Raw genomic sequence first — 55,809 nt, forward strand, 5'->3', positions numbered from 1 at the left:
GGTTCGACGGTGCCGGTGTCGTTGTTTCCCGGCGAGGGGCGTGACGATGCACCCGTGATCGTCGTTCTACCCGGCCTCGGCATTTCCGGTGGCTACTACCGACTGTTCGCCGAGGCGCTCGTCGCGCGTGGCTTCCATGCCGCGATCGGCGACCTGCGTGGACAGGGCGACAGCGTGCCGAAGCCGAGCTCGGCGAGTCGGTACGGGTATCAGGAACTGGTCTCGGTGGACTTTCCGGCGATCTTCGAGGTGGTCCGCGAGCAATTCCCGGCGACGACACCGTATCTGCTCGGGCACAGCATGGGCGGGCAGCTCGGCTCGATGTACGCCGCCCGCATCAGGGGCAGGCTGGGCGGATTGATCCTGGTGGCGTCGGGATCGCCGTATCACCGCGGTTTCGGCACGACCCGTGGCGTACCGCTGTACGTGGGCGCGGCGGCGATGGCGATCACCAGCAGCATCGCCGGGTTCTGGCCGGGGGATCGGATCGGCATCGGCGGCTTCGGCCGTCAGTCGAGGGTTCTGATCGACGATTGGTCGAGGTTCGCGCGAACCGGATCGATCGAGCCGGCGGGAGCCGACATGGACTACGAGGAACGTATGGGGCGGCTGACACTGCCGGTGCTGGCGGTGACCATCGAAGGCGACGACCTCGCTCCCCGTGGGTCGATGGACAACCTCGTCCGCAAACTTGCCCGTGCCGAAGTCACGTCCGAGCACGTCGACGAGCCGCTCGGACACAACGGGTGGATTCGTAACCCCACAGCCGTCGCCGACCTCGTTGCAGAGTGGATTCACCGCTGACCGGCTTAGATTCATCCACGGGTATTCGACTTGTTTTCGTCCGTTCACACATACTCTCGGTAGGTTTTGGTGTAGAAAGTCCCTCGTACCAATAATTGTGTGACGAGGATAGCGAGCACGACTGTGAACGACCTGGGGGAGACGGTTCGTCGAATCGGAGGTGGGGTGCAGAGCTTCCGGGCACCTGCACTGCGCAGAGTGTTCGTCGGGTGTGTGGCGGCCTGCATGGCAGTGGTCGCACCACCGCTCGCTTCTGCGGCCCCGGCCGAGCCGGTGTCCGCACCGACGGGGTCGTACGTGGTGCGCACCGAGGTCACGGACGGCGCCGCAATGACGGCCTTCGTCCACTCCGCCGCGATGGATCGGACGATTCCGCTGAAGATCCTGCGATCACCGGATCGGTCCGTTCCTCGCCCCACCCTGTACCTGCTGAACGGCGCAGGTGGCGGAATCGATGGAATGGACTGGTACACCCAGACCGACGTCGTGTCGTTCTTCGCGGACAAGAACGTCAACGTGGTCACACCGGTCGGAGGTGCCTATTCGTACTACACGGATTGGCAGACCGATGATCCCGTGCTCGGCCGCAACAAGTGGGAGACGTTCCTGGTCGAGGAACTGCCCCCGCTCATCGACGATCTGTTGGACACCAACGGCCGCAACGCCATTGCGGGCATCTCGATGGCCGCGACCTCGGTTCTGAACCTGGCGGCGCACCACCCGGGGTTGTACCGCGCTGTCGGCTCCTACAGCGGCTGCGCGTCGACGACCGACGCGTTGGGGCGGGCATACGTCAAGACTGTCGTGTCCATGGCCGTCGGCGCGAACGTGACGAACATGTGGGGACCGGACGATCATCTCGACTGGGTTCGCAACGACGCGGTGCTCAATGCCGAAAAGCTCCGTGGCACAGCGCTGTACATCTCCAACGGCAGCGGGCTCGCCGGAGCGTCGGACACCTTCGACGGGACCAATCCCAACGGACCCGGTTTCGTGTTGCTCAACCAGATGGTCGTGGGCGGTGCGATCGAGGTGGCTACCGGAGATTGCACGCGCAGGCTCGAGACGGCCCTCGAGCATCTCGGCATCCCTGCCCACTTCGAACTGCGGGAGCGCGGCACCCATTCGTGGGGCTACTGGCAGGACGACCTGCACGCGTCGTGGCCGATGTTCGAGGACGCCCTCGCTGCTTGATCGTCAGTTGCCGGCGAGGTGCCGCCACAGAAACTCGTAGGTCAACGCAGTCTTGAACGCCAACTGCGCGTTGTCCGACGCCCCGCCGTGCCCGCCTTCGATGTTCTCGTAGTAGCTCACGTCGTGGCCGAGCTCGGCCAGCAGCGCGGCCATCTTGCGCGCATGTCCGGGATGGACGCGATCGTCCCGCGTCGACGTGGCGATGAGAATCGGCGGGTACTCACGCTCGGATGCGGCCACGACATTCTGATACGGGGAGTACTGCGAGATGAAATCCCACTCGGCCGGATCGTCGGGGTTGCCGTACTCGGCCACCCACGACGCGCCCGCGAGCAGCAGGTGGTACCGCCTCATGTCCAACAGGGGAACCTGACATACCAACGCGCCGAACAGTTCCGGGTACTTCGTCACCATGATGCCCATCAGCAACCCGCCGTTGCTACCGCCCTGAGCAGCCAGCTGTTCGGTGGTGGTGATGCCCCGGGTGACGAGATCGCTTGCGACAGCGGCGAAGTCCTCGTGCACCAGGTGACGCCCGGCACGCAGAACCTGGGTGTGCCAGGACGGCCCGTACTCACCGCCGCCGCGGATGTTGGCGACGACGTAGGTGCCCCCTCGTTCGAGCCACGCCCGTCCCGTGGCTCCGCTGTAGCCGGGCGTCATCGAGATCTCGAAGCCGCCGTAGCCGTAAAGCAGCGTCGGGCCCGGTCCGGCGTCGGCGCGGCGGACGACGAAGTAGGGGATCTGCGTTCCGTCGTCCGACCGGGCGAAGAATTGCTCCACCGTCATACCGTCGGAGTCGAAGAATGCCGGCGCCTGCTTGAGGATCTCGAGTTCGGCCCCCACCGTGCCCACCAGCAATGTCGCCGGGGTGAGATAGCCGGAGGAGGACAGGAAGAACTCGTCGCCGTTCTCCTCGGCATCGGTGCCGATGATCTCGGTCGACGTCAGGTCCGACAGTCCGTCGACGGTGGAGCTGTCCCAGCTCGTCGTGCGCGTTTTGCGTCCTTCCAGGTACGCAAAACGCGCACGGGGGGTGAGGACGTGAAGCTCGGTGCGCACATCCTGCAGGGTCACCAGCAGCAGGTGGTTCCGGGTCCAGGCGTACTGGTGCAGCGAGGTGTGCGCATCCGGAGTGAAGAGGGCGGTGAGAGAGGTTGCCCCGGACATGAATTGGTCGAAGTCCGCTGCGAGCAGCGCGCCTGCCGGATGGGTCGTGTCGCCGACAGTCCACGGTGTCATCGTGCGCACCAGCAACCAGTTCTCGTGCACCGAGGTCGACGCATCGGTCGGCGTCGGGATCCGGATCAACTCGGAGCCGTCGAGGAGATAGGTCTCGGAGTTGTAGAAGTCGGTGGCGCGCTGGACGAAATCGCGCTCGAACCCAGGTGTGCGATCGTGCCAGGCCGAGATCGAAATATCCTGCGCTTGCCCCTCGTACACGGTGTCGGCGTCAGCCAATGGGGTACCGCGCTGCCACCGCTTGGCGATCCGCGGATAGCCCGATTCGGTCAGCGAACCCGGCCCGACATCCGTTCCGACGAAGACGGTGTCGGCATCGATCCAGCCGATGTCGGTCTTGGCCTCGGGTAGCGAAAAGCCGCCGTCCTCCGGCGCGCGAAAGGTACGGGAGTCGAGATCGAATTCACGGACCACCGTCGCGTCGGCCCCGCCGCGGGAAAGGGTCACCAGAGCCAGCCGCTGATCGGGACGCAGCACCTGCGCACCGCCCCACACCCAGTTCTCGTCCTCGCTCGTGGCCAGGGCATCGAGATCGAGCAACACGTCCCACGCCGGACTTTCGGTTCGGTACTCGTCCATCGTCGTCCGTCGCCACACACCGCGGACGTGTTCTGCGTCGCGCCAGAAGTTGTACAGGAACCGACCCCGGCGACGGGCATAGGGAATGCGGGCATCGGTGTCGAGAATCTCGCGGATGCTCGCCTCGGTGGCATCGAAATCCGTGCCGCTCAGCGACTCGATCGTCACGTCGTTCCTCTCGCGCACCCACGCCAGGGCAGCCTCGCCGGTGACGTCTTCGAGCCAGAGATACGGGTCGTCCGAGATTGCCATTCCACAGTTCTAGCAGCACTCGGGCCGCGAGGGTGGTCAGCACTCGGGTGGCTACCGGCTGGTAACGAAGACCAGGTCGAGACAGCGTCGGGCCGCACGACTACTCTCGGGTCTCGTGACCTCACACTATGACGTCGTTGTCCTCGGAGCCGGTCCCGGTGGGTACGTCGCTGCTATCCGCGCGGCACAACTCGGACTCAGCACTGCCATCATCGAGAAGAAGTACTGGGGCGGTGTGTGCCTCAACGTCGGCTGCATCCCCTCGAAGGCACTTCTCCGTAACGCCGAGCTGGCGCACCTCTTCACCAAAGAGGCGAAGCTGTTCGGCATCTCGGGCGAAGCCTCCTTCGACTTCGGTGCAGCGTTCGATCGCAGCCGCAAGGTTGCCGACGGACGCGTCAAGGGCATCCACTTCCTGATGAAGAAGAACAAGATCCCCGAGTACGACGGCAAGGGCACGTTCACCGATGCCAACACCATCGAGGTCGAGCTGACCAAGGGTGGCACCGAGACGATCACGTTCGACAACGCGATCATCGCGACCGGCAGCACCACCAAACTGCTGCCCGGAACCGAACTGAGCAAGAACGTCGTCACGTACGAAGAGCAGATCATGACCAAGGATCTGCCGGGTTCGATTCTCATCGTCGGTGCCGGTGCCATCGGCATGGAGTTCGGCTACGTGCTCAAGAATTACGGCGTGGACGTCACCATCGTCGAGTACCTCGATCGCGCGCTCCCGAACGAGGACAAGGACGTCTCGAAGGAAATCGAGAAGCAGTACAAGAAGCTCGGCGTCAAGGTCATCACCGGCGCAGGCGTGCAGAGCATCGACGACGACGGCAGCAAGGTCACCGTCGAGATCAAGCACAACAAGTCCGGTGAGAGCGAGACCTTCACCGTCGACAAGGTGATGCAGTCCGTCGGTTTCGCCCCCCGCGTCGAAGGATTCGGCCTGGAGAAGACCGGCGTAGAGCTCACCGATCGCGGTGCCATCGGCATCACGAACACCATGCAGACCAACGTCCCGCACATCTACGCCATCGGCGACGTCACGGCCAAGCTCCAGCTCGCCCACGTGGCCGAGGCACAGGCCGTCGTGGCCGCCGAAACCATCGGCGGCGCAGAGACATTGCCGATCGACGACTACCGCATGATGCCGCGCGCGACGTTCTGTCAGCCCCAGGTGGCCAGCTTCGGCCTCACCGAGGACCAGGCCCGCGAAGAAGCGCAGGCACGAGGTTCGGACATCAAGGTCGCGAACTTCCCGTTCGCCGCCAACGGCAAGGCGCACGGACTGGGCGACGCCACCGGCTTCGTCAAGCTCATCGCCGACACCGAGCACGGCGAACTGCTCGGTGGACACCTCATCGGGCCGGACGTGTCCGAGCTGCTGCCCGAGCTGACCCTGGCCCAGAAGTGGGACCTCACGGTCAACGAGCTGGCACGCAACGTCCACACGCACCCGACGCTGTCGGAGGCACTGCAGGAAGCGATCCACGGCCTCGCGGGCCACATGATCAACTTCTGATCTCAGCCGTAGAACGAGAAACGGCGGCGACCACTTCGGTGGTCGCCGCCGTTCTTCGTCGTTGTGCAGGCTACGACTTCCGCCAGTGATCGAATCTGCCCTTGATGTCCGACGCCACGTCGCCGATTCCGTTACCGACGGCGTCGACGGCTCCGGTGAAGCCGCTCCCGATGTCGCGAACCGTCTTGATCAGCGGGTCCTCGGAGGTGTCGAAGTTGTTCTTGTACGTGCGCGCCGCGTTGCGGAACTCCTCCGACACCTTGGCCTCGTGATCGGTGGACCTGCGCGGGTAGTCGCCTCGCAGTACCGCCGCGTACTCGCCGCTGTCGACCCACTTCTTCAGCTCGGCGGCACGCAGCACCGAGAACGGGTGCGAGAGAAGTTCGAGATTGAGCAGCTTGAGAACGCCGTCGCGCAGATCCCCACTGGCCTCGTACTCGGCGGCCTGAGCGAGGAAGGCGTCGACGTCTATTTCACTGATGCGTGCGCCGCCCGCCAACTTGAGCTGCACGCGGATCGCGGTGTGCACATCCTGCCCGCACAGCAAACCTGCTCTGTCGCCGGATAATTCGGACTTGCGCTGCCATTCCATCAGTCCTGCGATGACGGCGCGTAGGGCCCAGCCGCCCACCGGAACCCAGCCGACCGTGCCTGCGAGGCGCATCAAATGCATGAGAACGGTGCGGTAGACCGCATGACCGGACAGTGCGTGGCCGAGTTCGTGACCCACGACGAAGCGTTGCTCCTCGTAGGTCATCATGTCGAGCATGCCGGTCGTCAGAACGATGAACGGACGGTCCATTCCGATGGTGAACGCGTTGACCATCGGCGACTGGACCACGAAGAGCTCGGGTGTCTCCTCTGCGCCGAGAATCTTCACGCAGTCGTTGCGTAAGTCGTCGAGGTCCTTGAACTGCCGTTCGTCGACGCGTACCGCCGTGGCGAGGTACATCAGTCGATGCTGCCGTTCACGCAGCAGCCCCGACAGCGTGCGCAGGACGGTGTCGAAACCTTTGAGGGTGCGCAAGGTGACCAGGGCGGCTCGGTCCGACGGGTGCTCCCACGTGCGAGAGGAGATGTCGGGAAATTCGATGCGGGTGCGATCCGGAGGGGTGGTCAATCTGTTCTCCCAGCAGTCGATGAAAAATTAAAGTATCAGTAAAGCGGGGCGGGTGGTCCGAACCCGAACCTCATACTGCCCCCGAGAACTCTGTGATTACTCATAGCTCGGTAAGTGAGGAAAACGTCACCTGCGCTTCGGCCAGCTGATAATTTCCCGAATCGACGCACCGAGGGGGCTCGGCGTCGTGATGGGGGGAGTGAGCGCGCGTGGCCATCCGGTCGAACATCGTCGATGTCGGACGATCGCGTGTGTTGGTCGGATTCAGGACCTTCGGACGCGCGCTCGAGCTGGCGTTGGACGCCTTCGTTCATCTGATCGGCGACAGCATTCGACTGCGCCATCCGTGGCGCGACTCCGTCGATCAGGCCTGGTTCGTCGTCACCGTCACTGCTCTTCCGGCCATCCTGGTGTCCATTCCGTTCGGCGTCATCGTCTCGGTCCAGGTCGGTTCGTTGACCGACCAGGTCGGCGCCACCTCCATCGCAGGAGCAGCGGGTGGTCTCGGTGTGATCCGGCAGGGTGCCCCGATCGTCGCTGCCTTGCTGCTCGGCGGTGCCGCCGGATCGGCCATCGCAGCGGACCTGGGCTCTCGCACGATCCGTGACGAGATCGACGCCATGAAGACGATGGGTATCGACCCGGTCCGACGCCTCGTGGTGCCGCGACTGGCAGCGATTCTGTTCGTGGCACCGCTGCTGTGCATTCTGATCATCTTCATGGGTATCGCCGCCGGGTACACGATCAATGTCGGGTTCCAGGGTGGTACTCCGGGCAGTTACATCGCGTCGTTCGCATCCTTCGCCTCCATAGGCGACTTGGTGGTCGCCTTGGTCAAGACCGAGATCTTCGGTGTCATCGTCGTCATCGTCGCCTGCCAACGCGGCTTCGCAGCAGTGGACGGACCCCGCGGTGTGGCCAATGCCGTCAACGCCGCTGTCGTCATCGGAGTGATCTCGGCCTTCACGGTCAACGTGGTCATCACTCAGTTGGTTGCCATGTTCATGCCGCAGAAGCTGGGATAGGGGAACCGAGATGATGGCAACACCGTCGCGCCACGCGCCGCACGGCACCGTCCGCTACGTCCGCCGCATCGGCCGCGTCCCGGGGTCGATTCTGGAGTCGCTCGGTCATCAACTCACGTTCTGCCTGCAGGTAGTTGCCGCGATTCCGCACACCATCCGTACGTACCGCAGGCAGATGATGCTGATCCTCAGTGATATCGCTTGGGGCAGTGGAGCTCTCGTGGTCGGCGGTGGCACGGTGTCGGTTCTCGTCGTGCTGGGTATCGCGGTGGGTGCCTCCATCGGAATCGAGGGATTCAACACGCTCGGAATGGTGGGTATGGAGCCGCTCACCGGCTTCGTCTCCGCCTATGCCAGCACCCGTGAGTTGGCACCGATGGTCGCGGCCATCGGTTTCGCCGCGCAGGCCGGTTGCCGCATGACGGCGGAGATCGGGGCGATGCGCATCTCCGAGGAGATCGATGCGCTCGAGGCCCAGGGCATTCGTTCCATTCCGTTCGTGGTCACCACCCGAGTGATCGCGGGCATCATCACCATCGTTCCGCTGTACCTGTTGACGCTGATCCTCAGTTACGTCGCATGTCAGGTGGTGGTAGGTGTGTTCAACGATCAGTCCTCGGGCACGTACGACCACTACTTCACCACCTTCCTGCAGCCGATGGACGTCGTGTGGTCGCTGCTCAAAGCGACGATCTTCGTCATCACGATCATCCTGATCCACGGATATCAGGGGTATTACGCGTCCGGCGGGCCGGAAGGCGTCGGCCGCGCATCGGGACGGGCCATTCGCGCGAGTCTGATCGCGGTCGTCGTCCTGGACATGATCATGACCATCGTGCTGTGGGGATTCGACTCGGGCATAAGGATTTCGGGGTAGAGATGGCAGTGTTCGAGGATCTGTCCGGCCGGTCGGCCGGGCCGGCAACGCTCAGAACGCGCGGGATCGTCGTGATCGCGGTCCTCGCTGTCGTTGCGGTGTTGCTCACCGCCTACGCGAGGGGATACTTCGAGTCGAAGTTCGCGTTGACCATCGATGCGGCAACCGTCGGAGACGGGCTTTCTCCCGGAGCCGAGGTCAAGTTCAGAGGTCTGGCGATCGGCACCGTCGACGAGATCGAGACCCTGGGGTTCGGTCGTCAGAGAATCGAATTGTCCATCGACGGTGCGCAATCGAGCGAGCTGACCGATACGTTGCAGGCGCAGTTCACGTCTTCGAACATCTTCGGTTCGACGGCCATCGAGCTGATCTCGGACGGCACCGGCGGCGCACTGGCCGAGAATTCGACGCTCACCATCGCTCCCGACAGCACCAATGTCACTGTCACCAGCGTCTTTCGGCGAGTGGCGGCATTGACCGAGGTACTCGATTCGGACCAGGTGCAGCACCTGACCGACCTACTGGCGCGAATCTCGTCGGATGTGTCGGACAACCTGAAGCCCTACTTCGACACTGCGCGCATGCTCACCGAGAATCAGATCGATCCGCTCTCGCTCAAACTGCATCGCGGCGGCGAACTGGGGCAGGGGCTCGACGATCTGGTGCCACCGTTGCTCGATCTCGTGGTGGGCGTGGTGGACAACAGCGCCTACTACGAACCGATGGACAACCGCACCCGCACCCTCGACGCCATCGACGGCCTGAGCAACCAGCTGTTGTATCCGCTGGGCAAGATGCTCGAGACGAACAACCCGAACCTGACGAAGTTGCTCTCGACCACACTCGACCTGCTGGTGCCGATCGCTGCCTCGCTCGGCACTCTCGCCCCGGCATACGACCGAGTACCGACGGTCATCGACGGCATCTCCGATGCCTTCCCGTCGGTCGACGGTGCGCCGCAGCTGCAACTCGACGTCATCGTGGCCACGATGCCGAACATTGCGAGCGCAGTGGCCGCCTACGAAAGCCAGGGGGACCGGTGATCAAGGTGGGCGGAACCGTCGTGAAGCTGGCGGTGTTCACGGTGGTGACAGCGCTGTGCGCGTACGTGATCGTGGCCGCGTTGCGAACGCCGGTGGGCGGCGAGAAGGCCGAGTACACAGCAACGTTCGACGACGTGTCGGGTCTGTACGAGGGCGACGACGTACGCATGTCCGGAGTGCAGATCGGCAAGGTGGAGTCGATCGAGCTCGACGGATCCGAGGCAACGGTGTCGTTGGAGGTCGAGTCGTCGCGGTCGGTGTACGAGACGACGCAGGCAGCCGTTCGCTACCAGAACCTGCTCGGTCAGCGGTATGTCGAATTGGTCCAGACCGGTTCCGATTCCGGCCGAGTACTCCCCGCCGGGTCGACGATCGCGCTCGAGAACACCGTGCCCTCGTTCGACATCTCCGAACTGTTCAACGGATTTCGACCGATCTTCGACACCCTCGACACCGATCAGCTGAACCTGTTCGCGGAGAACATCCTTCGCATGGTGCAAGGCGACGGTAGCGGGATAGCGCCGGTGTTGAAAGACATCGACACGATCACCACCTTCGCCACCCAACGCGAGGCGATCATCGCCCTGTTGATCGACAATCTCGGGCAGATCTCGTCGACGATCAGCGGAAAGTCCACCTCGGTGGCCAGTCTCGTCGAACAGCTGACGTCTCTGGTCTCGCGGTTGAGCACCGAGATGGAGCACGTGCTGTCGTCTCTCGACCAGGCCAACTACGGGCTGGGCCCGTTGGTCGGGCTCGCAGAGGGATTGCGGGACGCCTACGACCAGGGATACGCCCCGGTGGACGGCATGCTCCGGCGGCTGATTCCGCAGACCGATCAGGTCACCGAGATCTTGGCTCTCGCCCCGTCGTTGCTGACCGGCCTGAATCAGAGCATCCCGGCTCCAGGGCAGACGTACACGTGCAGTCGAGGGCAACAGGACATTCCGGGGATCGGGCAGATCGTTCTCGGCAATCAGAAGTTGGTGGTGTGCCGGTGAAGGGGAAGACGAGATCGCGTGAACCCGTGATTCGTAGGGGCGTTCGTGACGAGCAGTCCGAGAACCGCAGACACCTGGTCTGGGGAGTGGTCGGCGCGGCTGTCGTCGTCGTTCTACTGGCTGCGGCCGGTGCGGTCTACGCGGTGCCGTTCGGTGAGAAGACGTACCTCGCGCACTTCGGCTCCTCAGGTGGTGTCGCGGCAGGCGATGAGATCAGGATCGCAGGCATCGCTGTCGGGTCGGTGCGCACAGTCGCTCTCGCGGGCGACCACGTCGACGTCACGTTCGGGGTGGATCACGACGTGTTCGTCGGCGACACCTCCAGTCTCTCGGTGCAATTGCTCACTCCGATCGGTGGGCACTACGTCAAGCTGGAGTCGGGCGGCGACTCGCCGCTCGGTGACACACCGATTCCGAAGGAACGAACCAAGACTCCGTTCGACCTGTCGGACACACTCGAAGAAGTGACCCCGTTGGTTCGTGACATCGACGGAGCCACCCTGCGCGCGACCGTAGCCGAGGTGGACGAGGCTCTGACCGTTCAGCCCGAATCGACTCGACGAGTGGTCGACAACCTCACCGAACTCACCGATCTGATCGCACAACGGTCGGATCAACTCGAACGAGGGCTGGCCGTCTCGGACGAGTACACCGCAGCACTGTCCTCGGATCAGCTGATGCTCGACGAGTTGGTGCGGCAGCTGGGAACGTTGACGAAAGGCTTCGGCGACAAGCGAACCGATGTGGTCAGTGCATTCGATCTCCAACGCCGGTTGTTCCTGTTGTTCCACCGTCCTTTGATGGCCTATGCCGAAGGCGTCGAGCCGTCCGTGGTGCAACTCGAAGAGATCGTGCAGAAGGTCTTCGCTCAGTTCGGCGACTTCGATGCGGCACTGACGCAGATCAAGACCGCATCCGATCAACTCGCCGCACTCGTCGCCCACACGGACGCGAACGGACCGGTCATCGATCAGTCGCAGAGCGTCGTCACAGGACCGAGCGTGTGCATTCCACTTCCGGGAAAGGCGTGCTGATGGCTGGGCAATGGAAGCGCACGGTGATCGTCGGCGCGTCGTTCGTGGCCGTGGTCGCACTGACCACCACGGTGGCGTCGGCCAGCGGTGTCATCGACATCGCGAGCCGAACGTCGAGTGTCTGTGCGCAGTTCGGTGACACGGTGGGTCTCTACGAGGGCAACTCGGTCAAGATGCTCGGTGTCGATGTCGGCACGGTGACGTCCATCGCCACCGACGACAGCGTGCCCGACGGTGTCCTGGTGACGATGGACGTGGACCAGAACGTCACGCTTCCGGCCGATGTCGGAGCGGTGACGCTGTCCAGTTCGATCGTCACCGACAGGCACGTGGAGTTCACCGAGCCCTACAGCGGTGGGCCGGAGTTCGATCGGGCGCAGTGCATTCCGCTGGAGCGCACTCGCACACCGCTCGGGGTGAGCGAGACGTTCGATGCCGTCTCGAAGTTGGCCACCGATCTGTTGGGGCCTGCCGACGCGGACGGCAAGCGTCCCGAGATTCTCGGTAATGCGCTTCGCTCGGTGGACGGTGCCCTCGACGGCTCGGGCCCACAACTGAACTCGGCCATCGCGCAGCTGTCGACACTGGTGGGTGAACCCACCGATCGGGACGCGACGGTACGTCGCCTGATCGACAACATCGACAAGCTCGTGAACGTGTTCGCAGTCAACTGGCCCGACGTCGCGAAGCTTCTGGACAACCTGAAGGCCGGCATGATCACGCTCACCGAATTCACCACCGCGTTCAGTGGGGCCGTGGGGTTGACGGTCGACTTCATTCCAGTCCTCGCCCGTCAACTCGACAAGTACGGCGACAAGATCTACGGCTTCCTCGATCAGTTGATCCCCATCGTGGATGTGGGACTCGGCCGCATCGGAGACATCAAGGACATCCTCGAGCAGGTTCCCACCGTGAGCGATTCGCTGGTGACGCTGTACGACCAGGATGTGCAGGCGGGCCGATTGACCTACCACCCACCGCAATTCGAGATCGACACCAATTCTCCCAACGAGATCTGCGCCCTGATCAACAAGTATCGGCCCACCTGCTCGGCCGACCAGCAGCGCGGCGACGTCATCGATGTCGGACTGGTGCAGTTGATACTCGGATCGGCGGGATGGCGATGAATCGAAAAGGACCTGCCGCGGCACTTCTGGTGACCGCGCTGCTGATCGCCGGCTGCAGTGCGAACCCGGCCGACCTGCCCATTCCCGGAAGCTACGTCGACGGGGACAAGTACACCGTGGACATCGAGTTCGCGAGTGTGCTCAATCTGCCGGCCAAGGCGAAGGTCATCGTGGACGGTGTCGATGCCGGAGTCCTGGACTACGTGACTCTCGTCGACGACAGGGCAGTGGCCACGGTCGATCTGTCGGCCGATGTTCGCCTGCCGAAGACAACGATCGCCGAGCTCAGGCAGAGCACCATTCTGGGCGAGATCTACATCTCGCTCCAGCCTCCCGAGAACGACGCGAGTGCAGGGGAATTGGAAGACGGCGACGTCATTCCGCTGGAACGGACCGTGCCTGCGGACAACGTCGAGGACGTCCTGCGCGGACTGTCCAATGTGGTGACCGGTGGACACGTGGTGGAACTGCAGGAAGCGGTGAACAACTTCAACGCAGCGGTACCTCAGGATCCGCAGGTGTTCGATCGGGTGAACATCGCGGCCCGTGCCGCAATCACCGACCTGGGGGCCAACACCGCGGACATCGATCGGATACTCGCTGCTGCAGAGGGCGTTTCGAATACCATCGTCGCGCAGGAGGACGGGCTCACCAGGGTGCTCGACCTCGGTCCGTCCCGAGCGCAGGGGCTCTCGGAGGTGCTCTTCAGCGTCGTCCGGCTGATCTTCGCCCTCGGCTACATGTCACAGAACGTCGGCGACGTTCTCGGTCCGCCCTACCAGGAACTGAGCGGTGCGATCGGAATCATCCTGCCCGCCATCATGACCATTTCCTCGGCCGACACCACCGTGCCGATGAATGCAGAGAAGGTGAACACCCTGCTACGCGAACGCCTCGTACCCTTCTTCTCGACGACACCGAACATCGCAATTCGTTCGGTCGAGGCGCAGGGCTCACCGGATCCGACGGTCAGAGCCGACGAGATGATCGGCGTCCTGCGTTCCATCGGGATCGTGCGATGAAGCCGTCGACCGTGTTCTCGCTCGTCGCCCTGTTGGTGCTCACACTTGCCGGAATCGGCTACCTCAGCGTCGGAGTACTCGGCATGGACCCGCGTCGTGAGTACAACACCGTCACAGTGGAACTGGCGTCCTCGGGAGGCCTGATGGAGACCTCTCAGGTGACCTCGCGGGGAATGGAGATCGGTAAGGTCGACGACATCGCCGTCACCGCGGACGGACTCGACGTGACCTTGAGACTCGATGCACGCCATGACATTCCGGTCGATTCGGAGGTCATCGTCGCCAATCTGTCGGTCGTGGGGGAGCAGTATCTCGACATCCGTCCCCGCCGTGCAGGCGCACCTTTTCTGCACGACGGCTCGGTGATTCCGATGGATCGAACGCTCGTATCGGCCACGGTCAGCGACACTCTGGGCAAGGTCGATGCGCTGGTGGCGCAGATCGACACCGGTGCACTCGCCGGACTCGCGGACACGGCGAACACTGCGGTGCAAGGCCGCGACCCGGACATCGACAACCTCGTGGCCACGTTCCGGCTGCTTGCTCTCACGTTGCGAGACAAAAGTGAAGAGATTCGGCACCTGTACGACAACGCTCAGGAACTCGGCAGAAAGGCGTACGGCTACGGGCCGGTTCTCAGCGACGCCGGTCCGTGGGTCGGTTCGACCGGGCAAGGTGTCGCCAGTCTGTTGCAGGCCTTCGAGCAGTACTCGTACGTCGCCTCCGATGTCTGGGACGACCCGATCGGTCCGCTCATCACCAAGATCGACAGCTACCTGACCCCCACGTCCCCCGACCTGGCACTGATCGCGACGCTGCTGAAGCCGTACACGGCACCCATCAAGCCGTTGCGGGTGGACGCGGGAAAAATCATCGACATGCTCGGCGGGATCTTCCCCGAGGGGGGACCCGCGCGAGTTGCCGTGACCATCCCGAACTGACCCGATTCTCCGACCCCTTCCGAACAACAGTGGAGTGACCCCCCCATGACCGATACCGCGCCCGCCCAGGAACTCGACACCGATGCTTCGGCGGTCCCAGCCCAGGCCGTCCAAGCGCCGAGCACGTCCAGTCGGCCGACGGCCACGATCATCGCGGCAGTCGTTGCCGTACTCGCCCTTGTCGCGGCCGTGGTGTTCGGCTTCCTGTGGCACTCCGCCTCCAGCGACCTGGACGCGCAGCGGCAGCAGGAGACCGACCGGCAGATCGCGTTGAACACCGCCAAGGACTACACCACCAGATCGCTCACCTACGACTACAACAACCTCGACGCATTCTTCGCAGGCGTCAAAGACGGTGCAGCGCAACCACTGCAGGAGCGGTACGACGGAGTGAAGGACGCACTGACCGCGATCATGACCGAGTCGCAGGTGGTCGCATCGGGTGAAGCACTTTCGGCAGCAGTCGATTCCGAGGTGGACGGGGTGTACAAGATCTCGGTGTACGCGCAGCAGCAGACCCGAAATCTACAGACACCGGACGGCGGCTCGGTGGCCAACATCCTCGCCGTCACCGTCTCCGACCACGACGGTCGCTGGATCGTCGACGACTACGGCCCCAAGAGCTGAGGTTTATTCCTTGGTGGCGCTGACGAACTGGGCCAGTCCGCGGACGTCTTGCTGAATCTCGGTCAGTCCTGACGCCTCGAACACATCGACGAACAGGTTCTTCGGAAACATCCGTACGCCCGCCAGACCGGTTCCGAAGCCGACGATGGTGCCCAGCGGGGCCGGACGAGGCTCGCAGCTGGTCATGATCGCGATGCGTCCACCCGGGCGGACGACGCGAATCAATTCGTTCAGCACTGTCATGGGCTTCGGAACGAGATACAGTGCGGCGTAACAGCACACGGCATCGAAAGCGCCGTCCGAATACGGCAGGTGGGCGGCGTCTCCACGTACGTACGCGGCCCGGGGCCCGCGGTTGTCCCGAACGGCGCGGGCGATCATGGCCTCGGAGATGTCGAACCCGACGGCGAGGCCGTCGCCGGTGAGATTCTCGGAGAGAAACTTCGTGAAGTTGCCGGGGCCGCAGGCGACGTCGAGCACGCGCTGGGGGCCGTGCAATCGTAGGTCGGCAACGGCTTTGGCGCGCTCGGCCGCCATCGACATGCCCGCAATACCCATCATGGACACCCCGAACGGCCGCCACAGTCTTTCGTAGATCGCTGCCACCACGCGGTTGTTCATCGCGATACTGGCCGGCGACGGGTTCGGTGCGGGCACGTCCGGTAGCAGTTCGACGTAGCCGCCATCGGTGCGCGCCAGCCCGCGCAGCGTCGCCGGCTCGATCATGGCGAGCGCGTGGTGCAGCGCGGTTTCGGCTGACTCGCTCACGGGCGCGGCGGGCGTTCGCCGTAGTCCCGCTCGACGCGCAGCGTTGCGAGAGTTGTTGCCAGGCCGTCGTATTGGGTGACGAGGAGAACGAATTCGATGAGTCGCCGCTCGTCGAACTGGGTGGCGAGTTCGGCCCAGGTCGCGTCGGAGAGGATCTTGGTGTCGATGAGTTCGTCGACGGCGGTCAGGATGGTCCGGTATCGCGTCGACAGTCCCGGTGCGTCGGGTCCGGTCTCGATCAGCTCGAGTAGATCCCGGTCGATGCCCGCCCGCTTGCCGAGCCTGATGTGATGGTCCATTTCGTACGCGGAATCACGCAGGTGCGCCACTCGAAGGATCACCATCTCGGATTCCTTGCGCGAGATACGCCCGCCCGGCATCAGATGGCCGCTGTAGAACAGCCACGCCCGGTACAGACCGCCGGTGCGCCCCAAGGTGGTGAAGAGGTGGGGGTTGGGCACACCTGCACCCTTGGCGATCACCTTGCAGATTGCCCAGTTGATGGGCCCGAGTGTTCTTGCGGTGCCGGACGGAATGCGTGGAGTGGTCACAGTCACACCGTACCGACTGCTCGGCCATGCGTCACCGAGTAGCTGAAGGGTAGGCTAACCTTTTTGGGATCGTGCACAATTTCCCCTCGGAGGACCCTTGACGAAGTTCCATGCCCGCATCACGGCTCTCGCCCTCGTCGTCGCCGCCCTCGGCGTGACTGCGGCGGCGTGTTCGTCCACCGACTCGACCGCCGACAGTGCGGCCGGCGCGACGCGATCCATCGACACCGTCCGAGGAGAGGTGGAGGTTCCCGAATCGCCGCTGCGCGTCGTCACCCTCGAGCCGGTCGAGCTCGACACCTCGGTCGCCCTCGGCGTAGTGCCCGTCGGAACCACGGTGCTCAGCGAGGCGAGCGGCGTGCCGTCGTATCTCGGCACGGAGGCCGCGAACATTGCGACCGTCGGCACGGTTGCCGAGCCGACCGTCGAGGACATCGCGGCCCTGCAACCCGACCTCATTCTGGGCACCGAGACTCGGCATGCCGAGTACTACGACCAACTTTCCGCCATTGCGCCGACGGTGTTCATCGCCTCCCAGTCCGATCCGTGGCGTGACAGTGTCCGGTTCGTCGGGCGCATTCTCGGCAGGGAGGCGAAGGCGGAGGAACTGCTCACCGCGTACGACGATCGGTGCGCCGAGATAGCCGAGAAGTTCGGAACTGCAGGCAAGACAGCGCAGCTCATTCGGCCCCGCAGCGGTGAATTGACCTTGTACGGGCCGTCCTCGTTCGCCGGGAGCACCCTCGAATGCGCGGGCTTCACCACGCCGCCGAGGCCCGAGTGGGCCGACGAGATCTCGGTGGACCTCTCACCCGAACTGGCGGCTCAGGCGGCGGCGGATCTGATTCTCGTCACTGCCACCGACCCGTCGGACCCTGCCGCGATCCCGGAATCGATCACCGCCAACGCTGCCGTGCTGCCGAATCCGCATGCGGTGGATCTGTCCTACTGGATCACCGGCGTCGGGCCCAAGGGTGGGCAGACGGTGCTCGACGACATCGATCGCATTCTTTCGCAGTAGACCGAAAGCTCAGATCCGAACCGCGTCGGCCAGTGCCGCAGCCTGCTGCGCCCGCTCGACCACTCGATCGCGGGAAGAATCGATGTGTGTCAGAAGCAGTTCGAGAGCCGCATCCAAGGTCCCGGCCAGAACTCGCTCGACGATCTCGATGTGCTGTTCGATTGCCGAGACCACGGCTGCAGCGTCGAGTCCGCCGAGGATCCGTACCGGGCGCACCTTGGCGTTCACGGTGCACAGGGCCTCGGTCAGAGCGGCGTTGCCCGACGCGTCCAACAGTGTGACGTGGAAATTCTCGTCGAGAGACACCAGATCGTCGGTGGTGTCCGGTGGGTTTGCCCGCAGTCCGATCCAGGTGTCCAACAAGTTCGACAACGACGCGCGATCGACGGGATGGGACATCGAGCGAGCGATGCCGCGGGCCTCGAGGGTGGAGCGCAGCTCGTAGAGATCGGGCAGATCGCCGAGCCGTGGGCGGTACGCGTGCAACCCGGCCTCGTCTCGGGTGACGAGGCCGTCGGCCTGCAATCGAGCGAGCGCCTCACGCACCGGAGTGCGCGAGACGCCGTACAGCTCGGCGAGACGCTCCTCGCCGAGCCGTTCCGTGGAGCTGATGGCACCGGAGATCAGATCTCGGCGCAGTGACGAGTAGACCTTCTGGCGAAGGTCGTTGCGCGGCACGATGTGTCCGGTCAGATTGCCATGGCTGCGCGGACGTCTGCCTCGGACTCGGTTCCGCCCACACCGGTGGACGTGATCCGGCCGGCCTCGAGAATGTAGTACCTCTGGGCAGATTCCAATGCGAAACCGATGTGCTGCTCCACCAACAGCACTCCGAGACCGCCGCGGCGGGTCAGCTCGATGACGGTGCGCTCGATCTCGGCGACGACCGACGGCTGGATGCCCTCGGTCGGCTCGTCCAGGATCAGCATCCGAGGTTCGGTGATCAGTGCCCGCGCGATCGCGAGCTGCTGACGCTGCCCACCCGAGAGCAATCCTGCTCTGCGACCGAGCAATTCCTTCAACGCCGGAAACAGATCGAGTGCCTCGTCGACGAGAGCCTTGCCGCGCTTACGACCGTCCGCAACCACCTGAAGATTTTCGGCCGTCGTCAGCTGGCCGAACGACTGCTGCCCCTGCGGTACGTAGGCGAGGCCGCGGGCGACGCGGGCACTGGGCCGCAACGCGCTCACGTCCTCGCCGTCGAACATGACCTTGCCGGAGTTGACCTTCAGCAGTCCTACCGCTGCCCGCAGCAGCGTCGTCTTGCCTGCACCGTTGTGCCCCATCACTGCCGCGACACCGTCGGCCGGAACCGTCAGTGACGCGCCGTGAATCACTTCGCTGCGCCCGTAACCGGTACGCACATCCACCAGTTCAAGCATGATCGGCTCCCTTTTCCGCGATGTGATCCAATTCCTCGCCCGCCGCTGCGGTTCCGAGATACACCTCTTGGACCTTCGGATCTGCCTGCACCTCGGCCACGGTGCCCTCGGCCAGCACCCGCCCGGCAGCCAACACCGTCACCGATGTGGCGAACATGCGCATGAAGTCCATGTCGTGCTCGACCACCACCACGGTCCGTTCACCGCCGATGCGCTGCAGCAGCCGGCCCGTCTCCTCGCGTTCCTCGTGGCTCATACCGGCGACCGGCTCGTCGAGCAGAAGCACGTCGGCGTTCTGCACCAACAGCATTCCGATTTCGAGCCACTGCTTCTGCCCGTGCGCGAGGATTCCCGCCGGCTTGTCGCGCTCGGCCGTCAGGCCGATGGTCTCGAGAGCCTCCTCGATCCGGGGCAGCACCGATCCTCGACGACGCAACATCGTCAGCACCGACCGACCGGACCCGGCAGCGATATCCAGGTTCTGCAATACCGTCAAATTCTCGAAGATGCTGGCGGTCTGAAAGGTTCGGCCGATGCCGAGGCGGGCGATCTGATGCACCTTCTTGCCGAGCAGTTCCACCCCGGACTTCGTGACCGAGCCGGTGGCCGGGACGAGGCCGGTGATGGCGTCGATCAGTGTGGTCTTGCCTGCTCCGTTGGGCCCGATGAGAAAGCGCAGATCGCCCTGCATGAGCGTCAGATCGACGTTGGTGTTGGCCTTGAAGCCGTCGAAACTGACTGTCAGGTCACGTACTTCGAGGTATTGACTCGACATTCCGGCATTGCCGCCGAATGTGGGTTGCGGGCCTTCGACATGGATCATCGCGTCAGTTCCTTCTCTGGCTCTTCGCTCGGCTCGGGGACCGGTTCGACTTCCTTCTTTCGCTTACGCAGTGCGAACAGTCCTGCGATACCGGCGGGGAAGAACCCGACGACCACCACGAACAGCAGACCCTGCGCGTACGTCCAGCCGGACGGGAACTGCTCGGACAGCGTGGTCTGAGCCCAGGCGACACCGAGTGCGCCGAGGACCGGACCGAGCAGGGTGGTGCGCCCGCCGATGGCCACACCGATGAGGAATGCGATGGACGGGACGATGCCGACGTCGTTGGGGGAGATGATGCCCACGATCGGAACGAACAGTGCCCCTGCAAGACCCGCGAAGAACGCCGCGGCCACGTAGGCCACGATCTTGACGTTGGCCGGGTCGTAACCGAGGAAGCGGACCCGCTCCTCCTGATCGCGCACCGCCACCAGCAGTTCGCCGTAGCGCGAGTACATCAGCTGGCGGGTGATGGCAACGACGGCGAGCAGTACGCCTGCGGCGATGAAGAAGAGCATCTGCTTGTTGGCGGGATCGTTGAGGTTGAACCCGAAGAACGTGCGAAACCTGTTGAGGCCGTTCGATCCGCCGGTGGTCTGCTGCCCGATGAGCAGAATCGCGAAGGCGGCGGCGAGGGCCTGGCTGAGGATGGCGAAGTACGCGCCCTTGACCCGACGCTTGAACACGCCGAGGCCGAGCACCAGTGCCACCAGGGCGGGCACGAACAGGACGCCCAGGATCGTGGTGATCGGCGAGGTGAACGGCACCCAGTAGGAGGGCAGTTCGCGAATTCCGGCGATCGACATGAAGTCCGGTACTGCGTCGCCGCGCAGATCGGCGTCGGAGATCTTCAGGTGCATGGCCATGATGTAGGCGCCGATACCGAAGAAGACACCCTGACCGAGCGTGAGCATTCCGCCACGCCCCCAGGCCAATCCGATGCCGACGGCCACGATGGCGTAGCAGATGAACTTGCCCAACAGGTTCAGCCGGAACTCGCTGAGGACGGCCGGAGCGACGGCGAACAGCAGAATCGCCGCGAGCGCGAATCCCACCAGAGCGCCGCGCTTGGCGATGAACTCGCTCATACCAGGCTCCTTGTCTTGACGGCGAACAAGCCCTGCGGGCGGGCCTGCAGGAAGATCACGATGAGGACGAACACGATGACCTTGGCGATCGAGGCCGTGGTGCTGTACTCGATGAACGAGTTGAGGATGCCGAGAGCGAAGGCCGCGATGACCGCACCCTTGATCTGGCCGAGGCCGCCGACGACGACCACGAGGAAGGCGTCGATCAGATAGCTCTGCCCCACAGTGGAACTGGTGGAACCGATCAGGGTGAGTGCGACGCCGGCAACACCGGCGAGGCCTGAGCCGAGGAAGAACGTCGAGATGTCGGTCCTGCGGCTCGAGATGCCCGAGGTTTCCGCGAGATCGCGGTTCTGCACCACCGCGCGGATGCGTCGACCCATCGCGGTCTTCTTCAACGCGATCGACAGTGCGACAACGGCGACGACCGCAAGCACGAGGATGAAGATTCGGGTCTTGGGAACCACGGCACCGAGGATGTCGACGCCGCCGGTCAACCATGCAGGGGATACGACGTTGACCGCTGGTGCTCCGAAGATGTCCCGCGCGAGCTGCTGCAGGATGAGCCCGACGCCGAACGTGACGAGCAGGGTGTCGAGCGGTCGGTGGTACATGCGCTGAATCAGCGTGACCTCCAACAACACTCCCATGGCACCGCCGACGAGGAAGCCGACGATCAGTGAGATGAACAGTGATGCGCCGCCGGTGGAGACGATCTGCTGCACCACGTAGGCCGTGTACGAACCGGCCATGATGAACTCGCCGTGCGCCATGTTGATGACGCCCATCTGACCGAACGTCAGTGAGAGCCCGAGGGCGGCGAGGAGAAGAATGGATCCGATCGACAGGCCGGTGAACAACTGTCCGATCACGACGTCCATGGGGGCTCCTTCGGAGCTCGTGCGCGTTTTGCGTAGCCAGAGCTACGCAAAACGCGCACGAGGGGATGGTCAGTTGAGGTCGGCGGCCCAGTCGTAGGTCTCGAGGAACGGATCGGGTGCGATCGGCTCCGGCGACTCCCACACCGTGTAGATCAGTCCGTCGGGCCGGATTTCACCGATCCGTGCGGTCTTGGAGATGTGGTGGTTGTCGCCGTCGATGACGACCTCGCCCTCGGGCGCGGCGAAGCTGACTCCGTCGGCCGCGGCCTGAATGTCCGCCACCGCAAAGGAATCGGCCTTCTCGACGGTGTTCTTCCACAGGTACACCGAGGTGTACGCCGCTTCCATGGGGTCCGACGTGGGCTTGTCGGCACCGTACTTCGCCTTGTAATCGGCGACGAACTTGTTGTTCTCCGGGGTGTCGACGGTCTGGTAGTAATTCCAGGCGGTCAACTGTCCCTCGATGTTGGCCGCACCGATGCCGGCGACCTCTTCCTCGGCGATGGAGACCGAGATGACCGGCATGTCAGCAGCTTTGAGGCCGGCGTTGGTGTACTCACGGAAGAACGCAACGTTCGAATCGCCGTTGAGGGTGTTGAACACCGCATCGGCGTCGGCGGAGCGCACCTTGTTGACGATGGTGGAGAAGTCCGTGGAGCCGAGCGGGGTGTAGTCCTCGCCCTTGATCTCGATGCCGTTCGCGGCGGCGTAGGCCTTGATCTCGCGGTTGGCGGTCTGCGGGAAGACGTAGTCGCTGCCGACGAGGTACAGCGACTCGACGCCCTTCTCCTTCAGGTAATCCAGGGCCGGGATGATCTGCTGGTTGGTGGTGGCACCGGTGTAGAAGATGTTCTTCGACGCCTCGAGGCCCTCGTACTGCACGGGGTAGTAGAGGAGCGCGTCGTTGTCCTCGAACACGGGCAGCATCGCTTTACGGCTCGACGACGTCCAGCCGCCGAAAACCGCTGCGACACAGTCGCTGCTGATCAGTTTCTCGGCTTTCTCGGCGAACACCGTGGGCTCGGACGCGCCGTCCTCGGCCACGACCTCGATCTGCTTGCCGTTGACGCCACCGGAGGCGTTGATCTGTTCGACGGCCAGTGCGATCGAATCACGCACCGTCACTTCGCTGATCGCCATGGTGCCGGAGAGGGAATTGAGCGAGCCGACCTTGATGGTGTCACCGGAGGTGTCGACACACGAGGTTGCAGATCCACCACCCTCGGCGGAGGTGGTGTCGCTCGCCTTGCTTCCGCAGGCGGTGGCGACCAGGCTCAATGCAGCCAGCGCTGCGGGAACGACCATGACGCGCTTGACGGACATGCGCTTCGAAACAGCAGGCATCTACGGCCCTTTCGGAAGTTTGTATACGGAGATGTATTCGCGATTGCGAACAGTAAAGGGAAAGTATTGCGTTGGTATTTTCTGCGGTGACGAGTCTGTTTCCCGCGTTACGTGGACGTAAATCAGCTCGGATGACAAGAAGGCTTGACATTTTTTGACAAGCAGAGTTGACTTTTGAGCATGCCCGGATCGAACAACGTCCGTGAACACCGCAAACGGGCACGCATCACCCAGGCCGAACTCGGCACCATCTGCGGAGTGAGCCGTCAGAGCATCGTCTCGGTAGAAGGCGGCGACTACGCACCGAGCGTCTACCTGGCACTGCGATTGGCCCGCGCACTCGATACGACGGTGGAAACACTGTTCGGAGACGAAGGAGAGGCAACACCATGAGCGCATTCGTCAAAGCGGCGCGATTCGTCGGCGACCTCGACGACGAGTTCTACGCCGACGAACTCCAACGCGACGCCTGGAATGAGGCCTCAGCCGTCGGATTTCAGTCCTTGCTTTGGATCGGGTTGATCACAGGTGCCGTACTGCCGTGGGCGGCGGGCGTCACGGGGGCCTGGGTGGCGTTGGGCATCTTCGTTGCGCTGACTTCCGTGTCTTTCGTGGTGTTGGCCTACTCACGGGCGCGGGGAATCGATATGTACACCTCGCAGGAGTTCCGGCGCGCTCGCATTGCGTTTGCAGGCGTGCTCACAGTTCTCACTGGATGCGGATCGATGGTGCGTCTGTTGGCCCATTACGGCGACGGTGATCTCGGCCCCGTGGCGTTCGGAGCCGCGATCGGTGCGCCGTTGGGTCTGGCGGTGGCAGTTGTGGGCATCAAGATGCATCAGCGTCGGCAGCGCCGTATAGAGCGTGCGGCGGAGGTGGCCGAGCAGCAGGCGTTCGATTCGGATGAATGAATGGCGTCGCGAATCAGCCGCGCGGAGTTTTACAGGGTGCAAGGATACGTAAAGGTCTCGGTTCGATCAGTCCGTTCGCAGAACCGAGGTGCGAGGGGTATGTTCTGACCGATGACATCGAGATTCCCTGGTGTCGGCGGCCGTGGGTGGGCTGGTCGGAGGCGGGTTCGTAACGCGGACGGTTACGCCCCCGATGTAAAGAGAGGCTCGGGTCGAGGCCGATGACGACGTGTGAAACCAATCCGCCTTCTATCGCGCCCCGAAGCACCAACGAGACCACATCGAACGTTCACCCTCGGGTGGAGCACGTAAACAGGGAAGTCGAGGCCGTGCGCAAAGACAAGAGTTACCTCAGGCTCGTCGGATCGAGCACGCCGCAGCCCACCATCGAGGTTCTCGGCGGACCCAAGACCATCACGGTTCACGTCGACAACGTCCTACCGGGGCAGATGTGCGAAGTTCTGCACAACGGCATGCTGTCGCTGAGTCACCGCGTGATCGTCGACGAGAACGCCACCAGCGTCACCATCACCACGTTCAACCTCAAGCAGGGGGAATACAACGTCTCACTGCGTCTCGACGGACGCTTGGACTGCGTGACCGAATCGCAGACTGTCCTCGTCGGTGAGCAGCTCGAGGTTCGTCGCAGCTCGGTCAGCTGAACCACCTCTGTTGGGTGTGACAGCGGGCAGATCTTTCGGGGTCGGCATCGTCTCCGAACGTCCGATCTCTCCGACGCGCTAGTCGGAAATCCCACCCTCCGCGGCGAGGGCCCGAACGCCCGCGATGTACGTGTCGAGGCCGAGCTTCTCGAACGCCGCCCGAGCGCTGACGTCGCTGAGATGCGGGGCCGCAGCGAGAATGTTCGGGAACTTCTCGGGATCCAGAGACTCCATCGTCGACGCCACCTCCTGCTCGACGTGTGCCCGGCGCGCCGGCTCGACTTCGACACCCGTGAACAGGGGCTCCGTGATCAGCGAAATGGCGACCCGAACACCCTGACGAGCGAGCTGGGTGGCGTCGGGGATGGAGAAACCGGCCTCGCCCAGCAGTTTCAGGCCGAGCTCCATCGCCGCTCTACTGTTGGGGGAGAACAGCATTCGCGGTACCACGATGGTCGCTGCGCCGGGGTGGGCGCGCAAGGCACGCATGAAGTCTTCGTGGATGGTGCGTAGTTGTTCCCACCATGGGGCGGTGGGATCGACGGTGATCTCGAGGTCCTGGCAGACGCGGTCGCCCATGGCGTCGAGAAGCTCGTCCTTGTTCTTCACGTGCCAGTAGATCGCCATGGGGGAGACGTCGAGTTCGGCGGCGATCTTTCGAATGGTGAGCGAGTCCAGTCCGCGACGGTATGCAACGTCCAGCGCGGCATCGACGACGGCAGTCCTGGTCAGGCGTGGCATCGGCGTAACTATACAGGTGTACGAGTCGGTGCTAGCGTCACTTGTACTTAGTACGAGAAAGGGAGCTGCAGATGGACGACGTCATCCTCGTCGGGGGCGGGATCATGAGCGCAACACTCGGGACGCTGATGCAGAGGCTGGAACCGAACTGGTCGATCCGGGTACTCGAACGGTTGCCTCGACTAGCTGCCGAAGCATCCGACGGATGGAACAACGCCGGCACCGGCCATGCCGGTCTGTGCGAGACCAATTACACGACAGAGCGTTCCGACGGATCCATCGACGTCGATCGAGCAGTGGCGATTGCCCGACAGTTCGCGATCACGCGGCGATTCTGGTCCACATTGCCCCGGTCCGAGTTCGTGCGACCGGTGCCGCACATGACGCTCGTTCGAGGTGCCGCCGATGTCGAGTTCTTGCGCGCACGGCATCGCGCGTTGAGTGCGCACCCGCTGTTCGAGGCCATGGAATACACGGAAGACGTTGCGATGCTGCATCATTGGGCACCCCTGGTGGCCGAGGGTAGGGCGGGTCCGTGGGCGGCGACCCGCGATGTGACGGGCACAGACGTCGATTTCGGGGCAGCGACGCGTCAGCTGTTCGACGCCATGTCCCTCGCCGGCGCGAGCGTGGAGACGGGCCGTGAAGTGCGCGGTCTGACCCAGGATTCAGACGGATCGTGGCGGCTCGACGTGCACGGCGGTCGGCCGGTGGAGCGAGCCCGCTTCGTGTTCGTCGGGGCGGGCGGCTGGGCTCTGAAGCTGTTGCGCCGAGCCGGCATTCCCGAGGCGCGCGGCTACGGGCTGCTGCCGATCAGTGGGCAATTCATGCGCTGCGATCGACCCGAGGTGGTCGACCGGCACGACGCCAAGGTGTACGGCACGCCGCCCATAGGTGCCCCGCCGATGTCGGTGCCGCACCTGGACACTCGAATTGTCGACGGGCAGCGATCCGTGCTCTTCGGACCGTACGCCGGGGCGAACCCCAAATTTCTGAAACACGGATCCCTGATGGACCTTCCGAGTTCGATCACCCGCGACAACGTCGGCTCGCTGCTGTCGATGGCCCGCACCAACACACCGTTGATCGGGCTCCTGCTCTCGGAGCTGACTGCCACGCGAGGGAAGAAGATCGCCGCGCTGCGTGAATTTCTTCCGTGCGCCGATTCCGCGGACTGGTCCGTCACCAGCGCCGGTCAGCGAGCCCAGATCGTAAAGAATGGTGCCCTGCAGTTCGGCACCGAAGTGGTTGCCTCGCAGGACGGCACGATCGCCTCCGTACTCGGCGCATCTCCCGGTGCATCCACAGCCGTCCCCATCATGGTCGAGCTGATGAATCGGTGCTTCCCGGAACGACAGTGGGACTCCCGCCTGCGGGAGCTGCTCACCGGCTAGCCTGTGGCGGTGGCAGACACAGAGGCTGGATACGAACAGATCGCCGACGACACCTGGGCATTCATGCGGCCGCCCGGTAGTTGGGGACAGACCAACACCGGACTGATCGTGGCTCCGGGGTCCGCATCGATGCTGATCGACACCGTCTGGGACGTGAATTGGGCGGAACGGGTAGCGGCCGACACTGCGAAACTCGTCGCCGATGCGCCGATCACCGAGGTGCTCAACACCCACTCCGACGGTGATCACTGGTGGGGAAACGACACCGTCCCCGCCACGGCTCGCATCACCACCAGCGCAGCGTCACTGCACGCGATGAAGGAGGAGACTCCTCCGAAAGGAGTGTCCGCGTTCGCCTCCCTCGGCGCGAAGGTCGGTTGGGTGCCGGGACCGGTCGGCGCACTGGGCTCGTACATGAACAGAGTCCGCGGAGACGCCACCTTCCCCAAGACCCTGCCCCGGCTGCCCGACCACACCTTCGAAACCGCCGAAACCATCGACGTGGCAGGAAGATCCGTCCACATGCGCTACCTGGGCCCGGCGCACACCGAAGGCGACCTCATCGCCCACCTGCCCGACGTCGGAGTCGTGTTCGCCGGCGACCTTCTGTTCATCGACGCCACCCCGGTGCTCTGGCACGGCCCGCTGCAGAACTGGATCGACGCCCTCGACCACCTCCTCGATCTCGATGCCGCCGTCTACGTCCCCGGCCACGGACCCCTGTGCGGCACCGAAGAGATCCGCGCTGTCCGCAACTACTGGACCTGGGTCGCCGAGGTCGGCCGACACTGCTTCGACGCAGGACTCGACGCCACCGAGGCGGCACTCAACCTACTCAAGTCACCCGAATTCGGTCAGTACGCGCACTGGGACTCACCGGAACGACTCATCCTCAGCATGAGCACGCTCTACCGGCTGTGGCGAGGTGAATCGCCTGCTCCACCCACGCTGACGCGTCGAGCACGGGCGTTCGCGGACGCGGGCCGGTTCTTACGGGAGCAGTAGGTTTCGCTCACCGCGAGTGCATCTCCTCCTTGCCGAAATTCTCCGTCAACGACGCCGCCTCTGCGAAGAGAGCCGACAGATCCGATCGATCCGCGGCTGGTTCGAGCACCACGGTGGTCGCGCCGGCGTCGATCCACCGCTGCACGGAGCTCGGAGTCGCATCGGCAGCGGAATTGCAGGAGACGTAGACGACCACGTCGTGATCGGGGCCCCCGTCGATGTGTTCGACCGCGGAGCGGAGCTGCTCCGGGGTCGTCTCGCTCGTGAGGATCGTTCCGGTGCCGGTGCGACCGCTCAGCGCGAGAGTCTTCGGTCCCGTCGCACCGACCAGGAGCGGCGGCGCTTGGTGCGGAGGCCAATTCAGCTGGACGTTCTCGAGCGAGACGTATCTGCCGTGCGTGGTGACGGACTCGCCGGCCAGCAGGGCGGTCAATGCGGTCATCTGCTCGTCGAGCAACGTCAGCGGCGACTGCACTCGCGCGCCGATCTGTGCCATCCACGACTGAACACCGTGCCCGAGTCCGACGCGAAGCCTCCCCGGATGGACCCGGGCCACAGTCGCGATCTCCATGGCCGTCGACGCCACGTTCCGCATCGGAGTGGGTAGCACCCCTATTCCGACGTTCACGCGATCGGTGCTCGCGAGAATCGATGCAGCAGTGGACAATCCGCCGGAATAGAAGCAATCCTCCCACAGCCACACCTCGTCGACGCCCGCATCGTCGGCGGTACGCGCCAACTCGACGACGACCTCGGGAGCAATTTCGGGTCGAAGCACCACACCGAATCGCGTCATTGCATTCTCCTTCGTCTCAGCGGACCAGGTAGGGCGACACCGAACTTCGGTGCTCGTCGATGTCGAGGTCCTTGCCCAGTGGCGGGAAGGCGCGCTGGGGGCAATTGGACCGCTCGCAGACTCGGCAGCCCGCTCCGATCGGGGTCGCGGCCGCCGAACCCTGCACATCGAGGCCGTCGGCGTAGACGAGTCGTCCGGCATGGCGCAGTTCGCAACCGAGACCGATGGCAAATGTCTTGCCGGGCTGGCCGTATCGCGCAGCACGGCGCTCCACGGTGCGCGCGATCCACAGGTAGCTGCGGCCGTCGGGCATCTCGGCGATCTGCGTCATGATCTTGCCGGGATAGGCGAACGTCTCGTACACGTTCCACAGCGGGCACGTACCACCGCTGGACGAGAAGTGAAAACCCGTGGCGGACTGACGTTTCGACATGTTTCCCGCACGGTCGACGCGTACGAACGAAAATGGCACCCCCCGCAACTCGGGCCTCTGCAAGGTGGAGAGTCGATGGCAGATGGTCTCGTAGCTCACCGAGAAGAAGGCCGAGAGCCGCTCGATGTCGTACCGGAAATCCTCGGCCACGTCGTGAAACTGGTGGTAGGGCAACACCGTCGCGGCAGCAAAGTAGTTCGCGAAGCCGAGCACCGCCAGCTTCTTCGACGCCTCGCTGGTGAAATTGCCTTCGTCGGCCATCTTCTGAAGCAGATCACCGCACTCGAGATAGGCCAGCTCGGCGGCGTATCTGAAGACCTTCTGCCCACCGGAGAGATGCGGCGAGATTTCCAGCACTCGTGTCTGCGGATCGAATCGGTGCAGCACGTTCTCGCCGAGATCGATGCGATTGACGATCTGCACGTCGTGAACCGTCCGCAGCCGCTTGGCGATCTCGCCGCCGACGTCGGCGCGATGGAAACGAATTCTCGACGTCAATGCCTCTGCTGCAGTATCCAATTCGTGTAGATAGTTCTGGCGCTGATAGAAGTAGTCGCGCACTTCCTCGTGCGGCTTGCTGATCGACCCGCTGCCACTGCCGTCGGAGAATCGTTCCTCGGTCGCGGCCAACAGCTGAGCCGTCGTATTGCGGTATCGACGGTGCATGTTGACCATCGCCCTCGCCAATTGCGGGTGCGAGCTGACCATCTGAGCGATCTCGTGCGCGTCTGCGTCTATACCCATGTCCTGGTCGAGCGCTACCTCGCGCAGTTCGGCAACCAACCTGGTGTCGTCCTCGGACGAGAAGAACGACGTGTCGACGCCGAACACCTCGGAGATTCGCAGCAGCACCGGCACCGTCAGCGGGCGCACGTCGTGCTCGATCTGGTTGAGATAGCTGGCCGAAATTCCCAGCTTCTGAGCCAGCGCTACCTGACTCATGCTGCGTTCGCTGCGGAGCTGCCGAAGCCGCACGCCGACGAAGGTCTTGGACACATCGTCAGGTTACGCCTGCGAAGAAATTTCTTAGCAGCATTGGCAACTAGCTGCTGGATCACAGTTCGGTGCAGTTGGGGAACATTAGCCGAAGTAAAGGCGTATACCGGTATACGAGCTATTCATCACGCACATCGAGGAGCCGGTCATGTCCAACCGTCAGCGCACTTCTGAAATCGTCAGGGACGTCGTCGTATTCGTCACCGGAGCCGTACTCGTCGCATCCACCGTCTGGCTTCCCGTCCAGGGAGACCAGGAAGTCACCGGTGCGATCCTCGTGCTCGGCATCCTCGCCGCGTCGACCGCGCTGTGGGCCATCGGATCCTCGTCCCGGCAGAGCCACTGGACCCACGTCGGCCTGGGCCTGCTGCTGGCAGTCTCGCCCGCGCTGATGGTGTTCCCCTCCGGACTGCTGGCCGCGGACCTGTTCGCCATCGTCGGCGGACTCGTGATCGCAGCGATGGGCGCGCTCGGGGTGCTCGCCTCGCGTCGGGCACCGATCACCTCACAGGTGATTGCTACCAGTGACGACCGAACCGGCGTCCGTATCTGATCTCGGCAACGGGTGCTCCACTTCGAAGCTCGGGTGCGATGAATCCCGCACAGGGCGTCGGGAGTGGAGCATCTTGTGCAGTCATCGCCGCGATTCCCGACGCCGCCTGATCACCGATGCGATCTCGTTCCCAACAGAGTCGGGCGCGGCGAGCACATCGAACGCCGAGTAGCGCGGCACCAACCAGCCATCGAGTGCCAGGGCGTTCTGTCTACGGCGATCCTTGCTGAACACCTCTGCTGCGCTGTGAAATTCGCGTCCATCCACTTCGATGATCGTTCGGCTGCGGCGGTCGACGAGGTCGCAGACGTACGGACCGACTGCAGCATTCATCTCCAGTCGCAGTCCGATCCGATGCAGTGCACGCCCCAGAGCCCGCTCCGGTTCCGAAGCGAACCTGGTTACTGCCAGCCGAATCTGGCGAGCCAACTCTGCGTTGCCACGTCGTCCCGGGTGGCACTCGAGCAGGCGGAGCAACCCTGCCGGGTCGAGTCCGAACTTCATGCGTTCGTCGATCAGCAACTCGGCCTCGGCGCGGGGGAGTACCGCCATGCAGTCGAGCATCGTCTGTGCAGGAGTGGTGCAGGGGAGAGTCACTACCTCGTCGACGAGCCGGGAATCGAGTGCGCGACGGGGAAGCCGAAGCCACGGCGGTGGCCTCAACCGGGACGAGCGGGGGACGCTTGCGTCGAGAGTGGACGGCTCGGTCGTCCAGCCGCGCAGGTACGCAGCCGAACGATGACTGAGCACCGCATCGGGTCGCCACAGCGAAATCGCATGACACCGATCCATCGTCGATGGTTGCCCTCTCACGTAAATCTGCGGCAGAACGCGGGTGAACCGACGCGAGACGGTGCTGGGATGCAGGCCTGAGGCGACGAGCTGTCGAAGGGTGGCAGGAGCGCCGGGAGCGGAGCCTGCGGAGTGACCGTTGGGGTTGCGAGCGGAGCCTCTGGAGTGACCGTTGGGGTTGGGAGCGGAGCCTGTGGAGTGACCGTTGGGGTTGGGAGCGGAGCGTGCGGGGGTTGTGTCGTCGAGTGGCATGGATGCAGTGTCGGGGAGCGCTGGGTTGGCCTCTGATGGCCGAGCTGGGGGAATGGATTGCCCTGTGGACAGGTGCGTACCTGTGGACGAGGCCACGTTCTGCTCCGCTGGGATGTGTTCGACGTGGGATCCCGGTGAGAGATCCGTCGAGTGGAGCCCCTCGTGCCGTGTCCACATCGTGAGATAAAGTCCGTGTGACGTCAGTCACATTCAGTCGATCGTCTGACTCGATTCAGAAGGCTGCGCCAAACCGTACAAGCGTCCGGTAAGAGATTTTGTTCATTGCGTTCATCAACAGGGGATTCGTCGCTACCGGCGAGTAACCGCGTCGTCGATTGGGGCCGGTCGGCAGCGGTCCAAAATTCGCAACATTAGCAACGGCGTCGGTAAAGCTAGCCAAGATTGGCACTAACAACTGGTAGACGCATGTTTTCGGGTGTGCCATTGTTTTGGAGTACACCAGAAGGGCCTGGCAACGATGTGAAGATTCGTCTCGCGGCAGGCCGAGAAGCAGAGAGACTGGAGTTGAAGATGTCGACCACCGGCACCCCGAAGACCATCGCCGAAATTCAGCAGGACTGGGACACCAACCCTCGCTGGAAGGGCGTCACCCGTAACTTCACCGCACAGCAGGTCTCCGACCTCCAGGGCACTGTGGTCGAAGAAGCGACCCTCGCTCGCCGCGGCAGCGAAATCCTGTGGGACCTCGTCAACAACGAGGACTACATCAACTCGCTCGGTGCCCTCACCGGCAACCAGGCCGTGCAGCAGATCCGCGCCGGCCTCCAGGCGATCTACCTCTCCGGCTGGCAGGTCGCAGGCGACGCCAACCTCTCGGGCCACACCTACCCGGACCAGAGCCTCTACCCGGCCAACTCGGTTCCCTCGGTCGTGCGTCGCATCAACAACGCGCTCCTGCGCGCCGACGAGATCGCCAAGATCGAGGGCGACACGTCCGTCAAGAACTGGCTCGCACCGGTCGTTGCCGACGCCGAAGCAGGTTTCGGTGGCGCACTGAACGCCTACGAGCTGCAGAAGGCCATGATCGTGGCCGGCGCTGCAGGCGTGCACTGGGAGGACCAGCTCGCTTCGGAGAAGAAGTGCGGCCACCTCGGCGGCAAGGTTCTGATCCCCACCCAGCAGCACATCCGCACCCTGACCTCGGCACGCCTCGCGTCCGACGTCGCCGACGTCCCGTCGGTCATCATCGCCCGCACCGACGCCGAGGCAGCCACGCTGATCACCTCCGACGTCGACGAGCGCGACCGTGAATTCCTCGACGGAACCCGCACCGCAGAAGGATTCTTCGGCGTCAAGAACGGCATCGAGCCCTGCATCGCCCGTGCGAAGGCCTACGCCCCGTACGCAGACCTCATCTGGATGGAGACCGGCGTGCCGGATCTCGAGGTCGCCAAGAAGTTCTCCGAGTCGGTTCGCAGCGAATTCCCGGACCAGCTGCTCGCCTACAACTGCTCGCCTTCGTTCAACTGGAAGGCGCACCTTGACGACGCGACCATCGCCAAGTTCCAGAAGGAACTCGGAGCCATGGGCTTCAAGTTCCAGTTCATCACCCTCGCAGGCTTCCACTCGCTCAACTACGGCATGTTCGACCTGGCACACGGCTACGCCCGCGAAGGCATGACCGCATTCGTCGACCTGCAGGAGCGCGAGTTCAAGGCTGCCGAAGAGCGTGGCTTCACCGCCATCAAGCACCAGCGTGAGGTTGGCGCCGGTTACTTCGACCGCATCGCCACCACCGTCGACCCCAACACCTCGACGGCTGCACTGAAGGGCTCCACCGAAGAAGGCCAGTTCCACTGAGCTAGCCCGCCTCCCCGGACTTTTAGCGCACTAGTCAGGCGGTCCGCAACTTTCGTTGCGGGCCGCCTGTTCTGTCTTACCTGGGTTTTGGGCGTTCCCCGGAAGAGTTACCCCCATCTCGCCTCTAGTTGTTGCAGCGCAGTTAATTTCGAAGGAGTTTGCCTTGACGGTCGAGAGGGTGGGGATTGTCGGGGCCGGACAGATGGGAGCCGGAATTGCCGAGGTGTGTGCTCGCGCCCATGTCGACGTGTTGGTCTACGAACAGACCCGCGAACTGACGAGCGCCGGGCGCACCCGCATCCTGGCGTCGCTCGACCGCGGAGTCAGCAGCGGCAAGATCACCGAACGCGAGCGCGAGCACGCCGCCGCGAGGCTCCGGTTCACGTCCGATCTCGCGGACTTTGCCGATCGCCAACTCGTCGTCGAAGCAGTATTCGAAGACGAGAAAATCAAGGCCGACATCTTCGCCGAGCTCGATTCGGTCGTCACGGACCCCGACGCCGTCATCGCCTCGAACACCTCCTCCATTCCCATCGTGAGTCTGGGAGCTGCGACGACGTCACCCGGACGCGTCGTCGGTCTGCACTTCTTCAACCCGGTACCGGTCTTGCCACTCGTCGAGCTCGTCACCACCGATCTGACCTCACCGGCAGTCGCCGACCGCGCCGAGCGTTTCGCAGGCGATGTCCTCGGCAAACAGGTCGTGCGCTCCGCGGACCGCTCGGGCTTCGTGGTCAACGCGTTGCTCGTGCCGTATCTGCTCTCGGCGATTCGCATGGTCGAGTCCGGATTCGCCACCAAGGAAGACGTCGACAAAGCGACGGTGCTCGGCCTCGCACACCCGATGGGGCCGCTTGCACTCGCCGATCTCGTCGGACTCGACACGGTGAAAGCCATTGCGGACTCGATGTATTCGGAGTTCGGCGAGCCACTGTTCGCGGCACCGCAGTTGCTGTTGCAGATGGTCGAATCGGGGCACGTGGGCAAGAAAGCCGGAGCCGGGTTCTACCGGTACGAGAACGGTCGCTTCGCAAAGTAGAGCCCGTCGTGGGCAGGTCGCCACGCGGCGGAGGGCAGGGCGCTATTGTCGGTCTGCGAACGCAATCACTTCGATCACAGGGAGCGTGTCAGTGAGCAAGTCCACGAAGTCGAACGGTCTGGTTCCCAAGGCATTCGGAATCGGGTTGGCCGCCACCGGTGCCGCCCACTTCGTAGTGCCCGAGGCGTTCGAGGGAATCACCAAGCTTCCGTTCCCCAAGGACACTCGAACCTGGATCAGTCGCAACGGAGCCACCGAGTTGGCGGTCGGAGTGGCTATCGCAAACCCCAAGACACGCAAGATCGGACTGGTCGGCTTGGGCGCGTATGTGCTGTGGCTCGGCGGGAACATCGCCAAGAACAGCTGACGTTAGTGTTGCGAACGACTCGTTTGAACCAGGAATAGCCTGGTCGAGGCGGTAGCTGCCTTGCGCTTGGATCGATGCGTAGGTAGCAATGTAGTTATGACTTCAGCTACCGCTTACCAGGCCACCGCTCCGGACGCCCCGCTCGAGAAGGTGACTATCGAGCGACGCGAGCTCGGACCGAACGACATCCTGATCGACGTGAAGTTCGCCGGCATCTGCCACTCCGACATTCACACCGCCCGCAACGAGTGGGGCGGCACCACCTACCCCGTCGTTCCGGGACACGAGATCGCGGGCATCGTGGCCGAGGTCGGCTCCGAGGTGACCAGCCGCAAGGTGGGCGATCGCGTCGGTGTCGGTTGTTTCGTCGACTCCTGTGGTGAGTGCGAGGCCTGCCTCGACGGCGACGAGCAGTACTGCACCAAGGGCGTCGTCCAGACGTACAACTCGAAGACCTACGAGGGCGAGTTCACCCACGGTGGCTACTCCACCCAGATCGTCGTGACGGAGAAGTTCGTCCTCGGTATCCCGGAAGGCGTCGAGCTCGACGTCGCGGCACCGCTGCTGTGCGCGGGCATCACCCTGTACTCGCCGCTCAAGCACTGGGGAGCCGGACCGGGCAAGAAGGTCGCCATCATCGGAATGGGCGGCCTCGGCCACATCGGCGTCAAGATCGCGCACGCACTCGGAGCTCACGTCACCGTGCTGAGCCAGACGGACGCCAAGGAAGCCGACGGCAAGGCCTACGGTGCCGACGAGTACTACGCCACCAAGGACACCACCGCCCTCAAGGATCTGCAGGGCAAGTTCGACCTGATCCTCAACACGGTCTCCGCGAACCTGCCGATGGGCAAGTACCTCGGACTGCTCGCCCGCAACGGCACCCTCGTCGAGTTGGGCGTGCCCGAAAAGCCCCTCGAGGTGCCCGCGTTCAACCTGCTGGCCAACCGTCGTTCGTTCGCCGGTTCGATGGTCGGCGGCATCGCCGAGACTCAGGAAATGCTGGACTTCTGCGCCGAGCACCACATCGGTGCCGAGATCGAGGTCATCCCGGCCGAGAAGATCAACGAGGCATACGACCGCGTCATCAAGTCCGACGTGCGCTACCGCTTCGTGATCGACGCAGCAACGCTGTAATTATCTCCTTGTACGCGTGAATGGTCCATCGACCTGCCCAGACGGGGTCAATGGACCATTCACGCATTCGAAGGGGGTCAATGGACCATTCACGCCTTCGAAGGGGGTTCAGCTCTCGGCCAGCCGCTTCTTCTCGTGCTCGACGTCGAAATCTGCTGCAGGCCAATCGAGATCGAGCTTTTCGAGAGCGTCGATCAAGATCTCCGTGACGGCGAGTCTGCTGTACCACTTGCGGTCCGCCGGAACGACGTACCACGGTGCGTGGTCGGCATCCGTACGATCCAGAACCCGCTGATATGCCATCCGGTACTGCGGTAGAAAGCCACGCTCGGTGACGTCGCCCGGGTTGTATTTCCAGTGCTTGTCGGGTCGATCGAGTCGCTCCTGCAGTCTCTTCTTCTGCTCGTCCGCCGAGACGAACAAGGCGACCTTGACGACGATGGTTCCCTCGTCGACCAGCTCCTTCTCGAAAACGTTGATCTCGTCGAAACGCTTTTCCCACACCTGTCGGGGCACCAGATCGTGGACGGCGACGACGAGAACGTCCTCGTAGTGCGACCGATCGAACACGCCGATCCGACCGGCCCGCGGAAGGGCTTTTCGGATGCGCCACAGGTAGTGGTGTTGCTTCTCCTCCTGCGTCGGCACACCGAAGGAGGCGAGGTCGATGCCCTGAGGATCGACCATCCCGATCACGTGCTTGACCATCCCGCCCTTGCCAGCGGTGTCCATACCCTGTAGGACCAGTAGAACCGAGCGAGAACCACCGGTACGTCCGTGCGCGTACAACTTCTCCTGCAATGCGGCCAGAACCTCGCCGCGCTCGGCGAGCAGGGCATTGCCGTCGGACTTGGATCCGGCGAATCCGGGGGTGACAGTGAAATCGATGTCCTCCACCCGAGGAGAAGCGGTGGCGCGCAATGCGTCCACGGGCGAAGACGTCCACAGTTTCGACTTATCGGCCATAGGCGAGAAGACTACTTCTCTACCATGGGATTCATGGCCCCTACCATCGCAAAAGCCGAAACCGTCTCGCGTGAGCAACTGCTCGAATTCGTATCGCCGCGACACCACCACACCCTCATCACCCGCAAGCGCGACGACGGCCTTCAGGTCTCTCCGGTATCCGCCGGAGTGGACTCCGAGGGCCGCATCGTCATCGCCACCTACCCCGAGCGTGCGAAGGTGCTCAACATCCGCCGCAATTCCGCCGTCACAGTGCTGGTGCACAGCGACGACTGGAACGGCGACTACGTCCAGGTGGACGGTACGGCCGAGATCATCGATCTGCCCGAGGCCGTCGAGCCTCTGGTCGAGTATTTCCGCAGCATCGCCGGCGAGCACTCGGACTGGGACGAGTACCGCGCGGCGATGGTGAAGCAGGGAAAGTCGTTGATACGCATCGTGATCGACACCTGGGGCCCGATCGCCGCGGGTGGATTCCCGCCAGGGAGAGTGTGACAAGCCCGCCGGGGAGAGTGTGACAAGCCCGCCGGGGAGAGTGTGATCTAGCCCTTCAGTGGTGCTGCGAACAGTGGCACGGCGTTGTTCAGTGCGTATCGGGTACCCGCGACCGAGGCCGCCGAGAATGCGTTGGAGAGGGTCTGATCACCGAGCACCACGAGTCGGCCGTCACGCGCCGAGGGCAGTCCTTGGATGGACGGGTTGTCGGTGATCACCTCGGGTCCGCTGCCGATGGGGAACATGACGGTCAGATCCGCGTCGAGGGCGGCGATGTTCTCCTCGGACAGTTCGATGCTGAATTTGCCCGATTCGGCGAGGTTCTGGATTGCCGGGGTGTTCGTCAGGCCGAGTGATTCGAGGAAGTCGACGCGGGTGTCGCCGCGGACGTAGGCACCGACCTGTCCGCTGTAGAGCGTGCCGACGGCCACGGTCTTGTCCGTGAATTCGGGGTTGGCGGCGACGGTGTCGGCAAACAGTGCTCGGGTGTCGTCGACGAGCTTCTTGCCTTCGTCGACTTTGCCGAGCGCCTGCGCGACGATCTCCGTCTGTCCGGCCCAGGTGGTTCCGTAGGCGATGTCGGTTCCGGGCGGTGCTGCGACGGTGGGGGCGATCTCGGAGAGGTCGTCGTACACGGCTTTGTCGTTGGTGCTGCGTGTCCACAGAATGAGGTCGGGGGCGAGGGCCGCCACCGATTCCATGTCGACGTCGTAGGTGCCGAGGATCGTGGGGTCGGTGTCGTAGGACTCGTCGACCCATGGGCCGAGGCCGTTTCCGCCGACAGCGAGCCAGTCACTGGCTCCGACGGGTTGTACGCCCAGCGCCAACGCGGTTTCGGCGTCCGACCAACCGAGCGCCACCACCCGCTGTGGGTTTGCCGGCACGTCGACGTCGCCGAACATGTCGGTCACGACGGTGCCGCCGGACTCGGCCGGTTCGGCACCACCGCCTTCGGAACTACTGCCGTCGGAGCTGCATGCGGTCAGGGTGAGTGCGAGGGCGAGAGCTGCTGCAGGCAGAGCCAACGAACGAGAAATGCGCATAGGGCACGCTAACCTATCAAGCGCGGAAGTGTTCGACGATCCTCGCGCAGAACGCGGGCAGGTCGTCGGGGTTGCGACTCGAGACCAGGTTGCCGTCGACCACAACCTCCTCGTCCACGACGGTGGCACCGGCGTTGCGCAGGTCGGTTCGGATGCTCGGGTAGGACGTCAACGTCCGCCCCTTCAGAACGTCGGCCTCGACGAGGGTCCAGGCGCCGTGGCAGATCACGCCGACGGGCTTGCGGGCCTGCACGAATGCGCGGACGAACCTCACTGCATCCGCGTCGACGCGCAGTTGATCGGGGTTGGTGGTGCCGCCGGGCAGAATCAGTGCGTCGAAGTCGTCCGCGGAGACCTCGGCGACGACGCGGTCGACAGTGAAGGTGTCGGCGGCATTGACGTCGCTCTCCATGGCTTGAATGTCGCCGTGGTCGAGTGCGACCAATGTGACTGTCGCTCCGGCATTTTCGACGGCTTCGCGGGGCCGAACCAATTCGACTTGCTCGACGCCGTCGGTAGCGAGAATGGCGATGCGGCGTCCGGTCAGGGTTTCGGTAGTCATACATGTTCGAATGTCCGACCTGGACCGATCCCAAACTGGCAAGCGATGGTACGAATGGACCCATGAGCGAATCACCCATCGAAACTCCGACCGAGGATCGCGCCCTCCAGAATCTGCCGATCGCGGACGAGCCAGCCGAGCCGAGTGCGGATGATCTGCCCATCGAGGCCGACGCCCGCGACGTTCTGGACCAGCGAGCAGAAGTACCCCTCGACGACGACGGGTACGAGCGCTAAGGCGTGTTCGGCTCGTCGTCGACCAGCGGATGCGGTTGCGACTTGAATTTCGCGGGGGAGCCGTCGGCCATGGCAACTCCGTGGATGCCGCCCCACATCATCATGCAGAGGTAGTCGATCAGATCGTCCGCGGACATCGACTTGTTGGAGATCCACCAGTGCGTGGCCAACTGGACTGCGCCGACGATGGCGAATGCCCACGGCACCGAGCCGCCCGAATCCATCTCGCGTTGGCGCAGACGCTCACCCAAGACGGTCGAGAGCAGTTCGGCAATCATGCGCTCGGACTCGGCGACGACGTCACGGTTGTTGCCGGCGTTGTTCGCCATGACGTAGAGGTACACCTCGGGATCGGTGGCCACCGTCTCGACGTAGGCCGTCACCACCACCCGGGTCAGCTCGTACTCGTCGAGCTCGTGGGAAATCGCGGAGTAGATGCGCGGCGCGAGGGTGGTCTCGACGTACCGGGACATCGTGGCACTGGTCAGGTCGTTCTTGTCGGTGAAGTAGCGGTAGAGCACGGTTTTGGAGATACCGATCTCCGACGCGATCTCGTCCATTCCGATCTCGCGGCCCCGCAACCGGATCGCGGCCAACGTGCCGTCGACGAGCTCCTCGCGTCGGGCGATCTTGTGCTCACGCCACCGACGCTTGCGGCCGTCCGGCTTTTCGACCTTCGGCTTGTCCTCGCTCGGCTCGGACTCGTCCAGTTCTGCCCCCGTCGTATTTCTCGCCACGACCACCACCCTATGCGCCTGCGGAGACACAGTCGCAGGCTGCGTCCGGTTGATCCGGTGCGTTTCTGGGCACAATGTCGGTTGTGCAGCTGATGAACTTCGACGACGACACCAAACGTCGTGACCTCCGCAAGATGAAAACTGTCGCGACGGGATTTCTCGTATTCGCATCGATCGTCTACCTGTTCTGCCGGTGGCAGGAGTCGACGGGTGCGGGGGCCTGGGTGGGCTACGTGCGCGCGGCCTCGGAAGCAGGCATGGTCGGCGCACTCGCGGACTGGTTTGCGGTGACGGCACTGTTCAAGCACCCGCTTGGTATCCCCATTCCGCACACGGCACTGATCAAGAAGAAGAAGGATCAGCTGGGCGCGAGTCTGAGCTCCTTCGTCGGCAGCAATTTCCTGGCGCCCGAGGTGGTGTCGGAGAAGGTGGCGTCGGCGCAGGTTCCGTTGCGCTTGGGCACCTGGCTGGCCCAGCCCGAGAATGCCGAACGCGTCGCGGCCGAGGCGGCGACCGTGTTGCACGGCGTCGTCGACGTGCTCAACGACGAGGACATCACCGCCGTCATCGACAGCACCATCGTGCGTCGGCTCGCCGATCCGAAGTGGGGCCCACCGATCGGCCGCATCCTCGACGAACTGCTCCGCGAGAACCGTCAGCTCCCGTTGATCGACATGCTCGCCGAGCGTGCTCACCAGTGGGCACTCGGCAGTCAGGAGATGATCGATCGCGTCGTCGCGCGCGACTCCCCGAACTGGTCGCCGAAGTTCGTCGACACCATGCTGGGGGAGAAGGTCTACAAGGAACTCGTCGAGTTCACCTGGAAGATTCGCTCCAACCCCGAGCACGACGTACGCATGGCCGCGAACAAGTTTCTCGTCGACTACGCCAACGACCTGCAGCACGATCCGGCGACCATCGAGAAGGCCGAGAAGCTCAAGGCCCAGATCATGGGGCGCGAGGAGATCACCGGTCTCGCCGCGGCAACCTGGAAGGTGGCCAAGCGTCTGATCACCGAGTCGGTGGACGATCCGACCAGCACGCTGCGGACCAAGATCAAGGAGAACACCGCCAACCTCGGAGTGCGGCTGCGCGACGACGAGGAACTGCGCGGCAAGGTCGACGGTTGGCTCCTCGGCGGAGCGAGTTACATCGCGGCGAACTACGCCGACGAGATCACCACGATCATCGGCGACACCGTCGCCCGCTGGGATGCCGAGGAAGCGAGCAAGAAGATCGAGTTGCAGGTCGGACGCGATCTTCAGTTCATCCGCATCAACGGAACCGTCGTCGGTTCCATCGCCGGTCTGGCCATCTACACGGTCTCGGATCTGATCTTCGGACATTAGTGCTAGCAGAGTGCTTGCAATAGTTAGCACCCTTCGGTACCGTCCAGTAGGACACCGAAACAGGAGGCCGAGATGGCCGAGAACGAGGGGGATCTGGTCGCCAAGGCGACCGAGGCGACGCAGGTCGTCGCCGAGGCGGGGGATCTTGTCGCTGCAGTCGTGACAACTGCGGCCCAGGACATCGGGAGTTACATCCGGTCACAGCGGGAAGCCGCTCAGGTATCGATGCGGCAACTCGCCAGCCGGGCCGGAGTGAGCAACCCCTACCTGAGCCAGATCGAACGCGGACTGCGCAACCCGTCCGCAGAAGTACTAGCGCAGATAGCCAAGGGTCTGCGCGTCTCCTCCGAGGTGCTGTACGTCCGGGCCGGGATCTTGGAAGCGCGTCCCCACGGTCCGGTGCGCGAAGCTCTGCTCGGCGATGAGCACATCACCGAACGGCAGAAGCAAGTGCTGATCGAGATCTACGACTCGTTCTGTCGCGAGAACGAATCGACGCAGGAGCCCGAACCCGACGAACAGGAGACACCAGATGTCTGATTCCAAGAACTTCGAGAACGTCAAGACCCCGATCTTCGCCGCCGTCGGTGCAGGCGACGCCGTTGTCCAGGCAGTAGCGGACGTCGTCGCTCAGGTGCGTTCGCGCGCCGAGAGCCGCACCAGCGAGGTCAACGCCCGCATTGCCGACCTCTCCGACGAGGTCACCGAGGGCGTCGAAAGCCTTCGCGAGCGTCTGGCGAACCTGCCCGCAGAACTCCCCGACGAGATCGCCGAGCTGCGCGAACGCTTCACCCCGGACGAGCTTCGCAAGGTCGCCGAGGCATACCTCAAGGTTGCCTCGGACCTCTACACCTCGCTGGCCGAGCGCGGCGAAGAGACCGTCGAGCGCATCCGCCGTACCCCGGCCGTCGAAGAAGGCCTCGAGCGCGCCAACTCCGCCGCCAACGACGTCGTCGACCTCACCGAGCAGGCCCTCGGAACCGTCGCCTCGCAGACCCGCGCAGTCGGCGAGCGAGCCGCTGCCCTGGCCGGCCTCGCGTCGGACAAGGTTCGTGAAGGTGCCGAGGACATCTCCGAGGCCGCCGACGAGCTCGCCGAGAACATCGACGAAGCAGGCGACGAGGCCAAGGACAAGGCCGTCGAGGCATCCGACAAGGTGAGCGGCGTGGCGGGCAAGGTCGAGTCCAAGACCCGCGGCACCGCGAGCTCGCCGATCAAGAAGGCTGCTCCGGCACCGGCGAAGAAGACGGCACCGGCACCGGCTGCGAAGAAGACCGCACCGGCTCCGGCCAAGAAGGCTCCGGCCAAGAAGACCACCAGCTAAAGCACTCGTAAAGAAAACGACCCCTGCGCCGCACGGTGCAGGGGTCGTTTCTCGTACACTGGCGCGCGTGAGTATCGCCGGCAGTTTCAGCTACTACATCCTGACCTTCCTCCAGATCCTCGGAGTGGTCGGCGCGGCCTTTGCGATCTTCCACGCGCTGCGCCAGCGCGCAGATGCCTTCCCCGCCGTGGACAAGCTGACCAAGAACGCTTGGCTGGCCATCCTGTTGATCGGTCTGCTCCTCATCCTCGTCTCCGGAGTGATCGGATTCCTGGGCATCATCGGCGTCGTCGCAGTGTGCGTGTACCTCGTCGACGTCCGTCCCAAGATCGACAGCATTCAGCGCGGACCTCGCTGGTAGACGGGCGCGTCGACGCTCGTCAGGCGCTGGGCGTAGCCTCTACCGCACCCGCTCGGGGGGATAGAAGGTAGAGGGGATTTCAGTGGTCTCAAACAAGGTGATGGAACGCGCGCTGCTCGGAATGGGAGGCCTCGCGGCCGCTCTCGGGGTGGGCGCTGTCGTCGTCCGGCGGCGTCGCCTGCATTCGTTCACCAAGACGACCGACGTCCGGCCCGACGAGCTACTGCAGCAGCCCACCTTCGAGCCGCACATCACCGAGGTCGTCACCGACGACGGCGCGCACCTGCATGTCCGTAGCTACGGCAACGCCGATGCCGAACCGATCGTCTTCAGTCACGGCTGGACCTGCTCGGCCGACTACTGGTTTCCGCAGATCAACGCCCTCGCCGGCCGCTACCGCGTCATCGCATACGACCAGCGCGGCCACGGCCGCAGCGACGTCGGAACGCGACCACTGAGCCCGGACGTCCTGGCCGACGACCTTGCAGCTGTCCTCTCGGCCACCGTCGCCGAGGACAACAAGGCCGTCCTGGTGGGGCACAGCATGGGCGGCATGTCGATCATGGCGTGGGCCGGAAACTACCCCGAACAGGTCGATCGCCTGGTCAGTGCCGTACTGCTCGCCAGCACCGCGACCGACTCCCTCGTTCGGGAAACCACCGTCATCCCGCTGCCGCAGCGCTTTCCGCGGGTCCCCGCTCCGGTAGGGCGAGCCGTGCTCAGCTCGGCCCTGCCGTTACGGCCCTCACCGGTGACGCGCCAAGCCATCAAGTACATCTCGATGGCACCCGGAGCCACGCCCGCCGAGGTGGCATTCTGCGAGAAGATCGTGCTCGAATGCGCGCCACGCACCCGCGGCATCTGGGGTGCGGCGCTGAGTGACCTCGACATCCACGAGGCACTCGAGAACATGTCGGTCCCCACCAGCGTGCTCGTCGGATCGGCCGACCGCTTGACCCCTCCCGTGCACGCGCGCAAACTCGCCCGCGCCCTGGACGACCACGACCACCTGAGTCGGCTGATCGTGATCCCCGGAATCGGACACATGAGTTCGGTGGAAGCGATTGACGAGTTCAACGCCGAAGTGGTTCGGCTGAGGAATCTCTGATCTTTCGGGTCGTTCCTAGCTGAAGACCACGGTCTTGCGGCCGTGCACCAGGACGCGATCTTCCAGGTGCCACCGCAGGCCGCGGGAGAGTACGAGCTTCTCGATATCGCGGCCTTGACGCACCATGTCGGTCACCTCGTCGGAATGGTCGACGCGAATGACGTCCTGCTCGATGATCGGTCCCGCGTCGAGCTCGGCCGTCACGTAGTGGCACGTCGCGCCGATCAATTTGACGCCCCGCGCGAAGGCCTGGTGGTACGGACGCGCGCCGACGAACGACGGCAAGAAGCTGTGGTGGATGTTGATGGCCCGGCCCGCCCAGTGCGTACACAGTGACTCGGGCAGCACCTGCATGAAGCGTGCCAGCACCACCGCGTGCGGGTCGTAGGAATCGACGAGCGACCGCACCTGATCGAACGCAGGCCCGCGCTCGGCCGGGTCCTTCGCGAACTCGACGTGGTGAAAGGGAGTTCCGTGCGCGGCGGCAATCGGCTCGAGTGACTTGTGGTTGCCGATCACCGCGGAGATCTGAGCGGGCAGTTCGCCGCCCGCAGCGCGACCGAGCAGATCGTGCAGGCAGTGTGCTTCCTTGCTGACGAGCAGAACGACACGCTTGGGTTCACCCGAATCATGAAGTGCCCATTCGGTTTCCGGGCCCAGCTCGGCGGCCACCTCGGCGAATCGTGCACGCAGATCCTCGACGCTCATGCTGACCGACGACGCTCGCACTGCCTGCCGGGTGAAGAACCAACCGGTGTCGGGATCGGCGTGATAGGCGGCCTCGACGATCCATCCACCGACTTCGGCGAGGAAGGTCGAGATGCGGGCGACGATGCCCGTCTTGTCGGGGCAACCGAGCGACAGAACGTAGCGGCGATCCTCGAATACGGAAGAACTCATGCCGCCGATTGTCTCAGGGCGTCCTGACCCCGGTTGCCACCAGTGTCCCGAGATCAATCGAATCGATACCGCGCTCTGTCAGCAGCGCCGTGAACTCGGCACGGATCTGCGCGCGGGTCGCATCGTCGAACGGGGTCAGCGCGCCGCGCATCGCGCTACCCAGCACGAGATCCCATACGAACGACTCCGTCGCGGGAACGTGGTTGGACAGTTCCACGACCCTGACATCTGTGGTGCCGGCCGCGGTGAGCCATGCCCTCAGGAGGTCCGCCGTTTCCATCCGGCGGATCGGGTGCTTGTCGTAACCGTCCTGCGCGAGGGGCCCGAAATGCTCGCTCGGTGGTGAGTGCGCACCGATCACCTCGAAGTACGCGCGGGAGAACGACTCGATCGCGCCCTTGCGCCACACCGTCACCCCGACGCGGCCACCCGGACGGACCAGCGACACCAGACGGAAGAAATCCCGTTCGGGATCGGGCAGGAAGAAGATGCCGTACGAACAGGCCAACGCGTCGTATCCGGCGTCGGGAACGGTCGACGGCGGCTCCCACGCGGTGGCGTCGGCGACAACGAAGTCGATGTTGCGCAGGGCGCGGTCGGTTGCCGTCGACCGGCCCACCTCCAACAGGTCGTCGGCGAGATCGATGGCATGCACCAGGCCGTCGGGTCCGACGGCTGCCGCCGCGGGAAGCGCCGATGCTCCGGTGCCCGAACACACGTCGAGTACCGCCTGTCCCGCGGCCAGCTCCAATGCGAACGCGAGCGACTGTCCGGCCGGCCCCCACACCTGCGGCGTCACCGCATCGAACTCCCTGCTGGTGGAGTTGAAGGTGGCGGCGAGCGAGGCTGCGGTCATGAAGGAAAATCGTAGACCGACAGGGCTCTCGACGGCAGAGCTGTGAAAAGCTGGTTCGCATGACACTCACCCGCGCTGCCCTCGCCGGAATGGTCGACCACACACTGCTCAAGCCCGAAGCGACCGAGGCCGACGTGGCCGCTCTGATCGAGGAAGGCCGCGAGCTGGGAGTGCTCGCCGTGTGCGTCTCGCCGTCGATGCTGCCGATCCACGCCGAGGGAATGCTCACCGCCGTCGTCGCCGGGTTCCCGTCGGGCAAGCATCACTCGTTGATCAAGGGATCCGAGGCCAGGCTCGCGGTACAGCAAGGTGCCGACGAGGTCGACATGGTGATCGACGTCGGCGCTGCCATCGCGGGGGACTACAACGCGGTACTGGCCGACATCGTCACCGTCCGCGAGGGGATCGCGGGCAACGCGGTACTCAAGGTCATCATCGAATCGGCGGCCCTGTCCGACGAGGCGATAGTCGAGGTGTGTCGCGCAGCCGAGAAGGCGGGTGCCGACTTCGTCAAGACGTCCACCGGATTTCACCCGGCCGGCGGCGCGAGCGTCGAGGCCGTTCGGTTGATGGCAGAGACCGTCGGCGGTCGACTGGGCGTCAAAGCCAGCGGCGGCATCCGAACCACGGACGCCGCCCTGGCCATGATCGACGCGGGCGCAACACGATTGGGACTCTCGGGTACCCGCGCGGTGCTCGACGGGTTGGCTCCGCATGTGAACGCTGCGCCTTCGGGTCGTTCCGCGGGCTCCACTCCTGCCTCGTAGCCTGCTGCGAAGTTCCGCTCACATGGGTTACGCGACGAGCGAGCAACCCTCGGGGGCCTGCTGATTCTGATCCTGCTGGGTCACTGGGATGGTGTACTGCCCGCCTTCGAGGGCTAGCTCGATGCCACTGTCGGTGACCGTCAGCGACGTCGGAGCCATGCCGAGCGGGTAGGTCTGCAGGCTGTCGGTCAGCACGCCGACGACGGAGTCGACCAGATCGGTGGGGATACCGAGACCCAGAATCGACGCGTCGACGGTCTGGAAATCGACCTTGCCGTTCGCGACCTGCGGCTTGACGGTCAGGTTCGCGAGAGCGCCCACGGCGAATTCGAGGGTGCCCGCCGATGCGTCCGAGGTGACGCCCGAGACGATCGCGCCGATGCCCTGAGTCTGCAGGGTGCGGGTGATGCCGTCGGTGGACCACGAGATGTCGGCACTCGAGCTGCCGATGGTGCCGCCCGAGTCGGCGGTCTGCGTCAGATTCAGATCACGTGCCTCGGCGTGCACGACCATGCCCTCGGCCGGTCCGAAGCGCGCGTCGTCACTGTCGACGGTCACCGAGGAAACTTTCTTGTCCACCAACGAGAGCAACACCGGCTTGAAACCGAGACCCACCTCGACCTGGCTGCCGAGCTCGGACTCCAACTGACCGGCGAGGCAGGACTTGATCTGCTGGCGCACGAACAACTCGCCGCCGATGACGGCGACGAGAAGGACGACAACGACGGAGATTGCAATCAGCGGTGCTGTGCTGCGCCTGGCTGTGGATGACATTCCAGGCAGTCTTCCCGATGATTCTGAGCAAGCTCTGTGAAACTCGCCGAACTCGTGGCGTAGGTGTCGATCTTTGTGACCTGTAACACATTGTGACGTACGCTTGCGACATGAGTACGACACGACCGAGCGTGCACGAACTGCACTCGTTGGCCACTCGCCAGGACGGCTATTTCACCGCCGAGCAGGCCGGCGAGCTCGGCTTCGACTCGGCGATGGTGCGCGTCAATCTGGCCACGAACACGTGGACGCGCGTCGAGCGCAACCTGTTCCGTCTCGGCCAGTGGCCGCACAGTGAGCTCGAAGTGTTCGCCATGTGGTGCGCCTGGTTCGGCGGCGAGGCCGTGATCTCGCACCAGAGTGCCGCCGAACTGCACGGATTCGGGCACCTGCACCCGCAATTCGTGCACGTCTGCGCATTCGGCGACCTACGACTGACCGACACCAGGCTCGCGGTGCATCGGCTGCGACTCGAACCCCGAGATGTCGAGTCGGCGGGCACGTTCAACCTCACCACCCCCGTACGCACCGTGCTCGACCTCGCCGCAGGCGGCATCTCTCAGATCACCCTCGACGAGGTGGTGTGCGACGCCGTCGCCATCGGTCGCGTCGACCCGCAGACGCTCTACTCCGAGGCCGGGACCAGTACCGACCGAGTGGCCGAACGCGTCGAGCTGGCACTGTCCGCCTGTACGTGACCGCTACCGCGCGTGCACGATTCGGGTGCGGGTGACACCGAAGCCTGCCCGTTCGAAGGCTGCTCTCATAGGTAGGTTCGTCGCGTCGGTGGTCCCCACGATCTTCTGTTCCCCCGCGTCGTGATGGATGCGGACCATCTGCGACAGCAAATCGTGGACGTAGCCGTTGCCGCGGTGTTCGGGTAGCACGCCGAGATAGCTGATGGCGGCGTCGTAGGCGTTTCGGGTCGGCACGATGAAGCCGACCGTGGTGCCGTCCGTCCGGCTCGCGATCTGCCAGGCTTCGCGAAGGCCCGGTAGGGAGCTGTAGAAGGCGAGGTCGTCTGCCGCAAGGGCGGCGACGCCGTGTTCGGCGACCATGGATCGAGTATGGGAGTCCAGGCTCCCCGCTGCCACGGCTCCGAACAGGACGCGGAACTGGTCGTCGGTGCCTGCAGCGAAGCGCAGCCGAGTCGAGATCTCGGGCCTCGGATCGTCCGCGGTTCGGGCGAAGGCGATGCGTTCGGTGGTGCGAGTGAATCCTCCTCGGTGGGCGGCAGCTTCGCGCCACTCCAAGGCCGCCGACACCGATCTGTCGGTCGAGTCGGTCACTGCCACATCGACATTGAATTCGAGTTCACCGGCGTCGTCGAAGGCATCGCGTCCGGCGAGAATCAACGCGGTGGCGATGTCTTCGGGATGCTTCTCGCCCGGATCGACGAGTAGACAATCCAGGGTGAGCGGACTCGTTGCATCTGAGCGTCCCCACCACAGAGCCCGCCCGACCGGGCGATCCGCGCGCTCGGCAATCCAGGTCCACTCGTGCCGGTAGTTGCCCGACGCCATCTCCTCGCGCAGGCGAGTTCGATCGACCCACGCGACCGGTTCCTCGCAGGACCACTGCTCGAGTGCATGGAGGTCGGCGGGCGTGCTGGGTCGGACCGTGAGCGAATCATGCCCGTCCATTCCGGCCTCCTTCGTGATTGTCGGTCAGCGGTGCGACCGTCGACCAGGGGACTGTGAGCACGTTGTCTCGTATCCGTCGACGGGGGACCGTGATCGGAAGTCCTTGCTCGGAAAGTATTTTCATGGCTGCGCGCCACCGAATTCGAGGCCCGAACGGCGCCAGCGGTGCCGACACCGACCACGCTCTGTCCGCCCGCCGAAGCAGATCGTGCACGAGCTCACCCTCTATGTTGCGGTGAATCAGCACCTTCGGTAGCCGCTCCGCGATGTCCGACGGCATCTCGACGTCGAACGGATCCCACGCCAACGTCAGTGAGCGAGGGCCATCGGCGTCGAGCAACACCCAGGCGCAGCGTCGACCGAGCTCGTCGCAGGTACCGTCGATCAGCAGCCCGCCGGGAGCCAGACCGGTCAGAATGCGTTGCCACGCAGCAGGAACCGCGTCCTCGGGATACTGACGCAGCACATTGAAGGCTCGCACCAAATTCGGTCGCAGTCCGGCCAACTCGAAACCGCCACGGGCGAATTCGACGCCGTTGCTTCCGGCGACCACTCGCGCGGGGTCGATCTCGAGACCGGTGACCCGAAGATCGGGCCTGACGGTGCGCAACCGGCCCGCGAGCTCAAGCGTCGTGTTGGGCATCGCACCGTAGCCCAGGTCGACGACGAGCGGATCCGGTGAGTCGAGCAGAACGCGTCGAACATCGGGGTTGTGCATCAGCCACCGGTCGCTACGACGCAACCGGTTGATGCCGGTGGTGCCGCGAGTGATGACGCCTTCGGGCTTGTTCAGCTCAGGCGTTCTTTTCGAGCCAGTCGGCGGTTACTTCGCCCTCGCCGCGCCACAGGTCGATGAGGTTGACGAGCATCAGCTGCTCGAGTTTGCCGCCGATGAACGGCAGGAACACCTTGGCCTCGGAAGAGGTGCGCAGGGTCGAACCGCCGTTGGTGGGGAACAGCGAAGTGGTGCCCTTGAGCGAGCCCGGGCCGGCCGGAATCGACGCGTCGTAGTGACCCGCGGTGACTTCTTCGTAGGCGTCGAAGTGCACGTTGCGGGTGATGACCATGTCTTTCTTCATCACCGTCTGCGCGATGTCGGGCAGTTCGGTGCGCGGGATGACGTGGTGCATCACGATGTCGATTCCGGCGTCGGTCACCTCGAAGCTCTTCAGCTCGTTCTCCGAGTACTTACGCATCTCCTCGATGCGCGCATCCCAGTGATCGCGACTGGAGAGCGCTGCATAGACCTGCTGCGTCGAGTGGGTGAACCGGGCGGAGTAGTTCATTCGGCGAGCCATAGTGCGCCAGGTTAGCTGTTTGCTTGGGCCGCAATCCAGTTACCGGTGAAGTCCTGCTCGTTGTCGATGAGGGAGAGCACCTGCTCGCTGATCATCGCTTCGATCTTGCCGCCGAAAATCGGGACCTTGACCTCGGTGGTGCCGGCCAGCGCGATGGTCGTCGTCTCGCCTTCACCGTCCAGCGTGGTGGTACCGGTGATGCGGGCGGGTGCGCCTTCGACGGTGGCTCCGAAAGTGCCGTCGGCGTGGGTGCCGTCGAACGGTCCCCAGCTCTCGGTGCGTTCGATGATGAGGTCGCCCTTCTTGAACGCCGTGACGGCGGACGGCAGTTCCTCTTCCGGGACGGACTGGGTCATGACGACGTCGATGGTGCCGTTGCCGACGGTGACGCTCTTCAGGCTGGCGCCCGGACCGCCGATCTGCTCGATGCGGTCCTTCCAGTACTGCTCGGATGTGAGTGCAGCGTGGACCTTGTCGGCGGAGGCGGGCACAGTCGAGCTGTGCTCAATGGGGCGAGGCATCCCCGCAGATTACCGGGTGGCTGAAGACGCCGTAGCGTGAGAGTCCGTGCCTACTGCAATTTCGGAACTCACCACCATTCGGGTGGGCGGCCCGGCCCGTGAATTCACTGTCGCGTCGAACGCCGACGAGTTGGTCTCCCTTGTGCGCGATGCGGACCGCGCGGGGACGGATGTGCTGGTCGTCGGCGGTGGATCCAACCTCGTGGTCGGCGACGTCGGGTTCGACGGCCGGGTGGTTCGGGTGACCGGTTCGAGGCTCGAGATCGACGGCGAAACCGTGACGGTCGATGCGGGCGTCGAGTGGGATGCCGTCGTGCAGGCGACGATCGATGCGGGACTCTCCGGCATGGAAGCGTTGTCGGGGATCCCGGGAACGACCGGTGCGACGCCGATCCAGAACGTCGGCGCGTACGGCGCGTCGACGTCCGAGCTGTTGCACAGTCTCACCGTGTACGACCGGGAGACGCAGGAGACGGCGGTGTGGACGCCGGAGCAGTGTGGTTTCGGCACGCATCGGTCTTCGGTGTTCAAGCGATCCTCGCGGTACGTGATCCTGGACGTGACGTTCGCGCTGAAAAAGACGACCGAATCGCTCCCGGTGCGCTACGCGGCGTTGTCGGAGCGCCTCGATGTGCAGATCGGTGACGTCGTGCCGGTGCCAGACGTGCGCGCGGCCGTACTGGCGCTGCGCGGCGAGCGTGGCATGGTGCTCGACGCGAATGACCACGACACCTGGAGCGTCGGATCGTTCTTCCTGAACCCGGTGCTGCCCGAGGTGCCCGAGGCCGCTGCGCACGCACCGAGTTACCCCGATCCGGCAGGGACGAAGATCCCGGCCGCATGGCTGATCCAGAACGCGGGCTTCCCGCGCGGCTACGGCACCGAATTCGGTCGGGGCACGGCAGCGCTGTCGACCAAGCACGTGTTGGCCATCACCAACCGGGGTGGGGCCACCGCGTCGGACATCATGGCGCTGGCCGCGCACGTCCGAGACGGGGTGCGCGAGAAGTTCGGCGTCACGCTCACGCCCGAATGTGACCTCGTCAACTGCGAGCTGGGTTAGGGCCGGCCGAAACGGCGCATACGATGAAGCTTTGCAAGTGATAGCTCGTAGGAGGTAAATCAGTGCAGGTCACCAGCGTGGGACATGCGGGTTTCCATATTCGGACCGACGCCGGAAGCATCCTGTGCGATCCGTGGGTGAATCCGTCGTTCTATGCGTCGTGGTTCCCGTTTCCCGACAATTCCGGCCTGGACTGGGACGCCCTGGGTGACTGCGACTACCTCTACGTCTCGCACCTGCACAAGGATCACTTCGACCCCAAGACCCTGGCCGAGCACGTCAACAAGGACGCCACCGTTCTGTTGCCGGACTACCCGGTGCTCGATCTCAAGCACGAGCTCGAGAAGCTCGGGTTTCACAAGTTCTACGAGACGACGAACTCGGTCAAGCACACGATCTCCGGTCCCAAGGGCGATCTCGACGTCATGATCATTGCGCTGCGTGCGCCCGCGGACGGTCCCATCGGCGACTCGGGTCTGGTCGTCTCCGACGGCAAGACCGTCGCGTTCAACATGAACGACGCGAGGCCGGTGGACCTGGACGTGATGACCGAGAATTTCGGTCCGGTGGACGTGCACATGCTGCAGTACTCGGGCGCGATCTGGTACCCGATGGTCTACGACATGGTCTCGCGCGCGAAGAAGAACTTCGGCATCCAGAAGCGTCAGCGTCAGATGGATCGGGCGCGTCAGTACATCGAGCAGGTCGGCTCCACGTGGGTCGTCCCGTCGGCCGGTCCGCCCTGTTTCCTGGACGACGAACTCCGCTCGCTCAACGACGTCTACGGCGACCCGGCCAATGTGTTCCCTGATCAGATGGTGTTCCTCGAGCAGATGCGGTTGCACGGGCACGACAAGGGCCTGCTGATGATCCCGGGAACGGCCGCAACATTCGACGGTTCGGAGCTGGTCTCGCACGAACACCCGATCCCGACGGCCGAGGCCGAGGCCATCTTCACCACCGGCAAGGCCGACTACATCGAGGCCTACGCTCAGCGTCAGGCATCGGTGATCGCCGCGGAGAAGGCGGCCTGGGCTCCGGCCGAGGGCGAGCCCCTTCTCGAGCCGCTGCGAGGCCTGTTCGAGCCGATCATGGCGCAGACCGATCTGATCTGCGACGGCATCGGCTACCCCGTCGGAATCACGATGGGCGACGAGACCGTCGTGCTCGATTTTCCGAAAAGGATTGTGCGCGAACCCATCTCGAACGAGAAGTTCCGCTACAGCTTCACCATCCCGCCGGAGCTGGTGCGCACCGCAGTACGTGATCGGGAGCCGGACTGGGTCAACTCGATCTTCCTGTCCACCCGCTTCCGTGCCCGCCGCGTGGGCGGCTACAACGAATTCCTCTACACGTTCTTCAAGTGCCTCACCGACGAGCGCATCGCCTACGCCGACGGTTGGTTCTCCGAGGCGCATGACGACACGGCAACGATCACGATGGGCGGCTACGAGATCCAGCGCCGCTGCCCGCACCTGAAGGCAGACCTGACGAAGTTCGGCATCGTCGAAGGAAACAAGCTCACCTGCAACTTGCACGGATGGGACTGGAGCCTCGACTCCGGTCGCTGCCTCACCTCGAAAGGCCACGAACTGCGTACGCGCAAGCTGTGAAATTGCCCCCGAAAAGTGGGGTACTTCGCCGACGCAGGTACGTTGGACAACGTGCATGAGCAGGTAGAACAGACAAAACGGACGCGTACGGTGTGGTTGATCGCCGTGCTCGTGGCCTTGGTGGCTCTCGTGGCGGGGTGCACCGTCGGTTCGGGCGACAAAGGCTCGGGCGGATCGGCTCCCACCACCGAGGCAGCACCCGTTGCGCAGGTCACCCAGAACCCGGTGGCAGGTGCCGTCGACGTCAGTCCCGTCGCGCCGATCTCGGTGTCGGTGACCAACGGAACCCTCACTACGGTCTCGTTGACCAACCCCGACGGCAAGGTCGTCCAGGGAGCGCTGGCACCCGACAAGGCGTCCTACGCTGTCACCGAACCTCTCGGCTACGGCGTGCAGTACACCTGGTCGGGCTCGGCCGTCGGCTCGGACAACAAGACCGTCCCGATCGAGGGGACCTTCACCACCGTCGAACCGGACAGCCGCACCTCGGTGAGCACCAACATCGGCGACGGGCAGGAAGTCGGCATCGCCGCGCCGATCATCCTGCAATTCGACTCGGCGATCGAGGACAAGGCAGCGGTCGAGAAGGCGTTGACGGTGACCACCAACCCGCCGACGCCGGGCGCATGGGCGTGGTTCCCCGACGACAACGGCTCACGCATCCACTGGCGTCCCACCAACTACTGGACGCCGGGAACCACCGTCTCGGTGAGCGCCAAGCTGTACGGAGTGAACTACGGCGGCGGTGCCTACGGGGCCGACGACGTCACCCTGAACTTCAGCATCGGACGCAGTCAGGTCGTCGTCGCCGACGCCACCAGTCACCGCATGCAGGTGGTTCGTGACGGTGCGACGATCATGGACATCCCGGTCAGCTACGGCGAGGGCAACGAGGACCGCAACGTCACCCGCAGCGGCATCCACGTCGTCACCGAGAAGCACGAAGACTTCCTGATGTCCAACCCGCCGTTCTACGAGAACGTCCGCGAACGCTGGGCGGTGCGCATCTCCAACAACGGCGAGTTCATCCACGCCAACCCACTGACCACCGGAGTGCAAGGCGCGTCGAACGTCACCAACGGCTGTATCAACCTCTCCACCGAGGACGCGCAGGAGTACTTCCAGACGGCGATGTACGGCGACCCCGTCGAGGTCACCGGTACCCGTATCGACCTCTCCGCAGCCGACGGTGACCTGTACGACTGGGCCATCGACTGGGCGACCTGGCAATCGATGTCGGCACTGCCTGCAGGCGGAGCGACCGCAACCACGACGCCTGCGACGACGGCACCCGCGACGACGACGGCGCCTGCGCCCGCTGGTTGAGCGGAGTGCCTACGGCAGTGGTGCGGTTATGTGCCCTCTGGGGCACCTAATCGCACCACTGCCGGAGGCATTACTTGCGGGAGAACCGTCCCGGACCGGCCTGATCACGCGGCTTGATGATGATCTGGTCGAGGTTGACGTGCGACGGGCGTGATGCGACGAAGCCGATCACCTCGGCTATGTCGCTTGCGACCAGCGGCGTGATGCCCTGGTACACCGCGTCGGCCTTGGCTGCGTCGCCGTCGAATCGGACGAGGGAGAACTCGGTTTCCACGGCACCCGGCGCAACCTCGGTCAACCGCACCGGCTTGCCGAGCAGCTCGCCGCGCAACGTCCGATGCAGCACTGCCTGAGCGTGTTTGGCGGAGGTGTAGCCCGATCCGTTGTCGTAGGCCTCGAACGCCGCGACGGAGGTGATGGTGACGATCAGGCCGTCACCGGAGTCGATCAGCTTGGGCAGCAACGACTTCGTGACGCGCAACGTGCCCAGCACATTGGTCTCCCACATCCAGCGCCAGTCGTCGAGATCGGCGTCGATCACCGGAGCCAATCCCTTTGCGCCACCGGCATTGTTGATCAGGACGTCGACGCGGGGGACGACGGCAGCGAAGGCGGCCACCGAATCCTCGTCCGTGACATCGAGTTCCAGGGCGGTGCCACCGATCTCCGACGCCAACTGCTCGAGACGGTC

The 55,809-nt window shown here is 64.1% G+C and carries 61 protein-coding genes (2 of these 61 running past the window's edge); 35 read left to right on the forward strand and 26 right to left on the reverse strand.

What is annotated here, in order from left to right:
* Together ACNEOT_RS06925 and ACNEOT_RS06930 are read left to right on the forward strand one after the other, a co-directional pair.
* Positions 1-804, forward strand: partial view of an alpha/beta fold hydrolase gene (locus tag ACNEOT_RS06925; protein ID WP_415973163.1) — the 3' portion only. 30 nt of this gene lie to the left of the window's left edge; the window shows 804 of its 834 coding nt (coding positions 31-834); the start codon falls outside the window, past its left edge; it ends in the stop codon at positions 802-804.
* A 225-nt stretch (positions 805-1,029) separates the two neighbouring features.
* A complete protein-coding gene (locus tag ACNEOT_RS06930; RefSeq protein WP_415973686.1) occupies positions 1,030-1,998 on the forward strand; it encodes an alpha/beta hydrolase in 969 nt (322 codons plus the stop codon).
* Between the two features lie 3 nt (positions 1,999-2,001).
* Here ACNEOT_RS06930 and ACNEOT_RS06935 read toward each other — a convergent pair whose 3' ends face one another.
* Positions 2,002-4,071: a prolyl oligopeptidase family serine peptidase gene (locus tag ACNEOT_RS06935; RefSeq protein WP_415973164.1), complete on the reverse strand. Its 2,070-nt coding sequence runs from the start codon at positions 4,069-4,071 to the stop codon at positions 2,002-2,004.
* Positions 4,072-4,186: 115 nt separating this feature from the next.
* Here ACNEOT_RS06935 and lpdA point away from each other — a divergent pair, with 115 nt between their 5' ends.
* Positions 4,187-5,602: a dihydrolipoyl dehydrogenase gene (gene lpdA, locus ACNEOT_RS06940; protein WP_415973165.1), complete on the forward strand. Its 1,416-nt coding sequence runs from the start codon at positions 4,187-4,189 to the stop codon at positions 5,600-5,602.
* Between the two features lie 70 nt (positions 5,603-5,672).
* Here lpdA and ACNEOT_RS06945 read toward each other — a convergent pair whose 3' ends face one another.
* Positions 5,673-6,722: a M48 family metallopeptidase gene (locus ACNEOT_RS06945; RefSeq protein ID WP_415973166.1), complete on the reverse strand. Its 1,050-nt coding sequence runs from the start codon at positions 6,720-6,722 to the stop codon at positions 5,673-5,675.
* A 209-nt stretch (positions 6,723-6,931) separates the two neighbouring features.
* Between ACNEOT_RS06945 and ACNEOT_RS06950 the strand changes: the two genes are divergently transcribed.
* Genes ACNEOT_RS06950 through ACNEOT_RS06990 form a run of 9 tightly spaced genes read left to right on the forward strand, consistent with a single transcriptional unit; the run spans position 6,932 to position 15,419 of the window.
* Positions 6,932-7,747 (forward strand): MlaE family ABC transporter permease, encoded by an 816-nt coding sequence (locus ACNEOT_RS06950; protein ID WP_415973167.1) that lies wholly within the window; start codon positions 6,932-6,934, stop codon positions 7,745-7,747.
* 13 nt (positions 7,748-7,760) lie between these two features.
* The gene (locus ACNEOT_RS06955) at positions 7,761-8,624 is read left to right on the forward strand and encodes an MlaE family ABC transporter permease (protein ID WP_415973687.1); all 864 of its coding nucleotides are present in this window, start codon (positions 7,761-7,763) and stop codon (positions 8,622-8,624) included.
* Between the two features lie 2 nt (positions 8,625-8,626).
* The gene (locus ACNEOT_RS06960; protein WP_415973168.1) at positions 8,627-9,667 is read left to right on the forward strand and encodes an MlaD family protein; all 1,041 of its coding nucleotides are present in this window, start codon (positions 8,627-8,629) and stop codon (positions 9,665-9,667) included.
* The gene (locus tag ACNEOT_RS06965) at positions 9,664-10,668 is read left to right on the forward strand and encodes an MCE family protein (protein ID WP_415973169.1); all 1,005 of its coding nucleotides are present in this window, start codon (positions 9,664-9,666) and stop codon (positions 10,666-10,668) included. Before ACNEOT_RS06960 ends, ACNEOT_RS06965 begins: the two co-directional genes overlap by 4 nt.
* A 26-nt stretch (positions 10,669-10,694) precedes the next feature.
* On the forward strand, positions 10,695-11,702 hold the full coding sequence (locus ACNEOT_RS06970) for an MlaD family protein (RefSeq protein ID WP_415973170.1): 1,008 nt from the start codon (positions 10,695-10,697) through the stop codon (positions 11,700-11,702).
* Positions 11,702-12,829, forward strand: coding sequence for an MCE family protein (locus ACNEOT_RS06975; protein WP_415973171.1), 1,128 nt, complete (start codon positions 11,702-11,704; stop codon positions 12,827-12,829). The genes ACNEOT_RS06970 and ACNEOT_RS06975 overlap by 1 nt, the downstream gene beginning before the upstream one ends.
* Positions 12,826-13,851 (forward strand): MlaD family protein, encoded by a 1,026-nt coding sequence (locus ACNEOT_RS06980; RefSeq protein WP_415973172.1) that lies wholly within the window; start codon positions 12,826-12,828, stop codon positions 13,849-13,851. Before ACNEOT_RS06975 ends, ACNEOT_RS06980 begins: the two co-directional genes overlap by 4 nt.
* On the forward strand, positions 13,848-14,792 hold the full coding sequence (locus ACNEOT_RS06985; RefSeq protein WP_415973173.1) for an MlaD family protein: 945 nt from the start codon (positions 13,848-13,850) through the stop codon (positions 14,790-14,792). Before ACNEOT_RS06980 ends, ACNEOT_RS06985 begins: the two co-directional genes overlap by 4 nt.
* A 45-nt stretch (positions 14,793-14,837) precedes the next feature.
* On the forward strand, positions 14,838-15,419 hold the full coding sequence (locus ACNEOT_RS06990; RefSeq protein WP_415973174.1) for a hypothetical protein: 582 nt from the start codon (positions 14,838-14,840) through the stop codon (positions 15,417-15,419).
* Positions 15,420-15,422: 3 nt separating this feature from the next.
* Here the strand turns inward: ACNEOT_RS06990 and ACNEOT_RS06995 are convergent, their stop codons facing one another.
* Positions 15,423-16,187, reverse strand: coding sequence for a class I SAM-dependent methyltransferase (locus ACNEOT_RS06995; RefSeq protein WP_415973175.1), 765 nt, complete (start codon positions 16,185-16,187; stop codon positions 15,423-15,425).
* Complete coding sequence (locus ACNEOT_RS07000) at positions 16,184-16,744, reverse strand: carboxymuconolactone decarboxylase family protein (protein ID WP_415973176.1); 561 nt, start codon at positions 16,742-16,744, stop codon at positions 16,184-16,186. The genes ACNEOT_RS06995 and ACNEOT_RS07000 overlap by 4 nt, the downstream gene beginning before the upstream one ends.
* Before the next feature lie 91 nt (positions 16,745-16,835).
* Between ACNEOT_RS07000 and ACNEOT_RS07005 the strand changes: the two genes are divergently transcribed.
* Positions 16,836-17,759, forward strand: coding sequence for an ABC transporter substrate-binding protein (locus tag ACNEOT_RS07005; RefSeq protein ID WP_415973177.1), 924 nt, complete (start codon positions 16,836-16,838; stop codon positions 17,757-17,759).
* Between the two features lie 9 nt (positions 17,760-17,768).
* Here ACNEOT_RS07005 and ACNEOT_RS07010 read toward each other — a convergent pair whose 3' ends face one another.
* The 6 genes from ACNEOT_RS07010 to urtA all read right to left on the reverse strand — a co-directional run bounded on the left by ACNEOT_RS07010 (position 17,769) and on the right by urtA (position 23,277).
* Positions 17,769-18,437: a GntR family transcriptional regulator gene (locus ACNEOT_RS07010; RefSeq protein WP_415973178.1), complete on the reverse strand. Its 669-nt coding sequence runs from the start codon at positions 18,435-18,437 to the stop codon at positions 17,769-17,771.
* A gap of 11 nt (positions 18,438-18,448) precedes the next feature.
* The gene (gene urtE / locus ACNEOT_RS07015) at positions 18,449-19,141 is read right to left on the reverse strand and encodes an urea ABC transporter ATP-binding subunit UrtE (protein ID WP_415973179.1); all 693 of its coding nucleotides are present in this window, start codon (positions 19,139-19,141) and stop codon (positions 18,449-18,451) included.
* A complete protein-coding gene (gene urtD / locus ACNEOT_RS07020; protein WP_415973180.1) occupies positions 19,134-19,964 on the reverse strand; it encodes an urea ABC transporter ATP-binding protein UrtD in 831 nt (276 codons plus the stop codon). Before urtD ends, urtE begins: the two co-directional genes overlap by 8 nt.
* Positions 19,961-21,052 (reverse strand): urea ABC transporter permease subunit UrtC, encoded by a 1,092-nt coding sequence (urtC, locus tag ACNEOT_RS07025; RefSeq protein WP_415973181.1) that lies wholly within the window; start codon positions 21,050-21,052, stop codon positions 19,961-19,963. The genes urtD and urtC overlap by 4 nt, the downstream gene beginning before the upstream one ends.
* The gene (gene urtB / locus ACNEOT_RS07030; RefSeq protein ID WP_415973182.1) at positions 21,049-21,933 is read right to left on the reverse strand and encodes an urea ABC transporter permease subunit UrtB; all 885 of its coding nucleotides are present in this window, start codon (positions 21,931-21,933) and stop codon (positions 21,049-21,051) included. The genes urtC and urtB overlap by 4 nt, the downstream gene beginning before the upstream one ends.
* 69 nt (positions 21,934-22,002) lie before the next feature.
* Entirely contained in the window at positions 22,003-23,277 is a 1,275-nt protein-coding gene (urtA, locus tag ACNEOT_RS07035) for an urea ABC transporter substrate-binding protein (RefSeq protein ID WP_415973183.1), read from the reverse strand.
* A 180-nt stretch (positions 23,278-23,457) separates the two neighbouring features.
* Here urtA and ACNEOT_RS07040 point away from each other — a divergent pair, with 180 nt between their 5' ends.
* From ACNEOT_RS07040 to ACNEOT_RS07050, 3 genes are all read left to right on the forward strand, one after another.
* A complete protein-coding gene (locus tag ACNEOT_RS07040) occupies positions 23,458-23,670 on the forward strand; it encodes a helix-turn-helix transcriptional regulator (RefSeq protein ID WP_415973184.1) in 213 nt (70 codons plus the stop codon).
* A complete protein-coding gene (locus tag ACNEOT_RS07045; RefSeq protein WP_415973185.1) occupies positions 23,667-24,188 on the forward strand; it encodes a hypothetical protein in 522 nt (173 codons plus the stop codon). Before ACNEOT_RS07040 ends, ACNEOT_RS07045 begins: the two co-directional genes overlap by 4 nt.
* Positions 24,189-24,517: 329 nt before the next feature.
* Positions 24,518-24,850: a hypothetical protein gene (locus ACNEOT_RS07050; RefSeq protein WP_415973186.1), complete on the forward strand. Its 333-nt coding sequence runs from the start codon at positions 24,518-24,520 to the stop codon at positions 24,848-24,850.
* A gap of 78 nt (positions 24,851-24,928) precedes the next feature.
* On the opposite strand, the gene ACNEOT_RS07055 is transcribed toward ACNEOT_RS07050, so the two are convergent.
* Positions 24,929-25,591 (reverse strand): TetR/AcrR family transcriptional regulator, encoded by a 663-nt coding sequence (locus tag ACNEOT_RS07055; protein ID WP_415973187.1) that lies wholly within the window; start codon positions 25,589-25,591, stop codon positions 24,929-24,931.
* A 71-nt stretch (positions 25,592-25,662) separates the two neighbouring features.
* Here ACNEOT_RS07055 and mqo point away from each other — a divergent pair, with 71 nt between their 5' ends.
* Positions 25,663-26,985 (forward strand): malate dehydrogenase (quinone), encoded by a 1,323-nt coding sequence (gene mqo / locus ACNEOT_RS07060; RefSeq protein WP_415973188.1) that lies wholly within the window; start codon positions 25,663-25,665, stop codon positions 26,983-26,985.
* Between the two features lie 9 nt (positions 26,986-26,994).
* A complete protein-coding gene (locus tag ACNEOT_RS07065; protein ID WP_415973189.1) occupies positions 26,995-27,990 on the forward strand; it encodes an MBL fold metallo-hydrolase in 996 nt (331 codons plus the stop codon).
* Between the two features lie 7 nt (positions 27,991-27,997).
* Here ACNEOT_RS07065 and ACNEOT_RS07070 read toward each other — a convergent pair whose 3' ends face one another.
* Positions 27,998-28,786 (reverse strand): LLM class flavin-dependent oxidoreductase, encoded by a 789-nt coding sequence (locus ACNEOT_RS07070; protein WP_415973190.1) that lies wholly within the window; start codon positions 28,784-28,786, stop codon positions 27,998-28,000.
* A 16-nt stretch (positions 28,787-28,802) separates the two neighbouring features.
* Positions 28,803-30,215 carry an acetate metabolism transcriptional regulator RamB gene (gene ramB, locus ACNEOT_RS07075; protein ID WP_415973191.1) on the reverse strand — a complete coding sequence of 471 codons (1,413 nt, stop codon included), beginning with the start codon at positions 30,213-30,215 and terminating at the stop codon, positions 28,803-28,805.
* A gap of 148 nt (positions 30,216-30,363) precedes the next feature.
* On the opposite strand from ramB, the gene ACNEOT_RS07080 reads away from it, so the two are divergent.
* Positions 30,364-30,768, forward strand: a complete 405-nt coding sequence (locus tag ACNEOT_RS07080) for a hypothetical protein (protein ID WP_415973192.1) — start codon at positions 30,364-30,366, stop codon at positions 30,766-30,768.
* An 81-nt stretch (positions 30,769-30,849) separates the two neighbouring features.
* Here ACNEOT_RS07080 and ACNEOT_RS07085 read toward each other — a convergent pair whose 3' ends face one another.
* Positions 30,850-31,812 (reverse strand): DUF559 domain-containing protein, encoded by a 963-nt coding sequence (locus ACNEOT_RS07085; RefSeq protein WP_415973193.1) that lies wholly within the window; start codon positions 31,810-31,812, stop codon positions 30,850-30,852.
* A 531-nt stretch (positions 31,813-32,343) separates the two neighbouring features.
* Here ACNEOT_RS07085 and aceA point away from each other — a divergent pair.
* The 4 genes from aceA (at position 32,344) to ACNEOT_RS07105 (ending at position 36,176) form a co-directional block, all read left to right on the forward strand.
* Positions 32,344-33,633, forward strand: a complete 1,290-nt coding sequence (gene aceA, locus ACNEOT_RS07090) for an isocitrate lyase (RefSeq protein WP_415973688.1) — start codon at positions 32,344-32,346, stop codon at positions 33,631-33,633.
* A 163-nt stretch (positions 33,634-33,796) separates the two neighbouring features.
* Entirely contained in the window at positions 33,797-34,672 is an 876-nt protein-coding gene (locus ACNEOT_RS07095) for a 3-hydroxybutyryl-CoA dehydrogenase (protein WP_415973194.1), read from the forward strand.
* Positions 34,673-34,763: 91 nt separating this feature from the next.
* On the forward strand, positions 34,764-35,039 hold the full coding sequence (locus tag ACNEOT_RS07100; protein WP_415973195.1) for a hypothetical protein: 276 nt from the start codon (positions 34,764-34,766) through the stop codon (positions 35,037-35,039).
* A gap of 96 nt (positions 35,040-35,135) precedes the next feature.
* Positions 35,136-36,176: an NAD(P)-dependent alcohol dehydrogenase gene (locus ACNEOT_RS07105; RefSeq protein WP_415973196.1), complete on the forward strand. Its 1,041-nt coding sequence runs from the start codon at positions 35,136-35,138 to the stop codon at positions 36,174-36,176.
* Positions 36,177-36,284: 108 nt separating this feature from the next.
* Here the strand turns inward: ACNEOT_RS07105 and ACNEOT_RS07110 are convergent, their stop codons facing one another.
* Positions 36,285-37,142 carry a polyphosphate kinase 2 family protein gene (locus ACNEOT_RS07110; RefSeq protein WP_415973197.1) on the reverse strand — a complete coding sequence of 286 codons (858 nt, stop codon included), beginning with the start codon at positions 37,140-37,142 and terminating at the stop codon, positions 36,285-36,287.
* Positions 37,143-37,175: 33 nt separating this feature from the next.
* Between ACNEOT_RS07110 and ACNEOT_RS07115 the strand changes: the two genes are divergently transcribed.
* Positions 37,176-37,637 (forward strand): PPOX class F420-dependent oxidoreductase, encoded by a 462-nt coding sequence (locus tag ACNEOT_RS07115; RefSeq protein ID WP_415973198.1) that lies wholly within the window; start codon positions 37,176-37,178, stop codon positions 37,635-37,637.
* Between the two features lie 47 nt (positions 37,638-37,684).
* Here the strand turns inward: ACNEOT_RS07115 and ACNEOT_RS07120 are convergent, their stop codons facing one another.
* Complete coding sequence (locus tag ACNEOT_RS07120) at positions 37,685-38,680, reverse strand: iron-siderophore ABC transporter substrate-binding protein (RefSeq protein ID WP_415973199.1); 996 nt, start codon at positions 38,678-38,680, stop codon at positions 37,685-37,687.
* 16 nt (positions 38,681-38,696) lie between these two features.
* Positions 38,697-39,242, reverse strand: coding sequence for a type 1 glutamine amidotransferase domain-containing protein (locus tag ACNEOT_RS07125; RefSeq protein WP_415973200.1), 546 nt, complete (start codon positions 39,240-39,242; stop codon positions 38,697-38,699).
* A 62-nt stretch (positions 39,243-39,304) separates the two neighbouring features.
* Here ACNEOT_RS07125 and ACNEOT_RS07130 point away from each other — a divergent pair, with 62 nt between their 5' ends.
* Positions 39,305-39,478 (forward strand): hypothetical protein, encoded by a 174-nt coding sequence (locus tag ACNEOT_RS07130; RefSeq protein WP_415973201.1) that lies wholly within the window; start codon positions 39,305-39,307, stop codon positions 39,476-39,478.
* Here ACNEOT_RS07130 and ACNEOT_RS07135 read toward each other — a convergent pair.
* Positions 39,475-40,215, reverse strand: a complete 741-nt coding sequence (locus ACNEOT_RS07135) for a TetR/AcrR family transcriptional regulator (RefSeq protein ID WP_415973202.1) — start codon at positions 40,213-40,215, stop codon at positions 39,475-39,477. The genes ACNEOT_RS07130 and ACNEOT_RS07135 overlap by 4 nt on opposite strands.
* Before the next feature lie 74 nt (positions 40,216-40,289).
* Here ACNEOT_RS07135 and ACNEOT_RS07140 point away from each other — a divergent pair, with 74 nt between their 5' ends.
* From ACNEOT_RS07140 to ACNEOT_RS07160, 5 genes are all read left to right on the forward strand, one after another.
* Positions 40,290-41,564 (forward strand): DUF445 domain-containing protein, encoded by a 1,275-nt coding sequence (locus ACNEOT_RS07140; protein WP_415973203.1) that lies wholly within the window; start codon positions 40,290-40,292, stop codon positions 41,562-41,564.
* 72 nt (positions 41,565-41,636) lie between these two features.
* Positions 41,637-42,104 (forward strand): helix-turn-helix domain-containing protein, encoded by a 468-nt coding sequence (locus ACNEOT_RS07145; RefSeq protein WP_045198858.1) that lies wholly within the window; start codon positions 41,637-41,639, stop codon positions 42,102-42,104.
* Positions 42,097-42,888, forward strand: a complete 792-nt coding sequence (locus tag ACNEOT_RS07150; protein ID WP_415973204.1) for a YtxH domain-containing protein — start codon at positions 42,097-42,099, stop codon at positions 42,886-42,888. Before ACNEOT_RS07145 ends, ACNEOT_RS07150 begins: the two co-directional genes overlap by 8 nt.
* 67 nt (positions 42,889-42,955) lie before the next feature.
* Positions 42,956-43,249, forward strand: coding sequence for a DUF2516 family protein (locus ACNEOT_RS07155; RefSeq protein ID WP_415973205.1), 294 nt, complete (start codon positions 42,956-42,958; stop codon positions 43,247-43,249).
* Between the two features lie 100 nt (positions 43,250-43,349).
* The gene (locus tag ACNEOT_RS07160) at positions 43,350-44,357 is read left to right on the forward strand and encodes an alpha/beta fold hydrolase (RefSeq protein ID WP_415973689.1); all 1,008 of its coding nucleotides are present in this window, start codon (positions 43,350-43,352) and stop codon (positions 44,355-44,357) included.
* A gap of 15 nt (positions 44,358-44,372) precedes the next feature.
* Here the strand turns inward: ACNEOT_RS07160 and purU are convergent, their stop codons facing one another.
* Together purU and ACNEOT_RS07170 are read right to left on the reverse strand one after the other, a co-directional pair.
* A complete protein-coding gene (gene purU / locus ACNEOT_RS07165; RefSeq protein WP_415973206.1) occupies positions 44,373-45,257 on the reverse strand; it encodes a formyltetrahydrofolate deformylase in 885 nt (294 codons plus the stop codon).
* 13 nt (positions 45,258-45,270) lie between these two features.
* Positions 45,271-46,113, reverse strand: a complete 843-nt coding sequence (locus ACNEOT_RS07170) for a class I SAM-dependent methyltransferase (protein WP_415973207.1) — start codon at positions 46,111-46,113, stop codon at positions 45,271-45,273.
* Between the two features lie 59 nt (positions 46,114-46,172).
* Here ACNEOT_RS07170 and deoC point away from each other — a divergent pair, with 59 nt between their 5' ends.
* Entirely contained in the window at positions 46,173-46,880 is a 708-nt protein-coding gene (deoC, locus tag ACNEOT_RS07175; RefSeq protein ID WP_415973208.1) for a deoxyribose-phosphate aldolase, read from the forward strand.
* Positions 46,881-46,907: 27 nt separating this feature from the next.
* On the opposite strand, the gene ACNEOT_RS07180 is transcribed toward deoC, so the two are convergent.
* Positions 46,908-47,654, reverse strand: coding sequence for a DUF2993 domain-containing protein (locus ACNEOT_RS07180; RefSeq protein WP_415973209.1), 747 nt, complete (start codon positions 47,652-47,654; stop codon positions 46,908-46,910).
* Between the two features lie 110 nt (positions 47,655-47,764).
* On the opposite strand from ACNEOT_RS07180, the gene ACNEOT_RS07185 reads away from it, so the two are divergent.
* A complete protein-coding gene (locus tag ACNEOT_RS07185) occupies positions 47,765-48,352 on the forward strand; it encodes a type IV toxin-antitoxin system AbiEi family antitoxin domain-containing protein (protein ID WP_415973210.1) in 588 nt (195 codons plus the stop codon).
* A 3-nt stretch (positions 48,353-48,355) separates the two neighbouring features.
* Here ACNEOT_RS07185 and ACNEOT_RS07190 read toward each other — a convergent pair whose 3' ends face one another.
* The 4 genes from ACNEOT_RS07190 to ACNEOT_RS07205 form a co-directional block, all read right to left on the reverse strand.
* The gene (locus tag ACNEOT_RS07190) at positions 48,356-49,297 is read right to left on the reverse strand and encodes a GNAT family N-acetyltransferase (RefSeq protein WP_415973211.1); all 942 of its coding nucleotides are present in this window, start codon (positions 49,295-49,297) and stop codon (positions 48,356-48,358) included.
* On the reverse strand, positions 49,284-50,015 hold the full coding sequence (locus tag ACNEOT_RS07195; protein WP_415973212.1) for a class I SAM-dependent methyltransferase: 732 nt from the start codon (positions 50,013-50,015) through the stop codon (positions 49,284-49,286). Before ACNEOT_RS07195 ends, ACNEOT_RS07190 begins: the two co-directional genes overlap by 14 nt.
* A 76-nt stretch (positions 50,016-50,091) precedes the next feature.
* A complete protein-coding gene (locus tag ACNEOT_RS07200) occupies positions 50,092-50,595 on the reverse strand; it encodes a DUF2505 domain-containing protein (RefSeq protein WP_415973213.1) in 504 nt (167 codons plus the stop codon).
* Between the two features lie 11 nt (positions 50,596-50,606).
* Complete coding sequence (locus ACNEOT_RS07205; RefSeq protein WP_415973214.1) at positions 50,607-51,116, reverse strand: DUF2505 domain-containing protein; 510 nt, start codon at positions 51,114-51,116, stop codon at positions 50,607-50,609.
* A 46-nt stretch (positions 51,117-51,162) separates the two neighbouring features.
* On the opposite strand from ACNEOT_RS07205, the gene ACNEOT_RS07210 reads away from it, so the two are divergent.
* From ACNEOT_RS07210 to ACNEOT_RS07220, 3 genes are all read left to right on the forward strand, one after another.
* Positions 51,163-52,179 (forward strand): UDP-N-acetylmuramate dehydrogenase, encoded by a 1,017-nt coding sequence (locus ACNEOT_RS07210; RefSeq protein WP_415973215.1) that lies wholly within the window; start codon positions 51,163-51,165, stop codon positions 52,177-52,179.
* Positions 52,180-52,241: 62 nt separating this feature from the next.
* On the forward strand, positions 52,242-53,792 hold the full coding sequence (locus ACNEOT_RS07215) for a Rieske 2Fe-2S domain-containing protein (protein WP_415973216.1): 1,551 nt from the start codon (positions 52,242-52,244) through the stop codon (positions 53,790-53,792).
* A 51-nt stretch (positions 53,793-53,843) separates the two neighbouring features.
* Positions 53,844-55,118 carry a L,D-transpeptidase gene (locus tag ACNEOT_RS07220; RefSeq protein WP_415973217.1) on the forward strand — a complete coding sequence of 425 codons (1,275 nt, stop codon included), beginning with the start codon at positions 53,844-53,846 and terminating at the stop codon, positions 55,116-55,118.
* Positions 55,119-55,188: 70 nt separating this feature from the next.
* Here the strand turns inward: ACNEOT_RS07220 and ACNEOT_RS07225 are convergent, their stop codons facing one another.
* A protein-coding gene (locus ACNEOT_RS07225; protein WP_415973218.1) for an SDR family NAD(P)-dependent oxidoreductase crosses the window boundary here: on the reverse strand, positions 55,189-55,809 show its 3' portion. 135 nt of this gene lie beyond the right edge of the window; 621 of the gene's 756 nt are visible here — the last part of the coding sequence; its start codon lies beyond the right edge, outside the window; the stop codon is at positions 55,189-55,191.

The organism is Rhodococcus sp. 077-4 (assembly GCF_047782425.1).
GTDB lineage: Bacteria > Actinomycetota > Actinomycetes > Mycobacteriales > Mycobacteriaceae > Rhodococcoides.

Coding starts and splice junctions, on each gene's coding strand:
- ACNEOT_RS07085 (WP_415973193.1), bottom strand. CDS start 31,812: ATGCCACTCGACGACACAACCCCCGCACGCTCCGCTCCCAACCCCAAC.
- urtD (WP_415973180.1), bottom strand. CDS start 19,964: ATGATCCATGTCGAAGGCCCGCAACCCACATTCGGCGGCAATGCCGGA.
- ACNEOT_RS07145 (WP_045198858.1), top strand. CDS start 41,637: ATGGCCGAGAACGAGGGGGATCTGGTCGCCAAGGCGACCGAGGCGACG.
- ACNEOT_RS07185 (WP_415973210.1), top strand. CDS start 47,765: ATGAGTACGACACGACCGAGCGTGCACGAACTGCACTCGTTGGCCACT.
- ACNEOT_RS07080 (WP_415973192.1), top strand. CDS start 30,364: ATGTCCAACCGTCAGCGCACTTCTGAAATCGTCAGGGACGTCGTCGTA.
- ACNEOT_RS07150 (WP_415973204.1), top strand. CDS start 42,097: ATGTCTGATTCCAAGAACTTCGAGAACGTCAAGACCCCGATCTTCGCC.
- ACNEOT_RS07105 (WP_415973196.1), top strand. CDS start 35,136: ATGACTTCAGCTACCGCTTACCAGGCCACCGCTCCGGACGCCCCGCTC.
- deoC (WP_415973208.1), top strand. CDS start 46,173: ATGACACTCACCCGCGCTGCCCTCGCCGGAATGGTCGACCACACACTG.
- ACNEOT_RS07125 (WP_415973200.1), bottom strand. CDS start 39,242: ATGACTACCGAAACCCTGACCGGACGCCGCATCGCCATTCTCGCTACC.
- ACNEOT_RS07040 (WP_415973184.1), top strand. CDS start 23,458: ATGCCCGGATCGAACAACGTCCGTGAACACCGCAAACGGGCACGCATC.
- ACNEOT_RS06930 (WP_415973686.1), top strand. CDS start 1,030: ATGGCAGTGGTCGCACCACCGCTCGCTTCTGCGGCCCCGGCCGAGCCG.
- ACNEOT_RS07070 (WP_415973190.1), bottom strand. CDS start 28,786: ATGACGCGATTCGGTGTGGTGCTTCGACCCGAAATTGCTCCCGAGGTC.
- ACNEOT_RS07195 (WP_415973212.1), bottom strand. CDS start 50,015: ATGCACAACCCCGATGTTCGACGCGTTCTGCTCGACTCACCGGATCCG.
- ACNEOT_RS07055 (WP_415973187.1), bottom strand. CDS start 25,591: ATGCCACGCCTGACCAGGACTGCCGTCGTCGATGCCGCGCTGGACGTT.
- ACNEOT_RS06980 (WP_415973172.1), top strand. CDS start 12,826: ATGAATCGAAAAGGACCTGCCGCGGCACTTCTGGTGACCGCGCTGCTG.
- ACNEOT_RS06935 (WP_415973164.1), bottom strand. CDS start 4,071: ATGGCAATCTCGGACGACCCGTATCTCTGGCTCGAAGACGTCACCGGC.
- ACNEOT_RS07110 (WP_415973197.1), bottom strand. CDS start 37,142: ATGGCCGATAAGTCGAAACTGTGGACGTCTTCGCCCGTGGACGCATTG.
- ACNEOT_RS07205 (WP_415973214.1), bottom strand. CDS start 51,116: ATGCCTCGCCCCATTGAGCACAGCTCGACTGTGCCCGCCTCCGCCGAC.
- ACNEOT_RS06960 (WP_415973168.1), top strand. CDS start 8,627: ATGGCAGTGTTCGAGGATCTGTCCGGCCGGTCGGCCGGGCCGGCAACG.
- ACNEOT_RS06975 (WP_415973171.1), top strand. CDS start 11,702: ATGGCTGGGCAATGGAAGCGCACGGTGATCGTCGGCGCGTCGTTCGTG.
- ACNEOT_RS07115 (WP_415973198.1), top strand. CDS start 37,176: ATGGCCCCTACCATCGCAAAAGCCGAAACCGTCTCGCGTGAGCAACTG.
- ACNEOT_RS07170 (WP_415973207.1), bottom strand. CDS start 46,113: ATGACCGCAGCCTCGCTCGCCGCCACCTTCAACTCCACCAGCAGGGAG.
- aceA (WP_415973688.1), top strand. CDS start 32,344: ATGTCGACCACCGGCACCCCGAAGACCATCGCCGAAATTCAGCAGGAC.
- ACNEOT_RS07200 (WP_415973213.1), bottom strand. CDS start 50,595: ATGGCTCGCCGAATGAACTACTCCGCCCGGTTCACCCACTCGACGCAG.
- ACNEOT_RS07160 (WP_415973689.1), top strand. CDS start 43,350: ATGGAACGCGCGCTGCTCGGAATGGGAGGCCTCGCGGCCGCTCTCGGG.
- ACNEOT_RS06990 (WP_415973174.1), top strand. CDS start 14,838: ATGACCGATACCGCGCCCGCCCAGGAACTCGACACCGATGCTTCGGCG.
- urtA (WP_415973183.1), bottom strand. CDS start 23,277: ATGCCTGCTGTTTCGAAGCGCATGTCCGTCAAGCGCGTCATGGTCGTT.
- ACNEOT_RS06985 (WP_415973173.1), top strand. CDS start 13,848: ATGAAGCCGTCGACCGTGTTCTCGCTCGTCGCCCTGTTGGTGCTCACA.
- urtC (WP_415973181.1), bottom strand. CDS start 21,052: ATGAGCGAGTTCATCGCCAAGCGCGGCGCTCTGGTGGGATTCGCGCTC.
- urtB (WP_415973182.1), bottom strand. CDS start 21,933: ATGGACGTCGTGATCGGACAGTTGTTCACCGGCCTGTCGATCGGATCC.
- ACNEOT_RS07120 (WP_415973199.1), bottom strand. CDS start 38,680: ATGCGCATTTCTCGTTCGTTGGCTCTGCCTGCAGCAGCTCTCGCCCTC.
- urtE (WP_415973179.1), bottom strand. CDS start 19,141: ATGCTTGAACTGGTGGATGTGCGTACCGGTTACGGGCGCAGCGAAGTG.
- ACNEOT_RS07130 (WP_415973201.1), top strand. CDS start 39,305: ATGAGCGAATCACCCATCGAAACTCCGACCGAGGATCGCGCCCTCCAG.
- ACNEOT_RS07180 (WP_415973209.1), bottom strand. CDS start 47,654: ATGTCATCCACAGCCAGGCGCAGCACAGCACCGCTGATTGCAATCTCC.
- ACNEOT_RS07140 (WP_415973203.1), top strand. CDS start 40,290: ATGTCGGTTGTGCAGCTGATGAACTTCGACGACGACACCAAACGTCGT.
- mqo (WP_415973188.1), top strand. CDS start 25,663: ATGGACGACGTCATCCTCGTCGGGGGCGGGATCATGAGCGCAACACTC.
- ACNEOT_RS07190 (WP_415973211.1), bottom strand. CDS start 49,297: ATGGACGGGCATGATTCGCTCACGGTCCGACCCAGCACGCCCGCCGAC.
- purU (WP_415973206.1), bottom strand. CDS start 45,257: ATGAGTTCTTCCGTATTCGAGGATCGCCGCTACGTTCTGTCGCTCGGT.
- ACNEOT_RS06955 (WP_415973687.1), top strand. CDS start 7,761: ATGGCAACACCGTCGCGCCACGCGCCGCACGGCACCGTCCGCTACGTC.
- ACNEOT_RS07045 (WP_415973185.1), top strand. CDS start 23,667: ATGAGCGCATTCGTCAAAGCGGCGCGATTCGTCGGCGACCTCGACGAC.